At 73.3% G+C, this 54,647-nt stretch carries 55 protein-coding genes and 1 pseudogene (2 of these 56 running past the window's edge); 24 read left to right on the forward strand and 32 right to left on the reverse strand.

From position 1 onward, the window contains the following. Positions 1 to 772, reverse strand: the 5' portion of a protein-coding gene (locus ACH4C6_RS13700) for a Rossmann-like and DUF2520 domain-containing protein (RefSeq protein WP_398108777.1). 167 nt of this gene lie to the left of the window's left edge; 772 of the gene's 939 nt are visible here — the first part of the coding sequence; it begins with the start codon at positions 770 to 772; the stop codon falls past the left edge of the window. Positions 773 to 965: 193 nt separating this feature from the next. Here ACH4C6_RS13700 and ACH4C6_RS13705 point away from each other — a divergent pair, with 193 nt between their 5' ends. After that, positions 966 to 2,168 carry a threonine aldolase family protein gene (locus ACH4C6_RS13705; protein WP_398108778.1) on the forward strand — a complete coding sequence of 401 codons (1,203 nt, stop codon included), beginning with the start codon at positions 966 to 968 and terminating at the stop codon, positions 2,166 to 2,168. Positions 2,169 to 2,173: 5 nt separating this feature from the next. On the opposite strand, the gene ACH4C6_RS13710 is transcribed toward ACH4C6_RS13705, so the two are convergent. Next, positions 2,174 to 2,386, reverse strand: a complete 213-nt coding sequence (locus ACH4C6_RS13710; RefSeq protein ID WP_398108779.1) for a hypothetical protein — start codon at positions 2,384 to 2,386, stop codon at positions 2,174 to 2,176. 159 nt (positions 2,387 to 2,545) lie between these two features. Between ACH4C6_RS13710 and ACH4C6_RS13715 the strand changes: the two genes are divergently transcribed. Next, the gene (locus ACH4C6_RS13715) at positions 2,546 to 3,655 is read left to right on the forward strand and encodes a DUF5937 family protein (RefSeq protein ID WP_398108780.1); all 1,110 of its coding nucleotides are present in this window, start codon (positions 2,546 to 2,548) and stop codon (positions 3,653 to 3,655) included. A gap of 27 nt (positions 3,656 to 3,682) precedes the next feature. Here ACH4C6_RS13715 and ACH4C6_RS13720 read toward each other — a convergent pair whose 3' ends face one another. Continuing rightward, complete coding sequence (locus ACH4C6_RS13720; RefSeq protein ID WP_369198854.1) at positions 3,683 to 4,354, reverse strand: response regulator; 672 nt, start codon at positions 4,352 to 4,354, stop codon at positions 3,683 to 3,685. A gap of 117 nt (positions 4,355 to 4,471) precedes the next feature. Then, complete coding sequence (locus tag ACH4C6_RS13725) at positions 4,472 to 5,662, reverse strand: sensor histidine kinase (protein WP_398108781.1); 1,191 nt, start codon at positions 5,660 to 5,662, stop codon at positions 4,472 to 4,474. A 118-nt stretch (positions 5,663 to 5,780) separates the two neighbouring features. Between ACH4C6_RS13725 and ACH4C6_RS13730 the strand changes: the two genes are divergently transcribed. Next, positions 5,781 to 6,776, forward strand: a complete 996-nt coding sequence (locus ACH4C6_RS13730) for an SAM-dependent methyltransferase (protein WP_398108782.1) — start codon at positions 5,781 to 5,783, stop codon at positions 6,774 to 6,776. 34 nt (positions 6,777 to 6,810) lie between these two features. Here ACH4C6_RS13730 and ACH4C6_RS13735 read toward each other — a convergent pair whose 3' ends face one another. Next, entirely contained in the window at positions 6,811 to 7,962 is a 1,152-nt protein-coding gene (locus tag ACH4C6_RS13735) for an NADH-quinone oxidoreductase subunit D (RefSeq protein WP_398108783.1), read from the reverse strand. A 31-nt stretch (positions 7,963 to 7,993) separates the two neighbouring features. On the opposite strand from ACH4C6_RS13735, the gene ACH4C6_RS13740 reads away from it, so the two are divergent. Beyond that, complete coding sequence (locus ACH4C6_RS13740) at positions 7,994 to 8,626, forward strand: PH domain-containing protein (protein ID WP_398108784.1); 633 nt, start codon at positions 7,994 to 7,996, stop codon at positions 8,624 to 8,626. Between the two features lie 62 nt (positions 8,627 to 8,688). Beyond that, positions 8,689 to 10,014 carry a PH domain-containing protein gene (locus ACH4C6_RS13745; RefSeq protein ID WP_398109336.1) on the forward strand — a complete coding sequence of 442 codons (1,326 nt, stop codon included), beginning with the start codon at positions 8,689 to 8,691 and terminating at the stop codon, positions 10,012 to 10,014. A 118-nt stretch (positions 10,015 to 10,132) separates the two neighbouring features. Here ACH4C6_RS13745 and ACH4C6_RS13750 read toward each other — a convergent pair whose 3' ends face one another. Together ACH4C6_RS13750 and ACH4C6_RS13755 are read right to left on the reverse strand one after the other, a co-directional pair. Next, positions 10,133 to 11,356 (reverse strand): hypothetical protein, encoded by a 1,224-nt coding sequence (locus tag ACH4C6_RS13750; protein WP_398108785.1) that lies wholly within the window; start codon positions 11,354 to 11,356, stop codon positions 10,133 to 10,135. Between the two features lie 129 nt (positions 11,357 to 11,485). After that, on the reverse strand, positions 11,486 to 12,607 hold the full coding sequence (locus tag ACH4C6_RS13755) for an alpha/beta hydrolase (RefSeq protein WP_398108786.1): 1,122 nt from the start codon (positions 12,605 to 12,607) through the stop codon (positions 11,486 to 11,488). A 232-nt stretch (positions 12,608 to 12,839) separates the two neighbouring features. Between ACH4C6_RS13755 and ACH4C6_RS13760 the strand changes: the two genes are divergently transcribed. The 6 genes from ACH4C6_RS13760 to ACH4C6_RS13785 all read left to right on the forward strand — a co-directional run bounded on the left by ACH4C6_RS13760 (position 12,840) and on the right by ACH4C6_RS13785 (position 17,978). Then, positions 12,840 to 14,675, forward strand: coding sequence for a phosphatidylglycerol lysyltransferase domain-containing protein (locus tag ACH4C6_RS13760; RefSeq protein ID WP_398108787.1), 1,836 nt, complete (start codon positions 12,840 to 12,842; stop codon positions 14,673 to 14,675). A gap of 169 nt (positions 14,676 to 14,844) precedes the next feature. Beyond that, positions 14,845 to 15,726: a dihydropteroate synthase gene (folP, locus tag ACH4C6_RS13765; protein WP_398108788.1), complete on the forward strand. Its 882-nt coding sequence runs from the start codon at positions 14,845 to 14,847 to the stop codon at positions 15,724 to 15,726. After that, entirely contained in the window at positions 15,723 to 16,226 is a 504-nt protein-coding gene (locus ACH4C6_RS13770) for a nuclear transport factor 2 family protein (protein WP_398108789.1), read from the forward strand. The genes folP and ACH4C6_RS13770 overlap by 4 nt, the downstream gene beginning before the upstream one ends. A gap of 237 nt (positions 16,227 to 16,463) precedes the next feature. Beyond that, entirely contained in the window at positions 16,464 to 16,823 is a 360-nt protein-coding gene (gene folB / locus ACH4C6_RS13775; protein WP_398108790.1) for a dihydroneopterin aldolase, read from the forward strand. Then, a complete protein-coding gene (gene folK / locus ACH4C6_RS13780) occupies positions 16,820 to 17,431 on the forward strand; it encodes a 2-amino-4-hydroxy-6-hydroxymethyldihydropteridine diphosphokinase (RefSeq protein ID WP_398108791.1) in 612 nt (203 codons plus the stop codon). The genes folB and folK overlap by 4 nt, the downstream gene beginning before the upstream one ends. Positions 17,432 to 17,489: 58 nt before the next feature. Continuing rightward, the gene (locus ACH4C6_RS13785) at positions 17,490 to 17,978 is read left to right on the forward strand and encodes a DUF3180 domain-containing protein (RefSeq protein WP_398108792.1); all 489 of its coding nucleotides are present in this window, start codon (positions 17,490 to 17,492) and stop codon (positions 17,976 to 17,978) included. A 13-nt stretch (positions 17,979 to 17,991) separates the two neighbouring features. Here the strand turns inward: ACH4C6_RS13785 and ACH4C6_RS13790 are convergent, their stop codons facing one another. The 7 genes from ACH4C6_RS13790 to dacB all read right to left on the reverse strand — a co-directional run bounded on the left by ACH4C6_RS13790 (position 17,992) and on the right by dacB (position 26,647). Next, a complete protein-coding gene (locus ACH4C6_RS13790) occupies positions 17,992 to 18,849 on the reverse strand; it encodes a hypothetical protein (RefSeq protein WP_398108793.1) in 858 nt (285 codons plus the stop codon). Positions 18,850 to 19,049: 200 nt separating this feature from the next. Beyond that, positions 19,050 to 19,655: a GTP cyclohydrolase I FolE gene (folE, locus tag ACH4C6_RS13795; protein WP_383507666.1), complete on the reverse strand. Its 606-nt coding sequence runs from the start codon at positions 19,653 to 19,655 to the stop codon at positions 19,050 to 19,052. 108 nt (positions 19,656 to 19,763) lie between these two features. Next, positions 19,764 to 21,803 carry an ATP-dependent zinc metalloprotease FtsH gene (gene ftsH / locus ACH4C6_RS13800; RefSeq protein WP_398108794.1) on the reverse strand — a complete coding sequence of 680 codons (2,040 nt, stop codon included), beginning with the start codon at positions 21,801 to 21,803 and terminating at the stop codon, positions 19,764 to 19,766. 187 nt (positions 21,804 to 21,990) lie between these two features. Beyond that, a complete protein-coding gene (gene hpt / locus ACH4C6_RS13805; RefSeq protein ID WP_333932331.1) occupies positions 21,991 to 22,551 on the reverse strand; it encodes a hypoxanthine phosphoribosyltransferase in 561 nt (186 codons plus the stop codon). A 62-nt stretch (positions 22,552 to 22,613) separates the two neighbouring features. Further along, positions 22,614 to 23,651: a tRNA lysidine(34) synthetase TilS gene (gene tilS / locus ACH4C6_RS13810; protein WP_398108795.1), complete on the reverse strand. Its 1,038-nt coding sequence runs from the start codon at positions 23,649 to 23,651 to the stop codon at positions 22,614 to 22,616. Positions 23,652 to 23,847: 196 nt separating this feature from the next. Then, positions 23,848 to 24,972, reverse strand: a complete 1,125-nt coding sequence (locus tag ACH4C6_RS13815) for a zinc-dependent metalloprotease (RefSeq protein WP_398108796.1) — start codon at positions 24,970 to 24,972, stop codon at positions 23,848 to 23,850. A gap of 97 nt (positions 24,973 to 25,069) precedes the next feature. Further along, on the reverse strand, positions 25,070 to 26,647 hold the full coding sequence (dacB, locus tag ACH4C6_RS13820) for a D-alanyl-D-alanine carboxypeptidase/D-alanyl-D-alanine-endopeptidase (protein ID WP_398108797.1): 1,578 nt from the start codon (positions 26,645 to 26,647) through the stop codon (positions 25,070 to 25,072). Between the two features lie 79 nt (positions 26,648 to 26,726). On the opposite strand from dacB, the gene ACH4C6_RS13825 reads away from it, so the two are divergent. Both ACH4C6_RS13825 and ACH4C6_RS13830 read left to right on the forward strand, forming a co-directional pair. Then, positions 26,727 to 27,218 (forward strand): inorganic diphosphatase, encoded by a 492-nt coding sequence (locus ACH4C6_RS13825; protein ID WP_369198837.1) that lies wholly within the window; start codon positions 26,727 to 26,729, stop codon positions 27,216 to 27,218. A 117-nt stretch (positions 27,219 to 27,335) separates the two neighbouring features. Further along, a complete protein-coding gene (locus tag ACH4C6_RS13830; RefSeq protein ID WP_398109337.1) occupies positions 27,336 to 29,033 on the forward strand; it encodes a threonine/serine exporter ThrE family protein in 1,698 nt (565 codons plus the stop codon). Between the two features lie 60 nt (positions 29,034 to 29,093). Here the strand turns inward: ACH4C6_RS13830 and ACH4C6_RS13835 are convergent, their stop codons facing one another. Then, the gene (locus ACH4C6_RS13835) at positions 29,094 to 30,071 is read right to left on the reverse strand and encodes a VTT domain-containing protein (RefSeq protein ID WP_398108798.1); all 978 of its coding nucleotides are present in this window, start codon (positions 30,069 to 30,071) and stop codon (positions 29,094 to 29,096) included. Between the two features lie 134 nt (positions 30,072 to 30,205). Here ACH4C6_RS13835 and ACH4C6_RS13840 point away from each other — a divergent pair, with 134 nt between their 5' ends. Continuing rightward, entirely contained in the window at positions 30,206 to 30,571 is a 366-nt protein-coding gene (locus ACH4C6_RS13840; protein ID WP_376328045.1) for a YbjQ family protein, read from the forward strand. Positions 30,572 to 30,590: 19 nt separating this feature from the next. On the opposite strand, the gene ACH4C6_RS13845 is transcribed toward ACH4C6_RS13840, so the two are convergent. Next, positions 30,591 to 31,361, reverse strand: a complete 771-nt coding sequence (locus ACH4C6_RS13845; RefSeq protein ID WP_398108799.1) for a MerR family transcriptional regulator — start codon at positions 31,359 to 31,361, stop codon at positions 30,591 to 30,593. 102 nt (positions 31,362 to 31,463) lie between these two features. Between ACH4C6_RS13845 and ACH4C6_RS13850 the strand changes: the two genes are divergently transcribed. Together ACH4C6_RS13850 and ACH4C6_RS13855 are read left to right on the forward strand one after the other, a co-directional pair. Then, the gene (locus ACH4C6_RS13850; protein WP_398108800.1) at positions 31,464 to 32,750 is read left to right on the forward strand and encodes an ion channel protein; all 1,287 of its coding nucleotides are present in this window, start codon (positions 31,464 to 31,466) and stop codon (positions 32,748 to 32,750) included. A gap of 49 nt (positions 32,751 to 32,799) precedes the next feature. Continuing rightward, positions 32,800 to 34,206 carry a glutamate decarboxylase gene (locus ACH4C6_RS13855; RefSeq protein ID WP_398108801.1) on the forward strand — a complete coding sequence of 469 codons (1,407 nt, stop codon included), beginning with the start codon at positions 32,800 to 32,802 and terminating at the stop codon, positions 34,204 to 34,206. 34 nt (positions 34,207 to 34,240) lie between these two features. On the opposite strand, the gene ACH4C6_RS13860 is transcribed toward ACH4C6_RS13855, so the two are convergent. The 6 genes from ACH4C6_RS13860 to ACH4C6_RS13885 all read right to left on the reverse strand — a co-directional run bounded on the left by ACH4C6_RS13860 (position 34,241) and on the right by ACH4C6_RS13885 (position 39,709). After that, on the reverse strand, positions 34,241 to 35,002 hold the full coding sequence (locus tag ACH4C6_RS13860; protein WP_398108802.1) for an ABC transporter permease: 762 nt from the start codon (positions 35,000 to 35,002) through the stop codon (positions 34,241 to 34,243). Continuing rightward, complete coding sequence (locus ACH4C6_RS13865; RefSeq protein ID WP_398108803.1) at positions 34,999 to 35,949, reverse strand: ATP-binding cassette domain-containing protein; 951 nt, start codon at positions 35,947 to 35,949, stop codon at positions 34,999 to 35,001. The genes ACH4C6_RS13860 and ACH4C6_RS13865 overlap by 4 nt, the downstream gene beginning before the upstream one ends. A gap of 73 nt (positions 35,950 to 36,022) precedes the next feature. Then, positions 36,023 to 36,664, reverse strand: coding sequence for a PadR family transcriptional regulator (locus tag ACH4C6_RS13870; protein ID WP_369198437.1), 642 nt, complete (start codon positions 36,662 to 36,664; stop codon positions 36,023 to 36,025). 24 nt (positions 36,665 to 36,688) lie between these two features. Then, a complete protein-coding gene (locus ACH4C6_RS13875) occupies positions 36,689 to 37,237 on the reverse strand; it encodes a DinB family protein (protein WP_398108804.1) in 549 nt (182 codons plus the stop codon). A 113-nt stretch (positions 37,238 to 37,350) separates the two neighbouring features. Then, positions 37,351 to 38,814 (reverse strand): aldehyde dehydrogenase family protein, encoded by a 1,464-nt coding sequence (locus ACH4C6_RS13880; RefSeq protein WP_398108805.1) that lies wholly within the window; start codon positions 38,812 to 38,814, stop codon positions 37,351 to 37,353. 70 nt (positions 38,815 to 38,884) lie between these two features. After that, positions 38,885 to 39,709 (reverse strand): helix-turn-helix domain-containing protein, encoded by an 825-nt coding sequence (locus tag ACH4C6_RS13885; protein WP_398109338.1) that lies wholly within the window; start codon positions 39,707 to 39,709, stop codon positions 38,885 to 38,887. A 364-nt stretch (positions 39,710 to 40,073) separates the two neighbouring features. On the opposite strand from ACH4C6_RS13885, the gene ACH4C6_RS13890 reads away from it, so the two are divergent. Then, positions 40,074 to 40,568 (forward strand): ATP-binding protein, encoded by a 495-nt coding sequence (locus tag ACH4C6_RS13890; RefSeq protein WP_398108806.1) that lies wholly within the window; start codon positions 40,074 to 40,076, stop codon positions 40,566 to 40,568. A gap of 86 nt (positions 40,569 to 40,654) precedes the next feature. Here ACH4C6_RS13890 and ACH4C6_RS13895 read toward each other — a convergent pair whose 3' ends face one another. The 5 genes from ACH4C6_RS13895 to rpmG form a co-directional block, all read right to left on the reverse strand. Continuing rightward, positions 40,655 to 40,870, reverse strand: a complete 216-nt coding sequence (locus ACH4C6_RS13895) for a DUF397 domain-containing protein (protein ID WP_398109339.1) — start codon at positions 40,868 to 40,870, stop codon at positions 40,655 to 40,657. Positions 40,871 to 41,502: 632 nt separating this feature from the next. Continuing rightward, the gene (rpsR, locus tag ACH4C6_RS13900) at positions 41,503 to 41,736 is read right to left on the reverse strand and encodes a 30S ribosomal protein S18 (RefSeq protein WP_398108807.1); all 234 of its coding nucleotides are present in this window, start codon (positions 41,734 to 41,736) and stop codon (positions 41,503 to 41,505) included. Positions 41,737 to 41,742: 6 nt separating this feature from the next. Next, positions 41,743 to 42,930, reverse strand: a complete 1,188-nt coding sequence (locus tag ACH4C6_RS13905) for a CobW family GTP-binding protein (protein WP_398108808.1) — start codon at positions 42,928 to 42,930, stop codon at positions 41,743 to 41,745. 4 nt (positions 42,931 to 42,934) lie between these two features. Then, complete coding sequence (locus ACH4C6_RS13910) at positions 42,935 to 43,183, reverse strand: type B 50S ribosomal protein L31 (protein ID WP_398108809.1); 249 nt, start codon at positions 43,181 to 43,183, stop codon at positions 42,935 to 42,937. 2 nt (positions 43,184 to 43,185) lie between these two features. Continuing rightward, positions 43,186 to 43,350 (reverse strand): 50S ribosomal protein L33, encoded by a 165-nt coding sequence (rpmG, locus tag ACH4C6_RS13915; protein ID WP_333932256.1) that lies wholly within the window; start codon positions 43,348 to 43,350, stop codon positions 43,186 to 43,188. 64 nt (positions 43,351 to 43,414) lie between these two features. Between rpmG and rpmB the strand changes: the two genes are divergently transcribed. The 4 genes from rpmB to ACH4C6_RS13935 all read left to right on the forward strand — a co-directional run bounded on the left by rpmB (position 43,415) and on the right by ACH4C6_RS13935 (position 45,458). Then, positions 43,415 to 43,651, forward strand: a complete 237-nt coding sequence (rpmB, locus tag ACH4C6_RS13920; RefSeq protein ID WP_398108810.1) for a 50S ribosomal protein L28 — start codon at positions 43,415 to 43,417, stop codon at positions 43,649 to 43,651. Beyond that, on the forward strand, positions 43,651 to 43,956 hold the full coding sequence (gene rpsN, locus ACH4C6_RS13925; protein WP_398108811.1) for a 30S ribosomal protein S14: 306 nt from the start codon (positions 43,651 to 43,653) through the stop codon (positions 43,954 to 43,956). The genes rpmB and rpsN overlap by 1 nt, the downstream gene beginning before the upstream one ends. 130 nt (positions 43,957 to 44,086) lie before the next feature. Further along, positions 44,087 to 44,614, forward strand: coding sequence for a hypothetical protein (locus ACH4C6_RS13930; RefSeq protein ID WP_398108812.1), 528 nt, complete (start codon positions 44,087 to 44,089; stop codon positions 44,612 to 44,614). A 307-nt stretch (positions 44,615 to 44,921) separates the two neighbouring features. Continuing rightward, on the forward strand, positions 44,922 to 45,458 hold the full coding sequence (locus ACH4C6_RS13935; protein ID WP_398108813.1) for a DUF4232 domain-containing protein: 537 nt from the start codon (positions 44,922 to 44,924) through the stop codon (positions 45,456 to 45,458). A 109-nt stretch (positions 45,459 to 45,567) separates the two neighbouring features. Here the strand turns inward: ACH4C6_RS13935 and ACH4C6_RS13940 are convergent, their stop codons facing one another. After that, the gene (locus ACH4C6_RS13940) at positions 45,568 to 46,668 is read right to left on the reverse strand and encodes a DUF2786 domain-containing protein (protein WP_398108814.1); all 1,101 of its coding nucleotides are present in this window, start codon (positions 46,666 to 46,668) and stop codon (positions 45,568 to 45,570) included. A 74-nt stretch (positions 46,669 to 46,742) separates the two neighbouring features. Between ACH4C6_RS13940 and ACH4C6_RS13945 the strand changes: the two genes are divergently transcribed. Then, positions 46,743 to 47,483, forward strand: a complete 741-nt coding sequence (locus ACH4C6_RS13945; RefSeq protein WP_398108815.1) for a Clp protease N-terminal domain-containing protein — start codon at positions 46,743 to 46,745, stop codon at positions 47,481 to 47,483. A 52-nt stretch (positions 47,484 to 47,535) separates the two neighbouring features. Beyond that, positions 47,536 to 49,224, forward strand: coding sequence for a bifunctional 3'-5' exonuclease/DNA polymerase (locus ACH4C6_RS13950; protein WP_398108816.1), 1,689 nt, complete (start codon positions 47,536 to 47,538; stop codon positions 49,222 to 49,224). A gap of 121 nt (positions 49,225 to 49,345) precedes the next feature. Here ACH4C6_RS13950 and ACH4C6_RS13955 read toward each other — a convergent pair whose 3' ends face one another. From ACH4C6_RS13955 to ACH4C6_RS13970, 4 genes are all read right to left on the reverse strand, one after another. Beyond that, positions 49,346 to 51,586, reverse strand: coding sequence for a BTAD domain-containing putative transcriptional regulator (locus ACH4C6_RS13955; RefSeq protein ID WP_398108817.1), 2,241 nt, complete (start codon positions 51,584 to 51,586; stop codon positions 49,346 to 49,348). A gap of 575 nt (positions 51,587 to 52,161) precedes the next feature. Further along, a complete protein-coding gene (locus ACH4C6_RS13960; RefSeq protein ID WP_398109340.1) occupies positions 52,162 to 53,307 on the reverse strand; it encodes an RNA polymerase sigma factor in 1,146 nt (381 codons plus the stop codon). Positions 53,308 to 53,315: 8 nt separating this feature from the next. Further along, positions 53,316 to 53,723 (reverse strand): YciI family protein, encoded by a 408-nt coding sequence (locus tag ACH4C6_RS13965; RefSeq protein WP_398109341.1) that lies wholly within the window; start codon positions 53,721 to 53,723, stop codon positions 53,316 to 53,318. A 78-nt stretch (positions 53,724 to 53,801) separates the two neighbouring features. Beyond that, positions 53,802 to 54,191, reverse strand: coding sequence for a type I restriction enzyme endonuclease domain-containing protein (locus ACH4C6_RS13970; RefSeq protein WP_398108818.1), 390 nt, complete (start codon positions 54,189 to 54,191; stop codon positions 53,802 to 53,804). A gap of 228 nt (positions 54,192 to 54,419) precedes the next feature. On the opposite strand from ACH4C6_RS13970, the pseudogene ACH4C6_RS13975 reads away from it, so the two are divergent. Then, a pseudogene (locus ACH4C6_RS13975) lies at positions 54,420 to 54,647 on the forward strand (ATP-dependent DNA helicase); its annotated part runs 332 nt beyond the window's last position; the annotation flags it as partial.

The following is a 54,647-nucleotide window of genomic DNA, read 5'->3' on the forward strand; positions in this document are numbered from 1 at the left end:
GCAGCTCGGTGACGTGCGCGGCGACCGTGCCCGCGTCCCCGCGCGCGACGGGGCCGGTCAGGGCCGCGTCGCCGGAGCGCAGGGCGTTGTCCAGGGCCGCGCCGAGCAGCGGTCCGAGCATCCGGTCGGGGGCGGAGACCCCGGCGGTGCGCAGCAGCTCCATGGACTGGGCGACCAGGGTGACCAGGTGGTTGGCGCCCAGGGCGAGGGCCGCGTGGTAGAGCGGGCGGTTCTCCTCGGCGATCCACTCCGGCTCGCCGCCCATCTCGATGACCAGGGCCTCGGCGGCCAGGCGCAGCTCCTCGGGGGCGGTGACGCCGAAGGAGCAGCCGGCCAGGCGCTGGACGTCCACGGGCGTGCCGGTGAAGGTCATCGCGGGGTGCAGGGCGAGCGGCAGGGCACCGGCGCGCAGGGCCGGGTCGAGGACGCGCGCCCCGTACCGCCCGGAGGTGTGGACGAGCAGCTGGCCCGGCCGGACGGAGCCGGTGTCGGCGAGGCCGGAGACCAGGCCGGGCAGGGCGTCGTCGGGGACCGTCAGCAGCACGAGGTCGGAGCGCTCCAGGACCTCGGCGGGCGGCAGCACCGGCACGTCGGGCAGCAGCTCGGCGGCGCGGCGGCGGGAGCGCTCGGAGACCGCGGAGACGGCAACCGGCCGGTGCCCGGCGAGCTGGAGGGACGCCGCCAGAGCGGGTCCGACGCGCCCGGCGCCGATGACGCCGACGGTGAGCCGTGCGGGGCGGTCCTTGGGGTCTGGCTGTGGGGTTGTGTTCACTCGACGGCGGCCTTCCCGTTCCAGTCCGCTCCGGGTACCGGACGATTTCTCGTCATGTTAACGCTATCGGTCGGCGGGGTGTCCGGCCGTCCACAGGCTGTGCACACCGTCCGGGGCCCCGCCCCCGGACGCGGTGAACGGCTGCGGGAAACCCGGGTGCCCGGCCGCACGCGCGCGGGAGAGGATCCGGGGCATGACTGACACGGCGGAGCACGACGGACGGGCGGCGGACCGGGAGCGGGACGAGGACGCGCGGGGGCCGGGGCTGCGGGAGCGGCGGCTGGCCGCCCACCGCGGCGCACGGCGGGTGCTCGCCCGCTTCGGCTTCCATCGCACGCTCCGCGAGCGCCTGGCGCTGCTGGCGGACGCGGGGGACCTCCACGACCTGGACGAGCCGTCCGACGTCTACGGCGGCGGCGTCGTGGAGGCCCTGGAGCGGAAGGTCGCCGGACTGCTCGGCACGGAGGCCGCCGCGTTCTTCCCGACGGGCACGATGGCGCAGCAGGTGGCCCTGCGCTGCTGGGCGGGGCGCACCGGCGACCGGACGGTCGCCGTGCACGGGCTCAGCCACCCCGAGGTGCACGAGCGCAACGCGTTGCGCGAGGTCGGCGGGTTGCGCCCGGTGCGGGTGACGAGCGAGCCGCGGCTGCCGACCGCCGCCGAGGTGCGCGGCTTCGAGGAGCCCTTCGGCGCCCTGATGCTGGAACTGCCGCTGCGGGACGCCGGTTTCGTGCTGCCGTCCTGGGAGGAACTCACCGGGGTCGTCGAGGCCGCCCGGGAGCGGGACGCGGTGGTGCACTTCGACGGGGCCCGGCTGTGGGAGTCCACCGTGCACTTCGGCCGGCCCCTGGCGGAGATCGCGGGCCTGGCCGACAGCGTCTACGTGTCGTTCTACAAGTCGCTGGAGGCGTTCGGCGGCGCCGCCCTGGCCGGGCCGGAGCAGCTCGTGGACGAGGCCAAGGTGTGGCGGCACCGCTACGGCGGCCAGGTCTTCCAGCAGTTCCCGACCGTCCTGTCGGTGCTCGCCGGGCTGGAGCGCGAGCTGCCCCGGCTGCCGGAGTACGTCGCCCACGCGCGCGTGGTGGCCGCCGCCCTGCGGGAGGGCTTCGCCGCCGCCGGGCTGCCGTGGGCGCGGGTGCATCCGGAGGTGCCGCACACCCACGACTTCCAGGTGTGGCTGCCCTACGAGGCGGACGTCGCGGGCGAGGCGGCGGTGCGCACGGCCGAGGAGACGGGCGTGGAGCTGTTCGGCGCCGGCTGGACCCGCGGCGGCCCGGGGCTGTCGTACACCGAGGTGCACGTGCGGGCCGCCGGGCTGGAGTGGACCGGGCAGGACGTGCGGGCGGCGGTGGCCGCGTTCGCGGCGCGGCTGCCGGGGCGGCCGCAGCGCCGGTGAGCGGCTCAGGCGGGCCGGGCGGGGTGCCTGCGCCACCGGGCCAGGGCGTCCCGGAGGCGGTGGCGCACCGGGCGTCCGGCCAGGACCGCCCGGAACTGCCGTTCGTCGCGCCACTCCTTCACGACCTGCCAGTCGTGCGTGCCCGGTACGGGCGGGGCGGTGTCGCCCAGGGAGCGGGCGCGGTAGGTGTCGAGGAGGTACTGCTGCGTGATGCTCATGACGGATCGCCTCTGCGGGACGGGGTGATGGAGGTCCGAAGGCTCCGCGGCTGCCCCGGTGCCTCCACCGTGCGCCCGCGTCCGGGGCGCCGTCGCGTCGATTGACGGCGGCCGTCAATCGTCGGGAGCGTTGTCGGTGGCGGGGTGCACCATGAGGGCATGAGCGTGCACATCGACATCGCCGGGCTGCGGCCGGAGAGGGTCGCCGTCGTCCCCTCGCCCCTGGCCGAGCTGGGCATGGCGCTGCACGCGCTGTCCGAGCCCGCGCACCACCCGGGCCTCCAGGGCTGGGTGACGGGCGTGAGCGCGCGGCTCGATCCGCATCTGGCCGACCGGATGTGCGAGGCCGACTTCCTGTGGCGGTCGACGTTCTCGGACCTGTTCATGCCGTGGGCGGGTCTGCCGGAGAGCGGGACGCTGCCGGGCGGCACCCTCGCCGAGGAGCTGGACCAGCTCGACAAGCTGTCCGACGAGCAGTTCGTCGACGCGGCGCTGGAGTTCACCTGCGCCGTCGGCTACGGCACGTGCGGGCCCACCCCGCTGTCCGACCCGGGGGTGCGCCGCCGGGCGCTGGAGCTGGCCGCCGCCCGCGGGCCCCAGCAACTGCGCTTCACCGAGCGGCTGCTGGGCGACCCGCCCGCGATCCGGGCCTGGCTGCGGCAGTTCCTGCGGGACTGCGAGGAGGCGTTCTTCGCGGAGGCGTGGGGCCGGCTGCGCCACCAGCTGGCCGCCGACGCCCGGCACAAGACGGACCTGCTGCGGCACAAGGGCCTGCCCGGCATGCTGGCCGCGGTGTCCCGGGCGATCACGCTCGACGCGGCGGGCACCCGCCTCACCGTCGACAAGCTCGGCGGGGACGACGTCACGACCACCGGCGACGGCGGGCTGCTGCTCGTGCCGACCAGCCTGGGCTGGCCGCACCTGATGGTCCTGCACCGCCACGGCTGGCAGCCGGTGCTCCACTACCCGGTGGGCTCCCCCGAGCTCGCCGCCCCGCCCAGCCTCGAGCAGCTGGCGCTGCGCATGACCGCCCTGTCCCATCCCGTGCGCATGCGCATCTGCCGCTTCCTGGCCCGCAGCGCCTACACCACGGGCGAGCTGGCGCAGGTGCTGGGCATGACGGCCCCGGAGATATCCCGGCACCTGGCCCTGCTGAAGAAGGCCGGCCTGCTGACCACCCGCCGCCGCGGGCGCTACGTGCTGCACCAGCTGGACGTCACGGTGGTGGCCCGGCTCGGCAGCGAGTTCCTGGAGGGGATCCTCAGATAGCGGGCGCTCCGGCTGCCCGCTGCACGCTCAGCCGTGCCCGCCCGCCCGGACCAGTCCCGTCTCGTAGGCCAGCACGACGACCTGCACGCGGTCCCTGAGGCCCAGCTTGGTCAGGATGCGGCCGACGTGCGTCTTCACGGTCGCCTCGGAGAGCACCAGGCGGGCCGCGATCTCGCCGTTGGACAGGCCCTGCGCGACCAGCACCATGACCTCGCGCTCACGGTCGGTGAGCCGCTCCAGCTCCTTGTGCCGGGGCTGCTGCGCGGTGCTCGGCAGCATCGGCGCGAAGCGGTCCAGCAGCCGCCGGGTGGTGGAGGGGGCGACGACCGCGTCACCGCTGTGCACGGACCGGATCGCGGTGAGCAGTTCGCCCGGGGGCACGTCCTTGAGCATGAAGCCCGAGGCGCCCGCCTTCAGCCCGGAGAAGGCGTACTCGTCGAGGTCGAAGGTGGTCAGGATGAGGACCTTCGGCGGGTCGGTGTCCGCGCAGATGCGGCGCGTGGTCTCCACGCCGTCCAGCTTCGGCATGCGCACGTCCATCAGCACCACGTCGACCTGGGTGGCGCGCAGTGCCTGCAAGGCCTCGACGCCGTCGCCCGCCTCCGCGACGACCTCCATGTCCGGCTGGGCGGCGAGCACCATCCGGAATCCGGTGCGCAGCAGCACCTGGTCGTCGACGAGCATCACGCGGATCGTCATCGGGGCCTCTTCCATGTCGTCAGGGCAGTTCACTGGGGGTGCGATGGGGTGCGATGGGGGGCGTTCCGGGGCGTGTCCCCGGGCGTGACAGGTGTCAGCGAGGGGCGTGCGGCGGCGTCAGTGCGCGGCTTTGAGCGGGAGCAGGGCACTGATGCGGAATCCTCCGCCGGGGCGCGGGCCCGCGTCCAGGGTGCCGCCGACCATGCCGACCCGCTCGCGCATGCCGATCAGGCCGTGGCCCTGGCCGTCGAACCCGCCCTCCTCGTACAGCTCGTGCGGGGCGCCCTTGCCGTCGTCCTCGACGAGCAGGCCGAGGCCGTCGTCGAAGTACACCAGGCGCACGCTGGCGCCCGCGTTGGGGCCGCCGTGCTTGCGGGTGTTGGTGAGCGCCTCCTGCACGATGCGGTAGGCGGTGAGCTCGACGCCGCTGGGCAGCGGCCGGGGCGTGCCCTCGACCTTGAAGTCGACCGGCAGGCCCGACCCGCGGCACTGCTCGACGAGGTCCTCGATCTGCTGCACGTCCGGCTGCGGCACGTACTCGCCGGCCTCCTGGTGCTCCCCGGTGCGCAGCACGCCGAGCAGGCGGCGCATCTCGGCGAGGGCCTGGCGGCCGGTGGAGGAGATGGTCTCCAGGGCCTTCTTCGCCTGGTCGGGGGCGGCGTCGAGGACGTAGGCGGCGCCGTCGGCCTGGACCACCATCACCGAGACGTTGTGCGCGACGACGTCGTGCAACTCGCGGGCGATGCGGGCCCGTTCCGCGGCGACCGCGACCTTGGACTGCGCCTCGCGCTCCTTCTCCAGCCGGGCGGCCCGCTCCTCCAGCTGCGCGAAGTAGGCGCGGCGGGTGCGGATGGAGTCGCCGAGCACCCAGGCCAGCGCGAAGGGCACCGTCATGAAGACGGCCGCGGCGATGTTGGCCGCGACGCCGTTCTGCTCGTTCGGCCAGCGCAGGTGGGCCACCGGGGCGGCGCACAGTCCGGCGGCCAGCGCGAAGCGCGAGGCCCAGCGCGCGCCCTCCGCCGCCACCGTGTAGACGATCACCAGCATGGCGAAGTCGGCGGGGGTCATCTCCACGTCGGTGATCAGCTGCGCCACCCCGACCGCGGCCGCGAGCAGCAGCATCTTCTCCGGCATGCGGCGGCGCAGCGCGACCACCAGGCACAGCAGCACCGTGAGCGGGACGGCGGCGGCGGGGGGCCCGAAGACGCCCGTCGCCCCTCCGACCACGGAGATCCCGAGGAGGGCCACGGCCCAGAAGCCGTCGACCCACGTCGGGTGCCTGCGGAGGAAGTCATAGAGGCGCTGCACGTAACCCAGCGTAGGGAAGCGGAATAGGTGCAGGGGTCAACCGGAGGGCCGATCCGGACCGGGCGCGCGTACTCCGCAAGGTGGAGTTGCGTGCGTTGTGTGCGCATAGCCTGACCCGGTGACGACGGGAACCGGCAACGAGTGGCGCGGGTGGCGCGCGGCGGCGCACGAAGCCCTGTACGCGCCGGGGGGCTTCTACCGGCGGGCCGGTGCGGGCCCGGCCGGGCACTTCCGCACCTCGGTGCACGCCTCGGCGCTGTTCGCCGGGGCCGTGGCGCGGCTGCTGTGCCGCGTCGACGAGGCGCTGGGCCGGCCCCGGGTGCTGGACTTCGTCGACATGGCCGCCGGGCGGGGCGAACTGGCCGCCGGCGTCCGGGCCGCGCTGCCCGCCGAGGTGGCGGAGCGCACGCGCGCGTGCGCCGTCGAGGTCGCCGGGCGGCCCCCGGGGCTCGATCACCGGATCGAGTGGCGGGCCGAGCCGCCCGGGGAGGTCACCGGGCTGCTCTTCGCCAACGAATGGCTGGACAACGTCCCCGTCGAGGTTGCGGAGGTGGACGGCACGGGCACGGCCCGGCTGGTGCTGGTCCGGCGGGACGGCGTGGAGCGGCTCGGGGACCCGGTCGGCGGGGCCGAAGCCCGCTGGCTGGAGCGCTGGTGGCCGCTGCGCGCCGAGCCCGGGCTGCGCGCCGAGATCGGGCTGCCCCGGGACGAGGCGTGGGCCTCGGCGGCCGCGACGCTCCGGCGGGGGCTCGCCGTCGCCGTGGACTACGCGCACACCGCCGGCGCGCGGCCGCCCTACGGGACGCTGACCGGCTTCCGGGACGGACGCGAGACCACACCCGTCCCGGACGGCTCCTGCGACCTCACGGCGCACGTCGCCCTGGACGCCTGCGCGCTGCCCGGCGGACGGCTGCTCCCCCAGCGCGAGGCACTGCACGCCCTCGGCGTGAGCGGCGCACGCCCTCCGCTCACGCTCGCCTCGACCGACCCCACCGGATACGTGCGCGCCCTCGCGAGCGCCGGGGAGGCCGCCGAGCTGACGGCACCGGGCGGACTGGGCGACTTCGGCTGGCTGGTGCAGCCGGTGGGCATCGCGGACCCGCTGCCGCGCTGAGTGGGCATCGCGGACCCGCTGCCGCGCTGAGCCCCTACTTGTCGATGTCGCCGACGACGAAGAACATCGACCCCAGGATCGCCACCATGTCGGCCACGAGCGTCCCCGGCAGCAGTTCCGTCAGCGCCTGGATGTTGTTGTACGACGCCGAGCGCAGCTTCAGCCGGTACGGGGTCTTCTCGCCCTTGCTGACCAGGTAGTAGCCGTTGATGCCGAGGGGGTTCTCGGTCCAGGCGTAGGTGTGGCCCTCGGGTGCCTTGAGGACCTTCGGCAGCCGCTGGTTGACCGGCCCGGGCGGCAGCCCGGCGAGCCGGTCGAGGCAGGCGTCGGCGAGGTCCAGCGCGTTGTGCGTCTGCTCCAGCAGGCACTCGAAGCGGGCGAGGCAGTCGCCCTCCTGCCGGGTGACCACCTTCAGGGTGTCCTGGAGCTCGCCGTAGGCGAGGTACGGCTCGTCGCGGCGCAGGTCGAAGTCGACGCCCGAGGCGCGGCCGATCGGCCCGCTGACGCCGTAGGCGTGCACGGCCTGCGGGGACAGCACGCCGACGCCGCGGGTGCGGCCGCGGAAGATTTCGTTGCCCAGCACCAGGTCGTCGAAGCGGTCCATACGGGAGCGGACGTCGGCGACGGCGGTACGCGCGCGTGCGGTCCAGCCGGCCGGCAGGTCCTCCTTGAGGCCGCCGACGCGGTTGAACATGTAGTGCATGCGCCCGCCGGAGACCTCCTCCATCACGTGCTGGAGCTCCTCGCGCTCGCGGAACGCGTAGAAGATGGGGGTGATCCCGCCCAGTTCCAGGGGGTACGAGCCGAGGAACATCAGGTGGTTGAGCACCCGGTTCAGCTCCGCGAGCAGCGTGCGCAGCCACACGGCCCGCTCCGGGACCTCCATGCCGAGCATCCGCTCCACGGCGAGCACGACGCCCAGCTCGTTGGAGAACGCCGACAGCCAGTCGTGGCGGTTGGCGAGCATGATGATCTGACGGTAGTCACGCGCCTCGAACAGCTTCTCCGCGCCGCGGTGCATGTAGCCGATGACCGGCTCCGCGTGCATGATGCGCTCGCCGTCCAGGACGAGCTTCAGCCGCAGCACACCGTGCGTGGAGGGGTGCTGCGGCCCGATGTTGAGCACCATGTCGGTGCTCTCCGCGGCGCCGCCGATTCCGACCGTGGTCTCCGTCGTAGGAGTCATGGACACAGTCTCTCGTACGTACGCTGGCCTCATGGAGACGGGGAGTGCGCACGAGGCGGGCACGACGGGGGCGGAGGACTCCACCGGGGCGGCGGGGCCGGCGAGCCCGACCGCGACGGCGGGACCGGGCGGGACCGCGGGACCGGGCGGGACCGCGGGACCGGGCGGGACCGCGGGACCGGGCGGGACGGCGGCTCCCCTCGAGCCGGAGTGGATCGCCCTGCCGCCCGGACTGCTCAGGATGCGGCGGCTGCTGCTGGTCGTCTGGCTCGGGCTGGTCACGCTGGCCGCGGGGCTGGTGCCGGGGCTGCTGGCCGGGCCCGCCTGGGCCGCCTGCGCGCTGCCGCCGCTCGCGCTCGCCGTGTGGGGCTGGGTGATGCTGGAGCGCAACTGGCGCTCCTGGCGCTACGCCGAGCGCGCCGACGACCTGCTGATCAGCCGCGGTGTGCTGTGGCGCGAGGAGACGGTCGTGCCGTACGGGCGCATGCAACTGGTGGAGGTCACCTCCGGGCCCGTCGAGCGGCACTTCGGGCTGGCCAGCGTGCAGCTCCACACGGCCGCCGCGGCGACCGACGCGACCATCCCCGGCCTGGACCCGGCCGAGGCGGAACGCCTGCGCGACCGGCTCACCGAGCTGGGCGAGGCCCGATCGGCGGGCCTGTGACGCCGCCGGGGGCCGCCGGGACCGGCACGGACCCGCTCGACGGCGAGGCCCGGAGCGAAGACGTGGCCGACGGGGACGCCGCCGGCGGGGCCGTCGAGCGGCGGCTGCACCCCGTCACGCCTCTGCGCCGCGCCTGGGCGCCGGTCGCCGTGCTCGTCGGCTGGGCCGTCCACGATCCCGACGGCGCGCAGCGCAACCTGTCCCGGCTGACGACCACCACCCTGCTCATCGGTCTCGCCGTCCTCGTCCCGGCCGCCGCCCTCTACGGGTTCTGCTCCTGGTGGTTCACCCACTTCGCGGTGACCGAGACCGAACTGCGCATCCGCACCGGCCTCGTCTTCCGCCGCACCGCCCACATCCGGCTGGAGCGGATCCAGGCCGTCGACGTCACGCAGCCCCTGCTCGCCCGGGTCGCGGGCGTCGCCAAGCTGAAACTCGACGTCATAGGCACCGACAAGAAGGACGAACTGGCCTTCCTGGGCGATGACGAGGCACGCGCGCTGCGCGCCGAACTGCTCGCCCGGGCCGCCGGGTTCGCCCCCGAGACGGCCCACGAGGTGGGCGAGGCGCCGTCCCGGCGGCTGCTGCGGGTGCCGCCCGGCGTACTGGCCGTGTCCCTGCTGCTGACCGGCGCGACCTGGTGGACCCTGGTCGCCGCGCTCGTGGTCCCGTCGGTGCTGTGGCTGGTCACCCACAGCCTGTGGACGGTCCTCGCGGTCGCCCTGCCGCTGCTGGGGGCGGCCGGGGCGAGCAGCGTGGGGCGGTTCGTCACCGAGTACGACTGGACGGTGGGCGAGTCCCCGGACGGGCTGCGCATCGACCACGGCCTGCTGGACCGGGCCCACGAGACGGTGCCGCCGGGCCGCGTGCAGACCGTGCGGATCGTCGAACCGCTGCTGTGGCGGCGGCGCGCGTGGGTGCGCGTGGAACTGGACGTGGCGGGCTCCTCCAACTCCGTGCTGCTGCCGGTCGCCCCGCGCGAGATCGCCGAGGACGTCGTCACGCGCGTGCTGCCTGGTGTGACCGTGCCGCAGGCGCCGGCCCTGTCGCCCGCCCCGCGCCGCGCCCGCTGGTGTACGCCGGTGTGGTGGCGCGGCTACGGACTCGCCGTCACGGACGCGGTGTTCGCGGCCCGGTCCGGTCTGCTGAAGCGCAGCCTCGCGCTGGTCCCGCACGCGAAGGTGCAGAGCGTACGGCTGTCGCAGGGGCCGTGGGAGCGGGCCAGGGGCGTGGCGGACGTGCACGTGGACACGGGCGCCGGCAAGACGGTGACGGCCCGGCTGCGCGACGCTGCCGAGGCCCGCGCGCTGCTGGCCGCGCAGGCCGAGCGCTCGCGCACGGGACGCCGCGACGCCCGCCCGGACCGCTGGATGACCGACCCGGCCTGACCCCGCCGGGTAGGGCAAACGCGCGAAGGCGCGAAGGCCCGAAGGCCCGAAGGCCCGAACGCGCGAAGGCCCCCGGCCGCGGCCGGGGGCCTTCGCGCACATCGAGGGGCGCCAGGGTTCAGGAGACCGCGCTGCGCAGCCCCTTCAGGTCGATCTGCTCCGTCTCGTCGTGCGCCGTCAGGTCGATGACCTGGCCGATGCCGCGGGACTCCGCGTCGGCGGGCTTGAACCGGGCCTCGGTCTCCGCCTTGTGCAGGGCGAGCGCCTCCTGGCCGACGACGTCGGCCAGGTCCTCGTTCTGGACCGCCTCCAGGGCCGCCGGCGAGGTGCCCTGCTTCGTGCCGAAGAAGTCGAACCCGCCCTCGGCGACCGGGCGGCGCACCGGCTGCTGCGGCGCCACGGCCACGGCGGTCGGCACGGTGTAGTGCCCGGAGGGAGTCCGCCCGGCCCGCTCGGGCAGGTGCACGTCCTCGCCCCGCGCGGTGCCGGCGGCGGTCGCCTGCTGGTGTCCGTCGGCCGCCCCGGCCTTCTCCTGCGGCCCGTCCTGCGCGGCCGGCTGCTCCTGCTCCTGCTCCCGCTTCTGCGCCCCGTCCGGCTCACCGTCCGGCTCGCCGTCCTGCGCGTCCTGCACGTCCTCCGGCGCGGACTGCGCGTCGCGGCCCTTCGGCCCGCCGTCGCCGTCCCCGCCGCCGTCCGGGTCGGGGACCTTCTCGCCGTCGAACCGGGCGAGCGCGGCCGCCGCCCGCAGGAACAGCCGGGAACCCTCCGGCGAGAACGCCGCGGGGGGCGCGGCCTGCTCCTCGGCGGTGGGCGCGTCGTCCGGTGCCTCGTCCGCCGCGGCGGGGGCCCGCGTCGCGCCCGCGGGCAGCGCGGCCCGTACCGGCGCCGTCGCCTCGATCTCCAGTACCCGGCGCTCCTCCAGGACGCTCGCGCGCTCGCTCTCGGCGGTGGCGTACCGGCGCAGCAGGGCCGCGTGCTCGTTGCGCAGGCCGGCCAGTTCGCTGCGCTTGGCGCGCAGCCGCTGCTCCAGCTTGCCGCGCAGCTCGCGCGATTCCTCGAGATCGGCCTCCAGCTCGGCGACCCGCTCCTCGAAGCGCCATTCGTCGCTCGCACGCGCGCGTACGAGATCGGCGACGCGCCTGCCCGCCTGGGTGTCCCAGCGGCGCAGCACGACAGCGCCGACGACCGCCGTCACCGCGGCCGCGGCGGCCAGCGCGCGGAGCACCACCGGCTCCGTGAACACCCAGGGCCCCAGGGCGCAGACGAGGGAGACGCCTGCGATCGCCGACGGGGGCAACAGCCTGTGCAAGGGCGGGGAATGGCGATGACGTCCACGTGGCATGGCCAGAAACTTACCGCGCGTAGGCGAATCGTGGTGAGTCACCCCGCAAAAACAAAGCCATACCGAGAGACTCACGCGCCATCAGAACTCGGAAAGAAGCGGAATCGGCTGTTCACCCCTTTACGAAGATCATTTCCGGGTGTCGTCCAGGCGCTTCCCCAACCACTCCAGCGTCGCGGGGATCTCACGCCGCCAGGTGTTGAAGTTGTGGCCGCCGCTTTCCAGGACGATCGAGGAGATCCGGGTCCGTCCGGTGCCCTTCACGCGCTCGATGAACCGCAGGGTGTCCCGGTAGTTGGATTCGCCCTTCCTGCTGGTGGTGACCAGCAGAGAGGTGTCGGGAGCGGGCGCGTGGGCGAGGTACCACCACAGATCGGCGCGACGGCGCAGCGCCTCGTCGCCCCGGAAGAGATCGCCCGTCGTGGCGTCCAGCGGCGCCTCGTAGTACGCCGAGAGACCGGCCCCCGCGCCGTACACGCCGGGATGGTGCAGGGCGATCTTCAAGGCGCAGTATCCGCCGGTGGAGTTGCCGACGATGCCCAGTCCGCCGGGCTTCCCGGCGACCCGGTAGTGGCCGCGCAGCGCGCCGGGCAGATCGACGGCGAAGAACGACTCCGCCCGCGGCCCGCCGGGGACGTCCACGCACTCGGTGTCGCGGGGCGGCGCCACCGTCGGCCGCAGCATCACCAGGATCATCGGCGGCATCCGGCCCGCCCGGGCCAATTCCCGTGCCGTGCGCGGATAGTGGAGCTTGTCCACCAGCGCCGACGCCGTGCCCGGATAGCCGGTGAGCACCACGGCGGCGGGGAACACCCGGGTGCGGTGGCGCGGCTGGAAGTACTCCGGCGGCAGATAGACGTACGCGGGCGAGGCGATGCGGCTCGTCCGGCCCGCGATCTCCACCCGCTGGATCCGGCCCGCGGCGGCCGGACCCCCCGCCGCACCCGGGACGCGCTGCGAGCCCACCACCCGCAACGGGTCCCGCCCCGGCGTGTGGTCGACGACCACGCCCTGCTCCTTCTCCTGCCCGAACAGGTCCGCCCAGCTCGCGTAGAAGCCGAACGCCCGGTTGGCGGCCAGCCCCACCGCCGTGAACAGCACCAGCTGCGTGGCCAGCAGCAGTCCGGCCCGCCCGGTCACCGCGCCCCAGCCGCGCCGGGCCAGCCGCGGCCACAGCACGAGCGTCCCGGCGAACAGCAGCACCGCCGCCAGCACCGCCGCCGCCAGCACCGCGTCACTCGTCAGACCCATGAGTCGGTCACCTGCTCGCACTCTCCGCCCGGCACCGCCCGCGAACAGACCTTCGCAAGAGGTTGTCCCGGGCTTTCCTCGGCCTTGGGAACGGCTTTGACGTGGGGAGTGAACCTCTCCCTCCGAGACACCGTCCTAGAGGGCGCAATGTCGCCGGATGCCCGAATCGGGCCCGGATCCAAGGTCTCTCGCAGAACTACGGGATGCGATGTCTGTCAGGACAGATGACGAAATGTCGGGTGGGGTTCCGGGTGGTCGGGCCGCCCCCGCACGCACCGGCCGGATCGGCCGGGCGCTGCGCGGCCCACGCCCCGAGGCCGTCCCCGTCCTCGTCGGCAGAGCCTGCGCCCTCGTGGGCCTGCTGGACATCGCCGCGGGCGTCTTCCCCCGCTTCCGGCACAGCCGGATGCACGCCCTCGCCGAGGTCCTGCCCGGCGCGCTCGGCCCGTTCGCGGCCGCCCTGTCCCTCAGCACCGGCGTCCTGCTGCTCCTGCTCGCCCACGGGCTCAAGCGCGGCAAGCGCCGGGCCTGGCGAGCGGCCGTGGTGCTCCTCCCGGCCGGCGCGGTCGCCCAGTTCGCCTACCGGCACTCCGTCCTCGGCGTCCTCCTCTCCCTCGCCCTGCTGGCGCCGCTGCTGCGCCACCGCGACCAGTTCGACGCCCTGCCCGACCCCCGCAGCCGCTGGCGCGCCCTGGCCAACTTCGTCCTGATGGGCGCCGGTTCGCTGCTGCTGGGCCTGCTCGTCGTCAGCGTCCACCCCGGGCGCATGCTCGGCGACCCGAGCCTGGCCGACCGCATCACCCACGTCATCTACGGCCTCTTCGGCTTCGAAGGACCCGTCGACTACCGGGGCGACACCTCCTGGACCGTCGCCTTCTCCCTCGGCGCGCTCGGCCTGATCACCGCCGTCACCACCATCTACCTGGCCTTCCGCCCCGAGCACCCGGCCGCGCAGCTCACCGAGCAGGACGAGGCACGCCTGCGCGTCCTGCTGGAACGCCACGGCCGCCGCGACTCCCTCGGCCACTTCGCGCTCCGCCGCGACAAGGCCGTGGTGTTCTCCCCCAGCGGCAAGGCGGCCGTCACCTACCGCGTGGTCTCCGGCGTGATGCTCGCCAGCGGCGACCCCATCGGGGACGTCGAGGCCTGGCCGGGCGCCATCGAACGCTTCATGGACGAGGCCAGGGCCCACTCCTGGACACCGGCCGTCATGGGCTGTTCCGAGACGGGCGGTGAGGTGTGGACCCGCGAGACCGGGCTCGACGCCCTCGAACTCGGCGACGAGGCGGTGGTGGACGTCATGGATTTCTCCCTGGCCGGCCGCGCGATGCGCAACGTGCGGCAGATGGTCAAACGCATCGAGCGCGCCGGTTACGAAACCCGGGTACGACGTGTCCGTGACCTCGGCGAGGCCGAGCTGGACCGCATCCGCCGCGCCGCCGACGACTGGCGCGGCACCGACACCGAGCGGGGCTTCTCCATGGCCCTCGGCCGCGTCGGCGACCCCGCCGACGGCGACTGCCTGATCGCCACCGCCCACAAGGCCGACGACCGGCCCGGCCCCCACGGCGACCTGAAGGCGGTCCTGCACTTCGTGCCCTGGGGCGCCGACGGCGCCTCCCTGGACCTCATGCGCCGCGACCGCTCGGCCGACCCCGGCATGAACGAACTGCTCATCGTGGCCGCCCTCCAGGCCGCGCCCCGCCTGGGCATCGCGCGGGTCTCCCTCAACTTCGCCATGTTCCGCTCCGCGCTCGCCCGCGGCGAGAAGATCGGCGCCGGGCCGGTCCTGCGCGCCTGGCGCGGCCTGCTCGTCTTCCTCTCCCGCTGGTTCCAGATCGAGTCCCTGTACAAGTTCAACGCCAAGTTCCAGCCGCGCTGGGAACCCCGCTTCGTCGTCTACCGGGCCTCCGCCGACCTGCCCCGCATCGGCCTCGCCGCCCTGCAGGCCGAGGGCTTCGTCAGCCTCGCCCTGCCCCTGCCGCGCTTCCTGCGCCGCCGGCGCCCGGTCGTCCGCCGCCCCTGCGCCCACGGCACGAGGACGGACCACCACGTCCGGGCGGCCTGACACCGCGACCCGCCCCCGGCGCACCGCGACCCGCCCCCGGCACACCCCGGCCGGCCCGGTCCCGGCACACCCCGGCGTGCTCCCGGCACACCGTGACCCGGCCGGCGCCCGCCCCGCCCCGCGCGGGCCTCGGCACCGGGCCGCCCCCGCCTGGGCCTACGCTGAACATATGAGCAACCAGAGCGGACGCGGGCGCGTGGCGGGCCTACCGGATCGGGACCGCTGCGCGGTCATGGGAGTCGTGAACGTCACGCCCGACTCCTTCTCCGACGGCGGCCGCTTCTTCGACACCACGGCCGCCGTCAAACACGGCCTGGAACTGGTCGCCGAGGGCGCCGACCTGGTCGACGTCGGCGGCGAGTCCACCCGCCCCGGCGCGACCCGCGTGGACGAGGACGAGGAACTGCGCCGGGTGGTCCCCGTGGTCCGCGGACTGGCCTCCGAAGGCGTCACCGTCTCCGTCGACACCATGCGCGCCTCCGTCGCCGCCCGCGCCCTCGCCGCCGGCGCCGCCCTCGTCAACGACGTCAGCGGCGGCCTGGCCGACCCGCGGATGATCCCGGCCGTCGCCGACGCCGGCGCCCCCTTCGTCGTCATGCACTGGCGCGGCTTCCTGGAGGGCGGCAACGTCCGCGGCGCCTACGCCGACGTCGTCACCGAGGTCGTCGACGAGCTGCACGCGCGCGTGGAGGCCGTCCTGGCCGGCGGCATCGGAGCCGACCGCGTCATCGTCGACCCGGGCCTCGGCTTCTCCAAGGACGCCGAGCACGACCTCGCCCTCCTCGCCCGCCTCGACCGGGTCCTCGGCCTCGGCCACCCCGTCCTCGTCGCCGCCAGCCGCAAACGCTTCCTCGGCCGCGTCCTGGCCGGGCCCGACGCGGCGCCCCCGCCCGCCCGCGAACGCGACGCCGCCACCGCCGCCGTCTCCGCCCTCGCCGCGCAGGCCGGCGCCTGGGCCGTCCGCGTGCACGAGGTGCGCGCCACCGCGGACGCCGTACGGGTCGCCCGCGCCATCGAGGGAGCCCGCACCGGCGCGGCAGGCGACCGGTGAGCGCCCCGCACACCGATGTCGAGCAGGTCGAGGCCGCCAACACGGCCTTCTACGAGGCACTGGAGCGCGGCGACTTCGAGGAGCTCGCCTCGCTCTGGCTCACCCCTGCCGACCTGGGCGTCGACGAGACCTACCACGACCCCGCCGACGCCGGCGTGGTCTCCTGCGTGCACCCCGGCTGGCCCGTGCTCACCGGCCGCGGCGAGGTCCTGCGCTCCTACGCCCTGATCATGGCGAACACCGACTACATCCAGTTCTTCCTCACCGACGTGCACGTCTCGGTCACCGGCGACACCGCCCTGGTCACCTGCACCGAGAACATCCTCAGCGGCGGCCCCGCCCCCGAGGGCGACGAGGAGCTGGGCCCGCTCGTCGGACAGCTCGTGGTCGCCACCAACGTGTACCGGCGCACGCCCCAGGGGTGGAAGCTCTGGGCGCACCACGCTTCCCCCGTCCTCGCCGAGAACGACGACGAGGAAGAGGACGACACCCCCGCCTGAGCGGGTACCTGCCCGGACGTGGTGGGAATCACCGCCCGGCGGACGCGGACCCCCGGCGGCCCGCGAGCCACCGGGCTGCCCAGGCAGGACACCGGGTGGCTCCCACCGGGACGCGCCCCGGCCCGCGCCCCCGCGGCCCGGGCCCGCCCGGGCGCGCAGGTAGATTCGACCGAGGCCGGTGTGCCGCCCGCACACGGCACCGACCGGCCGGCACCGACGACTGCAGGAGTGATTCGCGTGGATCGTGTCGCGCTGCGCGGCCTGAGGGCCCGCGGGCACCACGGTGTGTTCCCCGAGGAACGCAGGGAGGGCCAGACCTTCGTCGTGGACCTCGTCCTCGGCCTGGACACCCGGCCGGCCGCGGCCGACGACGACCTGACCAAGACCGTGCACTACGGCATCGTGGCCGAGGAGGTCGTGGCCGTCGTCCAGGGCGAGCCCGTCGACCTCGTCGAGACGCTCGCCGAGCGCATCGCCCAGGTCTGCCTGCGGCACGAGGCGGTCCAGCAGGTCGAGGTCTGCGTCCACAAGCCGGACGCCCCGATCACGGTCCCCTTCGACGACGTGACCGTCACCATCACCCGGAGCCGAGCATGACCGCGCCCTTCATCAAGGGTCCCAGCGACCCGACCGTCCAGCCGGTACCCGCCTCCGTCGTCGACCGGGTCGACGCCGCCGACACGACCCTGTCCAACCCCAAACGGGCCGTGGTCGCCCTCGGCTCCAACCTCGGCAACCGCCTGGAGACCCTCCAGGGGGCCGTCGACGCCCTGGAGGACACCCCCGGCGTCCGCGTCAAGGGCGTCTCCCCCGTCTACGAGACCGAGCCCTGGGGCGTGGACCCGGGCAGCCAGCCCGCGTACTTCAACGCCGTCGTGGTCCTCAAGACGACCCTGCCGCCCTCCTCCTTGCTGGAGCGCGCGCAGGCCGTCGAGGAGGCCTTCCACCGCGTCCGCGACGAGCGCTGGGGCCCGCGCACCCTCGACGTCGACATCGTCTCCTACGCCGATGTCGTCTCCGACGACCCGCGGCTCACCCTCCCCCACCCCCGGGCCCACGAACGCGCCTTCGTGCTGGCCCCCTGGCACGACCTCGACCCCGACGCACAGCTCCCCGGCCACGGGCCCGTCGCCGGACTGCTGGACGCCGTCACCCGGGAGGGCGTGACACCGCGCGAGGACCTGGAACTCCGGCTGCCCGAGTAGCCGTTAAGGTCAAGACGGCCGGGAACCGGGCCGAACCGGGGGAATGCGAAGGGACACCGTGAAAGAGCTGCGCATCAGGTTGCTGGCCGGCGTGTTCGTCGTGGCCGGAGTCCTGTCCTGGGCGGGCGCCCGCCTGTGGAACTCGATCGGCACGCTCCCCAGCGTCCCCCTGGCCGCCCCCATCGTCCTGGCCCTGATCGCCGTGGTCCTGCTGGCCACGGCGCTCTCGCTGCGCGCCCGGCTGAAGGCCCAGCGCGAGCGGCGGCCCGACGCCAAGGGCGTCGACCCCATGATGGCCGCCCGCGCGGTCGTCTTCGGTCACGCCAGCGCCCTGGTCGCCGCCCTGGTCGCCGGCATGTACGGCGGCACGGGCGTCTTCCTCCTGGAGTCCCTGGACATCCCGGCCCGCCGCGACCAGGCCATCTACGCCGGCCTCTCGGTCCTCGCAGGCATCGGCGTCATAGCGGCCGCGATCTTCCTGGAGCGCGTCTGCAAACTCCCGGACGACGAGGACACCGAGAACACGGGACCGGCCCCGACGATCTGACGCGGCCCGAGGCTCACCACGCCTGACGGACGAGATGCCCGTTGACCAGGAACCCCGGGTACGGATGCAGGCGGTAGTCGTAGAGGGTGTACGGCTTGTTCGTCGTCACCCTCCGCCGTACCTCGTGCACCTGGGTCCATGTGGTCTCGCGGAGTTGCAGCGGGTGGTGCTCGGGCTTGAACGTTCCCCGGGAGGCCCAGCTGTCGGCCACGACCAGCTGTGCGGCGGGCCTGCCGGGGCGGGGCATGAACCTCGCACCGACCACCTGGGCCAGCTCGGTGAGGAACGGCACGTTCGCGCTGACCAGCAGGCGCCCGGACCAGGACGCCGACCGGTAGCCGTCGCCGTCGGCGTAGCCGTCGAGGAAGCCTTCGAAGGTCTCCATGTCCCGGAGCACGACCCGAGGGAAGCTCTGGCGCAGGTGATGGGCGTCCCCGCCGACGTACTGCCGGAGCAGGTCCGCCAGATACGAGGAGACGACCCGCACCCGGAACCCCGGAACGTCCCTCCGGAGGTAGCCGGAGGGACGTGTCACGGCTTCGAGTCGCGCCGGCAAACCGGTGGCCGCCCTCAGAGAGGCCGCGTACCGCGCGGCGAAGTCCTCGTCGTTCACGACCAGGGACACATAGTTGCGGCCGACCGTCCCGTCGGAGCACGTGGCCCCCACGAAGTAGCCGAGATCCCGCCCCGGCTCGATGGCAAGCCGCACCCTGCACAGCTTTCGCGCAGGCGTCCAGGCCAGAACCGTTCCCCCGGCGTCCCGGGCGTGGACCCACCCGTCCGGCGTGCCCAGCAACTGATCCGGAGCCACCGTGAACGTCAGGTGATCGGTCACCACCTCCACGACCTCGCGGGTGCGGACGCTCGTCACCTGCCGGACTGTCGTCGGGACGGTGCGGTCCCCGTCCAGAGACCACAGCCGACCACCCGCTCGGACGCTCCTCGCCTGCACCCGACCGCCGACAGCGTTCACCACCTGCTTGCTCGGCAGTCCGTACGGCACCGCGATCCCCCCTGGTCAGCGACCCACCACACTGACCAGGACCGTATCGGGACCCTCTGACAAGCGGGTCAGCGCGCCAGTATCAGGCTCATCGCCTCGGCGCGGGTGGTGGAGTCCCGCAGCTGCCCGCGGACCGCCGACGTCGTGGTCTTGGCGCCCGGCTTGCGGATACCGCGCACGGACATGCACATGTGCTCGGCCTCGATCACGACGATGGCGCCCCGTGCCTCGAGGATCTTCATCAGTGAGTCGGCGATCTGCGTGGTGAGTCGTTCCTGCACCTGCGGGCGCCGGGCGAACACCTCGACCAGACGCGCCAGCTTCGACAGACCGGTGATCTTGCCGGTCTCCGCCGGAATGTACCCGACGTGGGCCACTCCGTGGAACGGCAGCAAATGGTGCTCACAGAGGCTGACGATCTCGATGTCCTTGACCAGCACCATCTCGTCGTGGCCCAGGTCGAACGTCGTCGTCAGCACATCCTCGGGCTCCTGCCGAAGCCCGGCCAGCAGCTCACGGTACGCCCGCGCCACCCGCGCCGGTGTCTCCCTCAGGCCCTCGCGGTCCGGGTCCTCGCCGACCGCGATCAGCAGTTCCCGTACGGCGTTCTCGGCGCGCTTCTCGTCGAACTCGCCGATCCGGCCGTCGCCGTCCAGCGTCACGGGGTCGGTCATCTGGTGCCTCGTTCCTGTGTCCCAATGGCGGAAAGCCGCGCCCCCCAGGCTAAAACCTGGGGGGCGCGGCTTTCATTCCGGGGCCGGTGGGCGCCGGGAGGGCTGCGGTCAGCTCTCGGGGCGGTCCTCCGGGGTCCGCTCGGGCGCCGGGGCGGGCTCCGCCGTGGTGCTCTTGGCGGTGCTGATCGCCGGCGTCGCGCCGTTCGCGCCGTTCGTCAGGGCCAGCTCCTTGGGGGAGAGGACCGGCGGACGGGTCGACGGCGTGCGGCGGGAGGAGCCGGTCCAGGCGGGCCGGGGCGGGCGCTTGACGATGGGGGCGAAGATCTCGGCGATCTCCTCCTTGCCCAGCGTCTCCTTCTCCAGCAGCTGCAGGACGAGGTTGTCGAGGACGTCGCGGTTCTCGACCAGGATCTCCCAGGCCTCGTTGTGCGCCGTCTCGATGAGCTTCTTGACCTCTTCGTCCACGAGCGCGGCGACCTCTTCCGAGTAGTCGCGCTGGTGGGACATCTCACGGCCGAGGAACGGCTCGGTGTTGTCACCGCCGAACTTGATCGCACCGAGGCGCTCGGTCATGCCGTACTGCGTGACCATCGCGCGGGCCAGACCGGTGGCCTTCTCGATGTCGTTGGCGGCACCCGTGGTCGGGTCGTGGAAGACGAGCTCCTCGGCCGCGCGGCCGCCCAGCATGTAGGCGAGCTGGTCGAGCATCTCGTTGCGCGTGGTCGAGTACTTGTCCTCGTCCGGCAGCACCATCGTGTAGCCGAGGGCCCGGCCGCGGGACAGGATCGTGATCTTGTGGACCGGGTCGGAGTTCGGGGAGGCCGCCGCGACCAGGGCGTGTCCGCCCTCGTGGTACGCGGTGATCTTCTTCTCCTTGTCCGACATGATCCGGGTCCGCTTCTGCGGGCCCGCGACCACGCGGTCGATCGCCTCGTCGAGCATGTGGTTGTCGATCAGCTTCTGGTCGCTGCGGGCCGTCAGCAGGGCGGCCTCGTTCAGCACGTTGGCCAGATCGGCACCGGTCATGCCGGGCGTGCGGCGGGCGACGGCCGACAGGTCGACGTCCGGCGCGACCGGCTTGCCCTTCTGGTGGACCTTGAGGATCTCCAGACGGCCCTGCATGTCCGGGCGGTCGACGGCGATCTGCCGGTCGAAGCGGCCGGGGCGCAGCAGCGCCGGGTCGAGGATGTCGGGCCGGTTCGTCGCGGCGATGAGGATCACGCCGCCCTTGACGTCGAAGCCGTCCATCTCGACGAGGAGCTGGTTCAGGGTCTGCTCGCGCTCGTCGTGACCGCCGCCGAGGCCGGCGCCGCGGTGGCGGCCGACCGCGTCGATCTCGTCGACGAAGACGATCGCCGGGGCGTTCGCCTTGGCCTGCTCGAACAGGTCGCGCACCCGGGAGGCACCGACACCGACGAACATCTCGACGAAGTCGGAACCGGAGATCGAGTAGAACGGGACGCCGGCCTCGCCCGCGACGGCACGCGCGAGCAGGGTCTTGCCGGTGCCGGGAGGCCCGTAGAGCAGGACGCCCTTGGGGATCTTGGCGCCGACGGCCTGGAACTTGGCCGGCTCCTGGAGGAACTCCTTGATCTCGTGGAGCTCCTCGACGGCCTCGTCGGACCCGGCGACGTCGGAGAAGGTCGTCTTCGGCGTGTCCTTGGTGATGAGCTTCGCCTTGGACTTCCCGAAGTTCATGACCCGGGAGCCGCCGCCCTGCATCTGGTTCATCAGGAACAGGAAGACGACGACGATGAGGACGAAGGGCAGGAGCGAGAGCAGGATCCCGACGATCGGGTTCTGCTTGGACGGCGAGACCGTGTAGCCGTCGGGGATCTGCTTGTCCTGGTACTTGTTCTGCAGCGTGTTGGCGATGCCCACGCCCTGGTCGCCGATGTAGCTCGCCTGGATCTTCGAGCTGCCGTCGACCTTCACGCCGTCCTTGAGCGAGACCTTGATGATCTGCTCGTCACCGGTGGTCAGCTTGGCCGACTCCACCTTGTTCTGGTTGATCGCCTGGACGACCTCGCCGGTGTCCACCGTCTTGTAGCCGCCGGACGAGCCGACGACCTGCATCAACACGACCACGGCGAGGACGGCCAGCACGATCCACATGACCGGCCCACGGAAGTATCGCTTCACGTCCATCCATACGGAGCGGTGCCGCCCCGTCCCTCCTGCCATAGTGAGTTTGATAAAAGACTGTTCTTCGGACGGTACCCCAGCATTGTCACCTGAAGCTGCGCGGTGCGGCTGGCGATCCGTCCACGCCTGCTCCAACGGCGGGCAGCCCGCCGGGGTTCCCGATCACCGTCACGGCACCCCGGCCGGGTGTTCAGCCGCCGTACACGTGGGGCGCGAGCGTACCGACGAACGGGAGGTTGCGGTACTTCTCGGCGTAGTCGAGGCCGTAGCCCACGACGAACTCGTTGGGGATGTCGAAGCCGACCCATTCCACGTCGATGGCCACCTTCGCCGCCTCGGGCTTGCGCAGCAGCGTGCACACCTTGAGGGAGGCGGGCTCGCGCGAGCCGAGGTTGGAGAGCAGCCACGACAGGGTCAGGCCGGAGTCGATGATGTCCTCGACGATCAGGACGTGCTTGCCCTTGATGTCGGTGTCGAGGTCCTTGAGGATCCGCACCACACCGGAGGACTGGGTGCCCGCCCCGTACGAGGATACGGCCATCCAGTCCATGGTGACGGGGGTGGACAGCGCCCGCGCGAGGTCGGCCATGACCATCACCGCGCCCTTGAGGACGCCGACGATCAGCAGGTCCTTGCCCGCGTACTCCGCGTCGATCTTCTCGGCCAGCTCGGCCAGCTTGGCGTCGATCTGTTCCTTGGTGATGAGCACCTTCTCGAGGTCGGCACCCATGTCTTTCGCGTCCACCCGCATCACTTTCGGTCGTCCCACCGGCTGAGCGGTCCTCTCCTCCGCGGGTGCGGAGGGGCGGTGCTTCAGCCTTGCCGAATCACCAGTCTGCCACCCTGCCGCCGGGCCACGACCTTGCCGGGGAGGTTGATGGCTCCCTGACCCCGCCAGCCGGTGATCAGCCGGTCGACTTCCTCGATGTGGCGGGCGAACAGCGATCCGGCCGGTGCCCCGGCCGCGACGGCGGCCCGACGCAGGACGCGGCGGCGCACGGCGGGCGGCAGGGCGTAGAGCTTGGCGCACTCCAGCTGCCCCGTGGCGTCGCGCACGGTGGACTCGACCTGGGAGGCCCAGGAGTCCAGGGCGTCGGCGTCGTCACGGGAGAGCTGGGCCGTCCGGGCGAGTGCCTCGACGACGCCCTTGCCGAGGGCCTTCTCCAGGGCGGGCAGGCCTTCGTGGCGCAGCCGGGAGCGGGTGTAGGCCGGGTCGGCGTTGTGGGGGTCGTCCCAGACGGGCAGGGACTGGACCATGCACGCCTTGCGGGCGGTCTGCCGGTCGAGCTCCAGGAAGGGGCGCCGGTAACGGCCGCCGGCCCCCGAGACCGCGGCCATTCCGGACAGGGAGCGGGTGCCGGAGCCGCGGGCGAGGCCGAGCAGGACGGTCTCGGCCTGGTCGTCGCGGGTGTGCCCGAGCAGGACGGCGGCGGCGCCGTGGCGTTCGGCGGCGGTGTCGAGGGCGGCGTAGCGGGCGTCGCGGGCGGCGGCCTCGGGCCCGCCGGCGCGGCCGACGCTGACGGCGACGGAGTCGACGGGGTCGAGGCCGAGTTCGCGCAGGCGCTGGACGACCTCCGCGGCGCGCACGTCGGAGCCGGTCTGGAGGCCGTGGTCGACGGTGATGCCGCCGGCCCTGATGCCGAGCTTGGGGGACTCGAAGGCGAGGGCGGAGGCGAGGGCCATGGAGTCGGCGCCGCCGGAGCACGCCACGAGCACGAGCGGCCGGGGCGGCCGGTCGTGCGGGGAGGCGTGCGGGACCGCGGCAGGGGCGCGGTGCACTTCGGTGAGGAGGTCGTGGAGGACGCGGCGGACCGCCAGGCGTATCGCCGCGACCGCAGGATGGGGACCCATGTCCGGTTCCCTTCATGAAGTTTTCGGGGGGTGAGCCCGCGTGTCGGTCACGCAGAGTGTGTAGATGGTGACAGAAGCGGGCCGTTCCCCGAGCATTGCACGCCTACCCCTGGCTCACGGTCCCTCGGACGGGTGATTGGTGGGGCGTTCGCCTGCCGTCGGCGGGCTCTCCTTCACGACCTGGACGTCCCGTTCACTACTCGGCCTTGCGGTGCACCCGCGTGACCCAGTCCGCCGGTTTGGCGATCTCCGCCTTGGTGGGGAGGGTGTTGGGCGAGGTCCACACGCGGTTGAAGCCGTCCATGCCGACCTCGTCGACGACGGCCCGCACGAACCGCTCGCCGTCGCGGTACTGGCGGAGCTTGGCGTCCAGGCCGAGCAGCTTGCGCAGGGCGAGGTCGAGGCGGGAGGCGCCCTTGGCGCGGCGCTGCTGGAACTTCTCCCTGATCTCGCCGACGGAGGGGACCACGGACGGGCCGACGCCGTCCATCACGAAGTCCGCGTGCCCCTCCAGCAGGGACATCACGGCCGTGAGGCGGCCGAGGATCTCGCGCTGGGCGGGGGTCTGCACGATCTCCACGAGGGAGCGGCCGCCGTCGTCCTCCTCGGCCTCGGGGCGGCCCCCGGCGAGGCTCTGCGCGGCCTCGCGGACCCGTTCCAGAACGGTCATGGGGTCGACGTCGGTCTCCGCGAGGAACGCCTGGACCTCGCCCTCGAGGTGGTCGCGCAGCCAGGGCACGGCGGTGAACTGCGTGCGGTGGGTCTCCTCGTGCAGGCACACCCAGAGCCGGAAGTCGTGCGGGTCGACGTCGAGTTCGCGCTCGACGTGGACGATGTTCGGGGCGACGAGCAGGAGCCGGCCGCCGCCGCTGCCGCCGGGGAGTTCGCGGGACGCGGGGGCGAAGGTCTCGTACTGGCCGAGGACACGGGAGGCCAGGAAGGACAGCAGCATGCCGAGTTCGACGCCGGTGACCTTGCCGCCGACGGCGCCCATGACCGCGCTGCCCGTGCTGCTGCCGCGCCGCTCCTGCATCTTGTCCAGCAGGGGCCTGAGGATCTCCCGGAAGCCGGCGACGTTCGCGCGCACCCAGCCCGGCCGGTCGACGACGAGGACGGGGGTGTCGTGCCCCTCCTCGGTGCCGAGCCGGGTGAAGCCGCGGACGTGTTCCTCCGAGGCCTTGGCGTGCCGGCGCAGCTCCGCGACGACGGCCCTCGCCTCGTCGCGGCTCACCTCGGGGCCCGGCCGTACGAGCCGGGTCGCGGTCGCCACCGCGAGATTCCAGTCGACCATGCCGGTTGAAGCACCACCGATGCTCGTCATGCGTCAACCGTACGTGAGCGCCGCCCGGTGGGGCAGGGCGGCGAGGGGCGGCCGCTCCCGGGAGGCGGCGTCACGCGCCCGCCCGGGGCCCGTCCCGTCACCCGCAGCCGCAGTCCGCGAGGGCGCTGGCCACCCGGTCGAGGGCCTTCTGGGTCACCGCCGGCTCGATGCCCTCCGTGCCCGTGGTCATGAAGGCGAAGGCCAGCAGGCGGCCCTCCTCGTCGACCAGGGTGCCCGCGAGGGCGTTGACGCCGCTCAGGGTGCCCGTCTTGGCGCGGACCACGCCGGACGCCCCGTCCCTGTAGCGGGAGGTCAGGGTGCCGGTGAAGCCGGCGACGGGCAGGCCGGTGAGGGCGGGGCGGAGTTCGGGGTGGGACGGGTCGGCCGCCTTGGCGAGCAGCGCGGTGAGCAGGCCGGGCGTGAGGCGGTCGGCGCGGTCGAGGCCGCTGCCGTCCTTGAAGGCCGCGCCCTTCACGGGCAGGCCGAGTGCGCGCAGCCGGGCGCTGATCGCCTTGTCGGCGCCGGCGAAGTCGGCCGGGTGGCCGGTGGCGATCGCGGTCTGGCGGGCCAGGGCCTCGGCGAGGTCGTTGTCGCTGTGGGTGAGCATGCGCTCGACGAGGGCCGACAGCGGCGGTGAGGAGACCTTGGCGAGGGGCTCGGCGCGGGTGGTGGCCTTGGAGGGGCCGGGGGCGGTGGTCTTGACGCCGTAGGACTTCAGGAGGTCGCCGAAGGTGCGGGCCGCGTCGGCGGCCGGGTCCGGCACCCGCTCGATCGGGCCGCTCGTCGAGTCGTCGGGGCGGCCCTCGTCGGCCATCAGCGGGGTGACCCGGGCGAGGTTGTCGTTCTTGCCGATCGGGTGCCGGTCGGTGCCGGTGTAGAGGGTGGTGTCGTAGGAGAGGGTGACCTCGCGGATGCCGCGGTCGGCGAGGGCCGCGGCGGTGTTCTGGGCGAGGTCGCGCAGGCTGGCCTGGCCGTGGGCCTTCTCGCGGGCCGTGAGGGTGGGGTCGCCGCCGCCGACGAGGACTACTTCTTTCGTGTCGGGTTCCAGCGCGGCCCGGGTGGTGAGCCGGTGGTCGGGGCCCATGGCGGACAGCGCGGCGACGGCCGTGGCGATCTTCGTCGTGGAGGCGGGGGTGGACGCGGCGTCGGGGTTCTTGCCGAACAGGCGCCTGCCGGTGGTGACGTCGACGACGGCCGCGGCGGGCCGGGGGCCGAGCGCCGGGTCCGCGAGGAGGGGTGTGAGGGCGTCGGCGAGGGCCTTGCCGTCCGGGCCGGACCGTACGGTGCTCACGCCGCCGAGACCGGTCAGCACCGGACCGGCGCTGGGCGCGGGGCGGGGGCGGCCGGGCGCGCCGGCGGCGCTGCCGTGATCTGCGCCACCCGGGCGGTGCAGGGCCACGGCCCGGTGCCGCTCCGCCGTACGCTGACCCGAGGAGTCCCAGGGACCTGCGGCGGTCACCACACCGGCTGCCAGGGCGAGCCCGGCGGTCGCGGCCCCCGCGGTGTAGCCCCAGGTCTTCGGCCGCACGACCTGCGGTTCCCCGGCTCCACGGAGCCGGGCGAGCCGGGGTCGCACGGTCGCAGCGGCCCGGGCCAGGCGTGGTCGTACGGCGGCCGCGATCCGCACGACGTGCGGTCCCGCGGCCCGCCAAGGCCTCAGCTCTGGCACGACCACCAGCCCCTTTCGCGATCACACACCTGCGTGAGGGACACTTAATCACCAGAACTATGTGTTGATCATGGAGGAGCCACCGGTGGAGTTCGACGTCACGATCGAGATTCCGAAGGGTTCGCGGAACAAGTACGAGGTGGACCACGAGACCGGTCGTATCCGCCTGGACCGCCGCCTCTTCACCTCGACCAGCTACCCGGCCGACTACGGCTTCGTCGAGAACACGCTCGGCGAGGACGGCGACCCGCTGGACGCGCTGGTCATCCTGGACGAGCCGACGTTCCCCGGCTGCCTCATCCAGTGCCGCGCGATCGGCATGTTCCGCATGACCGACGAGGCCGGCGGCGACGACAAGCTGCTGTGCGTCCCGGCGCACGACCCGCGTGTGGAGCACCTGCGGGACATCCACCACGTGTCGGAGTTCGACCGCCTGGAGATCCAGCACTTCTTCGAGGTCTACAAGGACCTGGAGCCGGGCAAGTCGGTCGAGGGCGCCAACTGGGTGGGCCGTACGGACGCCGAGGCGGAGATCGAGCGGTCCTACAAGCGCTTCAAGGAGTCGGGCGGTCACTGAACTTCCCGCTGATGCCCACGGGCCGCACGCCTGCGCGTGCGGCCCGTCGGCCTGTATGTGCGCATACTGAGGCCAGGGGGTACTGAGGCTGACGTGTCGTACGAGGAGCGCCAGGCAGTGACGGACGCGGAGGACCGCAAGCCGACGTCGGACGAGGCGAGGAGTGCCTTCCAGCCTCCTGCCCAGACGGTCGTCGACGGGGACATGTCGACGACGTCGGAGTTCGCGATCCCCGACGGGCTGGCCGTTCCCAGAGCGACGGTCTCGGAGTCCGAGACCACCTCCGAGTTCTCCGTGCCGGACGGGCTGGACGTGCAGCCGGCGCACCCCGCGGAGCACGAGGGCTCGGCGTTCACCCCGCCGAGCACCTACAGCAGCAAGCACGCGCCCACGGCCTTCACCCCGCCCAACGGCATCCCCCAGGTCAGCCTGACCAAGGACGTGCCGTGGCAGGACCGGATGCGCACGATGCTGCGCATGCCGGTGGCGGAGCGGCCCGCGCCGGAGACCGCGCACCGCGGCGGCGACGAGAGCGGGCCGGCGGTGCCGCGCGTGCTCGACCTGACGCTGCGTATCGGCGAGTTGCTGCTGGCGGGCGGTGAGGGCGCCGAGGACGTGGAGGCGGCGATGTTCGCCGTCTGCCGGTCCTACGGGCTGGACCGCTGCGAGCCCAACGTGACGTTCACGCTGCTGGCGATCTCCTACCAGCCGTCCCTGGTCGACGACCCGGTCACGGCGTCGCGGACCGTGCGCCGCCGGGGCACCGACTACACCCGGCTGGCGGCCGTGTACCAGTTGGTGGACGACCTCAGCGACGACGAGACGGCGGTCTCGCTGGAGGAGGCCTACCGGCGGCTCGCGGAGATCCGCCGCAACCGGCACCCGTATCCCGGCTGGGCCCTGACGGGGGCGAGCGGTCTGCTGGCGGGCGCGGCCTCCGTCCTGGTGGGCGGTGACGTGATCGTGTTCGTCGCGGCGGCGCTGGGCGCCATGCTGGGCGACCGGCTGGCGTGGCTGTGCGCGGGGCGCGGGCTGCCGGAGTTCTACCAGTTCACGGTCGCGGCGATGCCGCCGGCCGCGATCGGGGTCGCGCTGACGCTCGGTCATGTCGACGTGAAGGCCTCGGCGGTGATCACCGGTGGGCTGTTCGCGCTGCTGCCCGGGCGGGCCCTGGTGGCGGGTGTGCAGGACGGCCTGACCGGTTTCTACATCACGGCCTCCGCCCGTCTGCTGGAGGTCCTGTACTTCTTCGTGGGCATCGTCGCCGGGGTGCTGCTGGTGCTGTACTTCGGCGTGCAGCTCGGGGCGCGGCTCAACCCGGACCAGGCGCTCGGCGCCTCCGACGACCCGGTCATGATGATCGCCGCGTCGATGCTGCTGTCGCTGGCGTTCGCGGTGCTGCTCCAGCAGGAACGCTCCACCGTGGTCTGGGTGACGCTGAACGGGGGTGTCGCCTGGGTCGTGTACGGCGCGATGCACTACGTCGGGGACATCTCACCGGTGGCGTCCACGGCCGCGGCCGCGGGGCTGGTGGGGCTGTTCGGGCAGTTGCTGTCCCGCTACCGGTTCGCGTCGGCCCTGCCGTACACGACCGCCGCGATCGGGCCGCTGCTGCCCGGTTCCGCCACGTACTTCGGGCTGCTGGCGATCGCGCAGAGCGAGGTGGACGCGGGGCTGGTGTCGCTGTCGAAGGCGGTGGCCCTGGCCATGGCCATCGCCATCGGCGTCAATCTGGGGTCCGAGATCTCGCGGATGTTCCTGCGGATCGGGTCGGCGGAGAAGCGGCGCGCGGCGAAGCGCACCAGGGGGTTCTAGGGCCGGGCGCCCACCGGCTCCCGGCCGGGGCTCCGGCGGCCGCCGGAGCCCCGCGGCCGCTCAGTAGCCGTTGCCGTACGGGTCCTGCTGCCCGCCGCCCTGCCGGCTGCCGTAGGGCTGCTGCGTGCCGTACGGCTGCTGGGTCCCGTAGGGCTGCTGGGTGCCGTAGGGCTGCTGCGTGCCGTAGGGCTGCTGGGTCCCGTACGGCTGCTGGGCGCCGTAGCCCGGGTTCGGGGCCTGCGGGTACTGGCTCTGGTACTGCTGGTCCTGATGGCCGTTCCGGTCGCCGTGGGGGGGCTGCTGCTGCGGGTGGCGGTGGGGCGGCCGGTCGTCGGGCGTGATGCGGCGCAGCTGGGTCGTCGCGTCGTCCATGGCCGGGGGCTGCTGGTGCCGCTCCTGGGGGGCCGGCGCCGCGGCGCGCTTCTTCTTCGAGCGCTCGCGCAGGTACTCGATGATGATCGGGACGAGGGAGAGCAGGACGATCAGGACGAGGATCGCCTCGACGTTCTTCTTGATGAAGCCGATCTGGCCCAGCCAGAAGCCCGCGAGGGTGACGCCGGTGCCCCAGGCGATGCCGCCGACGACGTTGTACGTCAGGAACGTGCGGTACTTCATGCGGCCGGCGCCGGCGACGATGGGCGCGAACGTGCGCACGATGGGCACGAAGCGGGCCAGGACGATCGCCTTGGGCCCGAACTTCTCCATGAACTCGTGGGCCTTGTCCAGGTTCTCCTGCTTGAAGAGCTTGGAGTTGGGCCGGCTGAACAGCTTCGGCCCGAGGAACTTGCCGATCATGTAGCCCACTTGGTCGCCGAGGACGGCGGCGAGCACGATCAGGGTGCAGACCAGCCACAGCGGCTGGCTGATGTACGTGCCCTCGGCGACGAAGAGACCCGCCGTGAACAGCAGGGAGTCGCCCGGCAGGAACGCGAAGAGGCCGGACTCCGCGAAGACGATGAGCAGGATGCCGGGCAGGCTGAACGTGGAGATCAGGTGCTCCGGGCTGAGCCACTCGGGGCCGAGCGCAAGCGTGGTCACGGGGATGTGGCTCCTGCTGCTGTGGGGTACGGGCTGGGGCTGACTGCCTCAACGTATCAACGCAGCCGTCACGACCCAGGTTCCATGGGGGTTATCAGGATGCACTGTGGCCCGTCCCGGGCAAAGCTGTGGACATGGGCATCGACGAATACGGCGGTGGACAGGGCCCCCAGCCCGACGTCCTCGTCGTCACCACGAACGACGTACCCGGCTACCGCGTGCAGGAGGTGCTCGGGGAGGTCTTCGGCCTCACCGTGCGCTCCCGGCACATCGGCAGCCAGATCGGCGCCGGGCTGAAGTCGATGGTCGGCGGCGAGCTGCGCGGCCTGACCAAGACGCTCGTGCAGACCCGCAACCAGGCCATGGAACGGCTCGTGGAGCAGGCACGCGCGCGTGGGGCCAACGGCGTGCTCGCGTTCCGCTTCGACGTGACCGAGGCGGCGGACGTCGGCACGGAGGTGTGCGCCTACGGCACGGCGGTGGTCCTGACCCGGGAGTGAGCCACCCCCGGGCCGGGGATCAGCCGGTGTGCCGGTCCGCGTTCGCGGCGATGGCCTCCTTGAGGTGTGCGGCGAGGCCGGGGCGGATCGCGTCGTAGAACGCGGTGAAGCGCTCGTCGGCGACGTACATCTCGCCCAGGCAGCGGTGCAGCTCGTGGGAGCACGCGTAGAACCACGTGCAGATGTGCTGCCGGTGCTCCTCGGCGAGGTCCATGGCCGCCTCACCGGTGGGGGCCCCGCCGGCCGCGACCAGGGCGGCGTAGCGTTCTCCCCAGTCGGCGGCGTCGGCCTGGATGCGCGTCCAGTCGTCCTTGGTGTAGCGGGCGACGCGGCGCTGCGACTCGGCGTACTCCGTCGTGCCGCCCCAGCGCCGGCGCACCTCCTCGTCGTACTGCTCGGGGTCGTGGTCCCCGAAGACCTCGAACTTCTCCTCGGGCGTGAGGTCGATTCCCATCGTGCGTGCCTCCATGGCGTGCTCCACGGCCGCCGCCATCTTGCGCAGCTTCTCGATCCGGGCGGTCAGCAGGTCGTGCTGCCGGCGCAGGTGTGCGCGCGGGTCTGCTTTTCCGGTGGCCTGATCGTCGAGCAGGGCGGCGACCTCGTCGAGCGGGAAGCCGAGCTCCCGGTAGAACAGGATCTGCTGCAGCCGGTCGAGGTCGGCGTCGGCGTAGCGCCGGTGACCCGCGTGGCTGCGTTCGCTCGGGACGAGCAGGCCGATGTCGTCGTAGTGGTGCAGCGTGCGCACCGTGACGCCGGCGAAGCCCGCGACCTGTCCCACGGAGTAGCTCACTTCCGCTCCCTTCTTCTTCCGTGCTCCACGGTCGGGCCTCACGCGACGTGAGGTGCAAGCGTGTTTCCTGTTTGTCCGGGTTGATCCGTTTATCGTGTGCCCGTGGTCCAGGACACCGAGCCGCAGGCGCCCTCCGTCACCCCGGCGACCCCCGCTCGCGCCCTGCTGCCGTCGATCGTGCCCGCCGTGGCCGTCGGTGTCCTGTCCAGCCTGGTGCTGGTGGGCGTGGAGGTCGCCGCCGAGCAGCTGGAGCACGTGCTCTGGGGGCCCCTGCCGGACGCACTGGGCATCGGCCGGTACTCGGTGGCCTGGATGTTCGTGATGCTCGTCGCCACCGGGATCGCCGTCGGGCTCGTGGTGTGGCGGATGCCCGGGCACGCCGGCCCCGACCCGGCCACCGTGGGGCTGGACGCCCCGGTCCTGCCGCCCGTGGTGCTGCCGGGACTGGTGCTGGCGACCGCGCTGATGCTGGCCGGCGGGCCGAGCCTCGGCCCGGAGAACCCGATCATCGCCGTCAACGTCGGCCTGGCGGTGTGGCTGGGCGGCCGGGCCGTGCCGCGGGCGCCGGGCCGGATCTGGCCGGCGCTGGCCGAGGCGGCGACCATCGGCGCGCTGTTCGGCACCCCCGTGGCCGCCGCCCTGGTGATCTCCGAGGTGCTGGCCGGGCAGAAGACGCGCGGCCTGCTCTGGGACAACCTGTTCGCGCCGCTGACCGCCGCCGCGGCCGGCTCCCTGACCGTCTCCCTCATCGACCGCCCGAGCTTCGACCTCGGCCTGCCGCCCCTCGGGCGCCCCGGCTGGGCCGATCTGGCGGCGGCCGTCGTGGTCGCCTCGGCCGGCGCGCTGCTCACCCTCTGCGCCGTCTACGCGTTCCCCCACGTCCACGCGGCCTTCCGCCGGCTGCGGCACCCGATGCTCATGCTCCCGGCGGGCGGGGCGGTGCTCGGCGCCCTGGCGGCGCTCGGCGGCCATCTGACGCTGTTCAAGGGGCTGGACGAGATCGCCGTGCTGGCGCGGGACCCCGGGGCCCGCGGTGCCGGGGAGTACGCCGTCCTGACGGTCGTGAAGCTGGCCGCGCTGCTCGTCGCCGCCTCCTGCGGCTTCCGCGGCGGGCGCATCTTCCCGGCCGTGTTCGTCGGCACCGCCCTCGGCCTGGGCGCCCACGCCCTCGTCGACGGGGTGCACCCCTCGGTCGGGGTGTCCGCCGCGGTGCTCGGCGTACTGCTGGCGATCACCCGGCAGGGCTGGGTCAGCCTCTTCGTCGCCGCGGTGCTGGTCGCCTCCCCGTCGATCCTCCCCCTGCTGTGCATCGCCTCCCTGCCGGCCTGGCTGCTGCTCACGGGCCGGCCGCAGATGCAGCTGCGCGAGGACGGCTCCCCGGTCCGCTGAAGCCCCCTACACACCCACCCCCGTCGCCACCCAGCCCTTGGAGGCACCCGTGCCGCTCCACGAAGGTCCCCGCCGCTCCGGCGAGCACCGCATGTCCGTGAACCCGTTCTACGGCCCCGCCAACCCGGTCGGCGACATGGCCGAGGCCCCGCCCACCCACCGGCTCCCGGACCAGCCGATGGCCCCGGCGACCGCCCACCAGCTGGTGCGCGACGAGCTGATGCTCGACGGCAACGCGCGGCTGAACCTCGCCACCTTCGTCACCACCTGGATGGAGCCGGAGGCGGGGCTGCTGATGGCGGAGTGCCGGGACAAGAACATGATCGACAAGGACGAGTACCCGCGCACGGCCGAGCTGGAGCGGCGCTGCGTGGCGATGCTCGCCGACCTGTGGAACGCGCCCGACCCGGCCGCCGCGGTGGGCTGCTCCACGACCGGGTCGAGCGAGGCCTGCATGCTCGCCGGCATGGCCCTGAAGCGGCGCTGGGCGAAGCGCAACGCCGACCGCTACCCGGGGGCCCGGCCCAATCTGGTGATGGGCGTGAACGTGCAGGTCTGCTGGGAGAAGTTCTGCAACTTCTGGGAGGTGGAGGCGCGGCTGGTCCCCATGGAGGGCGAGCGCTACCACCTGGACCCGCAGGCGGCGGCCGAGCTGTGCGACGAGAACACCATCGGGGTCGTGGGCATCCTCGGCTCCACCTTCGACGGGTCCTACGAGCCGGTCGCCGACCTGTGCGCCGCGCTGGACGCGCTGCAGGAGCGCACCGGGCTCGACGTCCCCGTGCACGTCGACGGGGCGTCCGGCGCGATGGTCGCGCCCTTCCTCGACGAGGACCTGGTGTGGGACTTCCGGCTGCCGCGGGTGGCGTCGATCAACACCTCGGGACACAAGTACGGCCTGGTCTACCCGGGCGTCGGCTGGGCGCTGTGGCGGGACGCCGAGGCGCTGCCGGAGGAGCTGGTGTTCCGGGTGAACTACCTGGGCGGTGACATGCCGACGTTCGCGCTGAACTTCTCGCGGCCCGGCGCCCAGGTCGTGGCGCAGTACTACACGTTCCTGCGGCTGGGCCGGGACGGCTACCGGGCCGTGCAGCAGGCCGCGCGGGACGTGGCCACCGCGCTGGCCGCCCGGATCGAGGCACTCGGCGACTTCCGGCTGCTGACCCGGGGCGACCAGTTGCCCGTGTTCGCCTTCACGACCGCGCCGGACGTGACGGCGTACGACGTGTTCGACGTGTCGCGGCGGTTGCGCGAGCACGGCTGGCTGGTGCCCGCCTACACCTTCCCGGAGAATCGTCAGGACCTGTCCGTGCTGCGGGTGGTGTGCCGCAACGGGTTCTCCGCCGACCTCGCCGACCTGCTCGCGCAGGACCTGGAGCGGCTGCTGCCCGACCTGCGCCGGCAGCCGCACCCCCTGACGCGGGACAGGGGCGCGGCGACCAGCTTCCACCACTAGGGCCCGGCGTCCGGAGCATCCCGGACGCCGGCGCTCACCGGCTCAGCCGTGCGAACCTGCGCACCGCCAGCGGGAAGAACACCGCCAGCAGGGCCAGGGGCCAGGCGACCGCCGCCCAGACGTGCCCGGACTCCGTGCCGGGGACGCCGAAGAGGTCCCGTACGGCCGTGGCCGTGTGGGACATCGGGTTCCACTCGACGACCGTGCCCAGCCAGCCGGGCATGGAGCCGGGCGCGGCCAGGGCGTTGGACAGGAAGCCGACCGGCCAGACCAGGATCTGCACGGCCTGCACCATCTCCGGCCGGCCGGCCACCAGGGCCAGGTGGATGCCGATCCACAGCATGGCGAAGCGGAACAGCAGCAGCAGGCCCAGGGCGGCGAGGAGGGCCGTCGGGCCGCCGCCGGGCCGCCAGCCGAGGGCCACGCCCACACCGATCAGCACCAGCAGGGCCAGCGCCGACTGGAGCATGTCGGCGGCCGACCGGCCCACCAGCACCGCGCCGTCGGCCATCGGCATCGACCGGAACCGGTCGATCACGCCCTTGTTCAGGTCCTGCGTGACGGCGAGCATCGTGCCCTCCAGGCCGAAGGCCATGGTGAGCGCGAGCATGCCGGGGATCAGGTAGTCGCGGTACTCGCCGCTCACGCCCCGCCCGCCACCGACCAGGTAGCCGAACATGAGCAGGAGCATCACCGGGAAGACCAGGTTGACGGCCAGCTGGACGGGCTGCCGCTGCCAGCGGGCGAGCTCCCGGCGGGTCATGGTCCAGGAGTCGGTCAGGGCGTGCGCGGTCACGCGGCCTCCTTCACTCGGTGGTCGTCCCCGGTCAGGTGCAGGAACACCTCGTCCAGCGTCGGGCGGCGCAGGGCGACGTCCTCCGCCTCGATCCCGGCCTCCCGCAGGGCCCGGACGACGCCGGCCAGGGCCTCCATGCGGTCGGCGACCGGGGCGCTCAGCAGACGGCGGTCGGGGTCGACGGACACGTCGGCGAGGGGCAGCAGGGCGACGGCGGCGCCCAGTTGGCCCGCGTCCCGGAGCACCACGTCGATGCGGTCGCCGCCGGTCTCGGCCTTCAGCTCGTCGGCCGTCCCCTCGGCGATGACCCGCCCGCCGGCGACCACGCTGATCCGGTCGGCGAGCTGATCGGCCTCCTCCAGGTACTGGGTGGTGAGCAGCACCGTCGTCCCGCCGCCTACCAGGGCGCGGACGGACTCCCAGACCTCGGCCCGCCCGCGCGGGTCGAGCCCGGTGGTCGGCTCGTCCAGGAACAGCACCTCCGGTTCGGTGATCAGGGACGCGGCCAGGTCGAGCCGGCGCCGCATGCCCCCGCTGTACTGGCGCACCGGCTTGCGGCCGGTGCCGGCCAGGCCGAAGCGCTCCAGCAGTTCGCCGGCCCGCGCGCGGGCCCCCCGGGCGCCCAGGTGGTGCAGCCGGCCGAACAGCTCCAGGTTCTGCCGGCCGCCGAGCTCCTCGTCGAGCGCGGCGTTCTGCCCGAGCAGGCCGATGCGCAGCCGGACGGCGTACGCCTCGCGGACCGCGTCGTGGCCGGCCACCACGACCCGGCCCGCGTCCGGCCGCAGCAGCGTGGACAGGACCCGGACCAGGGTGGTCTTGCCCGCGCCGTTCGGCCCGAGCACCCCGTGCACCGTGCCGCGCGCGACCGTGAGGCCGAGCCCGTCCAGCGCCTTCTTGTCGCCGTACCTCTTGTGCACGCCTTCCACGGTGATCGCCGCGTCGGCCACTGAGCCTCCCTCGCTAGTCAAACTTGACTACGTGCTCGAAGGTATCCCCGCGCCCGCCATTCGTCAAACTTGATTAGTGGGAATCCCCGGGATGGCGCTCCCCCGTCGCGTACGGGTTCTCCTCGTCTTCGGCCAGCACGCCCACGAACGGGTCGCCCTCGTCGGCGAAGGTGTAGGCGCCGCTCTCGATGCGCTCGATCAGCCCGCGGGTCCACTCGGCCTCGGAGTCGGCCGTGTGGACCCACATGTTCATGATCTCCCCGATGTGGCCGAGCTGCTGGGGCCCCTCCTCGGGCGCGTAGTGCTCCAGGACGGCGGCCCGCCACTGCTCGATGCGCAGCGTCCGCTCCTTCAGCAGGGCCACCGCCTCGGCCCGGGGCAGGTCCACCACGAAGCCGACGGCCGCCGTCTTCACGTCCCCGCGCTGGTCGTAGGTGACCAGCGACTCGCGCAGCAGCCGGAAGTACTCCTCGGTGCCCTGCCCGGTGAGCTCGTACTCCGTGCGCGGCGGGCCGCCGGCCGTGGACGGGGCGACCTCGTGCGCGTGCAGCAGGCCCTGCTTGGCCATCTGCTTCAGCGCGTGGTAGATCGAGCCGGGCTTGGCGCTGGACCACTCGTGGGCGCCCCAGTACTCCAGGTCGTTGCGCACCTGGTAGCCGTGGGCCCGCCCGTGCATGCGGACCGCGCCGAGCACGAGGAGACGGATCGCTGACATGGGGCCAGCGTAGGACGGGCGTGGTCAGCCCCGGGCGCTGCCCTGCTCCCTCGCCACCAGCTCGAAGGCCGTCGCGCCGTCCAGCGACTCCCGGACGATGTCCGCGTGACCGGCGTGCCGGGCCGTCTCGCGGATCAGGTGCAGGCAGAGCCAGCGCATGGAGAGCCGTTCGTCCTTGGGGTTCCAGGACGTCGCCGGCAGCAGGAACGTGTCGTCGAGGGAGGGCACCTCGCGGATGAACGCCTCGGTGTCGGCGGCCACCTTCTCGTAGTACGCGAGCTGCTGCTCCACGGTCTCGTCGCCGACCAGCCGGAAGCACTCGTCCCAGTTCGACTCGTCCCGGTGGACGGCGGGCGGCTCCCCCTTGGCCCGGGCGATCCAGCCCTGCTCGACCTCCGCCACGTGCTTCAGCAGTCCGGCCAGGGACAGCTCGCTCGCACTGGGGCGGGACGCCGCCTGCTCCGGCGTCAGGCCCAGCAGCGCCCGGCGGATGCCGCCGCGCTGCTCGGCGATGAACGACAGCAGCGCTCCGCGCTCGTCGCCGGGTGCCTCCGCGGGAACGTGAGTGACCATGACCGCCGCCTTCCGTCGTGACCGGGGGCCTCTCCCCCTCACACCGACGACGCTACGCACCCTTGCGGTCAGGTGCTGTCCGCAACCGCAACGGCCGTGGGGCCGCTGACGGATCAGAACGGGAAGCCGCTGCGCCCGTGCTGCACCGAGATCCACTTGGTGGTCGTGAAGGCGTCCAGCATCGTCTCGCCGTTGAGGCGGCCGACGCCCGAGGCCTTCTCGCCGCCGAAGGGGACGATCGGCTCGTCGTGCACCGTGCCGTCGTTCACGTGGAACATGCCGGTGTCGATCCGCTGGGCGAACCGCACGCCGCGCTCGACGTTCCCGGTGTGCACGGCGCCGCTCAGGCCGTACGGGCTGTCGTTGACCAGGCGCACGGCCTCCTCCTCGCCGTCGAACGGCACCAGGAAGACGACCGGCCCGAAGACCTCCTGCCGCAGCAGGGCGGAGCCTGCGGGCACGTCGGTCAGCACGGACGGCTCGACGAGGTTGTTCGTCCGCCCGCCGCGGACCAGGGCGGTGGCGCCCTCGGCCAGCGCCTGCTCGACCACGCCCGCGAGCGCCTCGGCCTGCGAGGAGTTGATGACCGGGCCGATGACGGTCTCCGGGTCGCGCGGGTCCCCCGTCTTGAGGCCCTTCACCTTGGCGACGAACTTCTCGGTGAACTCCTCGGCCACCGAGCGGTCGACCAGGACGCGGTTGGCGGCCATGCAGACCTGGCCCTGGTGGACGTACCGGCTGAAGACCGCGGCGTCGACGGCGTAGTCCAGGTCGGCGTCCTCCAGGACCACCAGCGCGCTGTTGCCGCCCAGTTCGAGCACGGACCGCTTGAACTGCCGGGCGCACACGGTGGCGACGTGCCGGCCGACCTGGTCGGAGCCGGTGAAGGAGATGACCTTCGGGACCGGGTGCTCGATGAAGGCGTCCCCGATCTCGGCGATGTCGGTGATGACGACGTTGAGCAGGCCGCCGGGCAGTCCCGCGTCCTCGAAGAGCTTCGCGACCAGAGAGCCGCCGACGATCGGCGTGTTCTGGTGCGGCTTGAGGACCACGGCGTTGCCGAGGGCCAGGGCCGGGGCGACGGACTTGATCGACAGCAGGAAGGGGAAGTTGAACGGGCTGATCACGCCCACCACGCCGACCGGCACCCGGTAGACGCGGTTCTCCTTGCCGTCCACGGGGGAAGGGACGATGCGCCCCGCGGGGGCGAGCGCCAGGTGGACCGCCTCGCGCAGGAACTCCTTGGCCAGGTGCAGCTCGAAGGCGGCCTTCAGACGCGTGCCGCCGAGCTCGGCGACGATGGCATCGGATATCTCGGCCTCGCGCTCCTCGACGAGCCGCAGGGCCTTCTCGAAGACCGCGCGGCGGGCGTAGGGGTTGGTCGCCGCCCACTGCCGCTGGGCGCGGGCGGCGGCCCGGTACGCCTCGTCGACCTCGTCGACCGTGGCGATGGTGATCGACGCCAGCTTCTCGTCGTCGTAGGGATTGAAGTCGATGATGTCCCAGGAGCCGCTGCCCGGGCGCCACTCACCGTCGATGTACTGCTGTGCGAGCTCGGTGAAGCAGGACGACGACATGTGATCCCTCGATCCCTGAGACCTTCGATCGCTTCGCCGCGATCTGATCACGCGTCATCGTACTGATGTTTCAGGAGAGTTGGAGGAGACCCCGCAGAAGGTCCCGGCTCTCGGCGGGGCCGGGGCTGTCGCGCTGGAGCTCCTTGAGCGCCCGCTCGTACTGGGCGACGTCCTCGGCCTTGTCCAGGTACAGCGCGCTGGTGAGCTGCTCCAGGTACACCACGTCCGACAGGTCCGACTCGGGGAAGCTGAGGATCGTGAACGCGCCGCTCTCCCCGGAGTGCCCGCCGAGGCTGAACGGCACCACCTGGAGGCGCACGTTGGGCCGCTCCGAGATGTCGATGAGGTGCTGGAGCTGGCCGCGCATCACCTCGCGGTCGCCGTAGGGGCGGCGCAGCGCGGCCTCGTCCAGGATGATGTGGAAGTCGGGGGCCGACTCGGCGACGAGATGCTTCTGCCGTTCCAGGCGCAGCGCCACGCGCCGCTCGACGTCGGCCGCGCTCGCGCCCTGCATGCCCCGGCGGACCACCGCGTGCGCGTACGCCTCCGTCTGCAGCAGGCCGTGCACGAACTGCACCTCGTACGCCCGGATCAGCGAGGCGGCGCCCTCCAGGCCGACGTAGGTCGGGAACCAGCTCGGCAGCACGTCGGAGTAACTGTGCCACCAGCCCGCGACGTTGGCCTCCTTGGCGAGCGACAGCAGCGAGGAGCGCTCCTGCTCGTCGGTGATGCCGTACAGCGTCAGCAGGTCCTCGACGTCCCTGGTCTTGAAGCTCACCCGGCCCAGCTCCATCCGGCTGATCTTCGACTCGGAGGCGCGGATCGAGTAGCCCGCCGCCTCGCGCGTGATGCCCCGCGCCTCACGCAGTCGCCTGAGTTGTGATCCGAGCAGCATGCGCCGCACCACCGATCCCGGCTCTCCCGCGCTCACGTTCGCCAGCCTCCCCAACGGTTTCAGGGGCCGAAGTCTGCCACTAAAACACTTCGAGCAGTACTCGTCCGGTTACGGAAACGGAATCGAGACAGTCGGCGCACGCGCGCGGCCGGAAGAAAGAGGCATGTGAACGGCCGAAGTGCGACGTCAAGATGACGGAAAAATTGACCAACAAGCGGTACGGGACAACGCATTCCGGTCACCTGCACGTGCATCTGCCCTTGCATCTGCTGTACGCATCCGAAACCATGGTCCCGCACCACCGCTGCATCGCACCGACCGCGAACACCCGGGAGTGCCTCGCATGGGGACGAATGGATCGACCATGCTCGAGCCGTTACGGCAGGGCCTTCCGCCGCTGGACCCCGCGGCCGTGTCCCACGCCGCCTCCTGCGCACTGCCTGCCCGCTTCGAAGCGGTGGGCGAGGCACGCCGGTTCACCCGCAGAACCCTCGACCAGTGGGACCTCGGCGACCGCTTCGACGACGTCTGCCTGGTGGTCTCGGAACTCGTCACCAACGCCCTGCGGCATGGGCTGCCGGCGAGCACCCTGTGCGCCACCCGCCGCGAACCCCCGGTGCGGCTGCACCTGATGCGGTGGACCGAGCGGCTGGTGTGCGCGGTGCGCGACCCCAGCCACGACAGCCCCGTCGCCCGGGAGACCGACGACTTCTCGGCCGAGTCGGGGCGCGGACTGTTCCTCGTCGACTCCTTCAGCGACAGCTGGGGCTGGCACCCGCTCGCGGGCGCCCTCGACGGCAAGGTGGTGTGGGCGCTGTTCCGCCTCCCGCACACCGGATCCGGTCCGGCCTGCGGATGAGGAACGGCGGCGCCTTCTCGCGTCGCGGCTCTACGCGCGTCACAGCCGTCGGGGCGCCGAGCGGCCCGCAGGGGCCGACATCGCTGTCATCCGACCAGATGGTCGAACTCCCCGTCCTTCACGCCGAGCAGCATCGCCTCGATCTCCGCTCGGGTGTAGACCAGCGCGGGACCGTCGGGGAAGCGGGAGTTGCGCACCGCCACGTCACCGCCCGGCAGCCGGGCGAACTCCACACAGGACCCTTGCGAGTTGCTGTGCCTGCTCTTCTGCCAGGCCACACCGCTCAGCCTGGTGGCCGCCATCCCGTTGTACGCGTCGTGGTCCACAGGTCGCTCCCCGGTGGTGCACTGGCTGGTGTGGCCATTGATGCAGCGGTCAACTGACCCGGATCATAGCTCTGTTCATGTGCAGATGCAGAGGCAGATGCACGTGCACGCGGGGTGGTCCGGCGGTTACAGCTTTGGCGACCGCTTTACCGAAAGCTCTTGCTTGTCTGACGCCGCTGACGCGTGCCGCGTTCCCCCGGCCCGGGGCGAAAACCGGCGGGCCGGGCGGCGTCGAGGGATGCGGAGCATCCGCTCGACGTGCCGACGAGCGGCTGTGCGGCGGCCGAACAGAGCGCCGAGGCCGTATCCGGAAGCGCCGGGCACCCGCTTGACCAGGCACGAATGCGCCGTACGGACGATCCGGCCGTCATCCGCCCGTGCCCGGCCCGGCTCGCACCGGCGTCCGCTTCCCACCGGGCGCACGGTACCGGGCCGGCCGCTCGAAGCGCTTTCCCCGCCGTCCGCCGGACGGCCCGCCCAGGCCGGGCGACCAGCCGCCCGGCCCTTCCCGGCGGCACCGCCGGGCAGGCCGCCGCACCCGCCCCGGAACGGACAAGAGGTCCCCCACGCGTCAAGCGTGGGGAACCTCACCCCGATCCGGGACGTGCTCAGCGAGCGGCGTAGGGCAGCAGCGCCATCTCCCGCGCGTTCTTGACCGCCGCGGCGATCTGCCGCTGCTGCTGCGCCGAGACGCGGGTGACCCGGCGGCTGCGGATCTTGCCGCGGTCGGAGAGGAACTTCCGCAGCAGATCGGTGTCCTTGTAGTCGACGTACGTGACGCCTGCCTGGTCCAGGGGGTTGGGCCGATTCCGGGCGGGCGTGCGTTCGGGCTTGCGGGGCATGTCGGTTCAGACCTCCAGGAGGGTGTCGAAGGAGTGCGGCAGGCGCTGCCAGGCCTCGCGTCCGGCCGCGTACTCGGCGTCGGTGAGCAGGCAGGACCGGAGCAGGCGCGTCAGACCGTCCCGGTCGAGGCCGGGCGAGGTGAAGGCCAGGCGCTGGCAGCGGTCGCCGTGCTCGGGGTGCCAGTCCAGCGCGGCGGCGGCCCGGCGTACCGGCGGCACCAGCTCCCAGGCCGCGTCCGGCAGCGCGGCCAGCCACGGCCCGGCGCTCTCCACGCACAGGGCCCCGCCCGCGGCGTCCCAGTGGAACAGGGTGTCGGGCTTGTCGGCGAGCCAGAACCGTCCCCGGCTGCGGGCGGCCGCGCAGGTCAGGTCCTCCAGCGCGGCGTAGAGCCGCTCCGGGTGGAAGGGGCGGCGGCTGCTCCACACCAGGGTCGAGACGCCGTGCGCGTCGGCTTCGGCGGGCAGCAGCGCGCTGGCGGGGTGCTGGGCGGCGGCGGCCGCCTCGATGTCGAAACCGGCCAGGGCGGCCCGGGCCAGCGGTGACAGCGGGTGCGGGTCCGGTCCCGGGTCCGGGTCCGGGTCCTGCGGCGCGAGGGGCACCTGCCGGGCGGTGGGGTGCAGTTGGCCGAGCAGTGCGCGGTCCTCGTCGTCGGCCTCCGGGGAGTCGGCGACCGCGAGGACGGGGGCGTACTCCAGCTGACGCGCGAACGTGTCGGCGACCGTGCGCTGATCGGTGGCGGCCGCGGCCAGGCCCCCTTCGGCCAGGTCGTCGCCATTGCCCAGGTACGGCAGGACCAGGGCCGGGTCGACGGCGGTGATCACACCGGTGACGGTCAGCCCGCCGGCCGCGACGACCTCGGCCATGGCCTTGGGCTCGACGGAGTCCCACAACTCGACGACGGCCAGCCGGGTGCCGCCGGCGTCCCGGAGCCGCTCGAGTTCGGGGACCAGGTCCTCGCGCAGGGCACAGCAGGCGCAGTCGTTCACGAGCGGGGTCTCGCCCGTGTCGAGGAGCCCGGCGGCGTCCCGGACGGTCCGTACGACCCTGCCCGCGGCGGCCGCCGACAGGTCGTGGTGGAGGACGACGCTGCCGGGCACGTCGGCGAGCAGCCGTGCGACGGCCGCCCTGCGGGCGTCGGCGTGCAGCCCGCCGACGATCACGACGGCAAGCTCGGGCTCGGAGAACTCGGACACGGCGTCAGCCCTTCTTCCCGTACCGGCGCTCGAAGCGCTCGACGCGGCCCGCCGTGTCCAGGACGCGGGCGGTGCCCGTGTAGAAGGGGTGGCTGACGTCGGAGATCTCGACGTCGACGACGGGATAGGTGTTGCCGTCCTCCCACTCGATCGTCTTCCCGCTGGTCATGGTGGAGCGGGTGAGGAAGGCGTAGTCCGCGGCGCGGTCGCGGAAGACGACCGGGCCGTACTCCGGGTGGATGCCCTCGCGCATGGTCAGCGCTCCTCTCGGAAGTCGACGTGGCGGCCGGCGACCGGGTCGAACTTGCGCAGGGTCAGTCGGTCCGGATCGTTGCGGCGGTTCTTGCGGGTCACGTAGGTGTAGCCGGTCCCGGCGGTGGACCGGAGCTTGATGACCGGCCGGAGTTCGTTGCGAGCCATGCCGCTATGCTACTGAAAATGAATTCCATTTACATCGCCTGAGACGAGAGGTACGTCACCCACCATGTCCGCGCACTGCATGCTGACCGGGGCCCGCCCCGGGTTCGGCAACCGCATCTCGCACTCCCACCGGCGCACGTCCCGCCGGTTCGACCCGAACATCCAGTCCAAGCGCTACTGGCTGCCGAGCGAGGGCCGCCACGTGCGGCTCCGGCTGAGCGCCAGGGGGATCAGGACCGTCGACGCGATCGGCGTCGAGGCGGCCGTCGCCCGGATCCGGGCCCGGGGAGTGAGGGTCTGATGGCGAAGAAGAGCAAGATCGCGAAGAACGAGCGGCGCAAGGAGACCGTCGCGCGGTACGCCGCCCGGCGCGCCGAGCTGACGGAGATCGTCCGCCGGCCGTCGTCCACGGCGACCGAACGGGCCGCGGCGCAGGCGGAGTTGCGCAGGCAGCCGCGGGACGCGAGCGCCACGCGCGTGCGCAACCGGGACCAGGTGGACGGGCGGCCGCGCGGCTACTTCCGGGCGTTCGGGCTGTCCCGGGTCGGACTGCGGGAGCAGGCGCACGCGGGGTACCTGCCCGGTGTGCGCAAGTCGTCCTGGTGACGGGCGTTCCGCGGACCCCTTGACGGGCCCTGGTAGCTTGCTGCGATCGTTCCGGCCACGGGGCCGGCCGACCGGTCCTCCCGGACCGGCCCGCCGACCGGCTACAGCTTGGGGGCTTGCAGTGACTTCGGTGATCTTCTCGCGTCGCTCCGGCGCCGTGCGCGTCGCGGCGGCCGCCGCGGGGCTGATGGGGGCGCTCGCGCTGACCGCGTGCAGCGGCGACGGCGACTCGGGGGACGACCCGGCGTCGAGCCCGGCCGCGTCCGCCTCGGCGTCGGCGGGCACGGGCGGCGACTCCGGGTCGTCCGGGTCGGACTCCGGCTCGGGCGACGAGGCCGGCGGCGAACTGGCCGGCAGCTGGCTCGCGACGACCGACGGCAAGGCCGTGGCCCTGGTGATCACCGGCAAGCAGGCCGCGCTGTTCGCCACCGGCGGCGGCGTGTGCAGCGGCACCGCGGGCGAGGAGTCCGGGACGAGGACGATCCGCCTGAAGTGCGCGGACGGTTCCAAGGGCCGGGCCAGCGGCACGGTCGACTCGGTCACCGGGACCAGCATGAAGGTCACCTGGGAGAACGGCGTGGGCACCGAGACCTACACCAAGGCCGAGGGCGGCAAGCTGCCCACGGGTCTCCCGACGGCGAGCCTCGACGCGCAGTAGCGATCCGGCAGCGCGACGACGGGCCGCGGTACGCCTCAGGGCGCCGCGGCCCGTCCGGCGTTCGGGCGATTCGGCGGGGGCGCGTACCCGTGCGGCAGCCCGGTGCGTGATGATCCAGGGAGCCGAAGCCCTTCCTGATCCGGGGAGCCGACGCCCCTCCCGATCCGGGGAGCCCAAGCCCTTCCTGATCCGGAGAGCCGACGCCCTTCCTGATCCGGGGAGCCGAAGCCTCCGATCCGGGGGAGCCCACGCTCCTCCCGATCGGGGGAACCGAAGCCCCTCCTGCTCATCACGCCCAGAGGACCTCATGCGCACCTTGCCCGTCACCCTGGCCGCCGCCCTCTCCGCGACCCTCCTGCTGACCGCCTGCGGCGGCGGCGACGGCGCCGACGACACGAAGAACACGGACCCGTCGAACGGCCCGGCGGCCTGCGCGCTGGGCGCCATGGACGTCGAGGTCGGGGCCGGCGCCGCCCCGGCGGCCGGTGACACCGGCAACGTCACGGTCACCCTCACCAACCGGGACGCCCCGTGCACCCTGAAGGGCTTCCCCGCCGTGGACCTGCTGGCCGAGAGCAGCACGACGAACGTGCTCCCCGAGGAGGGCGCCCAGGCCCGGCCGCTCACGCTCGGCAAGGGCGCCACGACGTCCTTCACGATCACCTACGTCCGGGGCGAGGCCGACCCGGCGAAGAGCCTCATCGTGCACGCGGCGTCCTTCACGCTGCCCGGCGCGCCGAAGGACGCGCACGAACTGAAGTGGTCCTACGGCCCGGTGGCCCACGCGGAGGACGGCGGCCTCGCGGACGCCACGGTGAGCGGGTTCGAGACCTCCGGGGACTGAGGGCGGTCGCACCGAGCGGACGGCGGGACCGCCCGGTGGCCGAGGCGGGCAGGGGCCGCAGGAGGTGGCGGACGTCGACGCCCCGGCCGCCGCGGACGCCGTCCGCGTGTCAGTCCAGTCGTGGCCGGTGGCGGACCTGGGCCCGGTCCGCCGCCCGGGCGCCCTCCGTCCAGCCCGCCGCGTCGCGTACCGAGCGCAGCCGGGTCGTGGTCGTCTCCGGGAACATCCGGTCCAGCCGCCCGGTGACGGCGACCTCGCGGGAGGCCAGGACCGGCAGCAGGTCGTCGGTCACCTGCGTCCGGGCCGCCGCGGCCAGGCGGACGCCGACGCGGTGGGCGTAGGCCGCGAGGAAGGACTGGCGGAAGGTATTGGTGCGCTTGCGGCCACCCGCCCTCTGGGCCGCCTCCGCCGTGGTCATCGCGGTCGTGGCCTGCACCAGCAGGGAGGTGTACAGGAGCTCGACCACCTCCAGGTCGGTCTCGAACCCGACGACCGTCGAGAAGGCCAGCGCCTCGTTCCACACCGCCCGGCAGTGATTGGCCGTGGCGACGGCGTCCAGCAGCACCGCCTTGGCCTCCTCGTAGGGCGGCTCCACCCCGATTCGGCACGCCCCGGGCGTCTCGGGTGACGGTGCCCGCGCGGCGAGCAGCGCCTCGTCGACGCTGTACCGGGCCGTCAGCTCCTGCGCCTTGGCGCTGAGCGCCTCCGCCTCCTCGGGGAAGCCGGTGGCCTCCGCCTTGGCGAGCAGGGCGCGGATGCGGGTGAGCATCCGGGACTCGGTGCGCGCGCCCCCGGGCTGCTCGTCCAGCACCTCCAGCGGGGGCAGGCGCAGCAGCAGCCGGTACAGCTCCAGGACGGCCGTGGCGTGGGAGAAGCGGTCCGTCCGGGGCGGCGGGTCGGCCGGCAGTGCGGCGAGCTGGGCGCTCCAGCGCCGCCCGCGCGGCCGGTCCGCACCCCGCTGGGCCCGGATCAGCTCCGCCGCGAGGCGTACGTGCACCTCGTCCAGCTCGCGTCGGACGACGCGCACGACGTCGGCGGGCTGCCAGCCCCGGCGCCATGCGGCCGCCACGAACTCCTGTCCTCGCCGGGCGAGTTCGGGGTCGGCCGCGCTGTCGGCGGCCAGCAGGGACGCGCCGGTGTCGAGGGCCGTCTCGCCGGTCTCGTACAGGGCGGCGGCGAAGGCGCGGTCGACGGTGCTGGGCGTGCTCACCCGGCCGATGGTGCCACGCGACCTGCTGTCAACCTTAGGTTGACACCCGCGGGGGCGCAACCTACGGTTGACACATGACGAACCCCGATCCCACGTCGTCCGTCCGTCTCGACGACCTCATCGCCGCCATCAAGAAGGTCCACCACGAGCCGCTGGACCAGTTGCAGGACGCCGTCATCGCCGCGGACCACCTGGGCGACGTGGCCGACCACCTGATCGGTCACTTCGTCGACCAGGCCCGGCGCTCCGGTGCCTCCTGGACCGACATCGGCAAGAGCATGGGCGTCACCCGGCAGGCCGCGCAGAAGCGCTTCGTGCCCAAGGAGTCGGCCGACCTCGACCCCGGCCAGGGCTTCAACCGCTACACGCCCCGCGCCCGCAGCGCGGTGATGGCGGCGCACCACGCGTCCAAGGCCGCCCGCAACACCGAGGGCCTGCCGGAGCACCTCGTCCTCGGCCTGCTGGCCGAGCCCGAGGCCCTCGCCGCGAAGGCGATCGTCGAACAGGGCGTCTCCCTCGACGAGGTCCGCGCGGCGGCCACGGCGGCGCTCCCGCCGGCCGCCGACGACGTCCCTGAGCTCGTGCCGTACGGCCCGGCCGCCAAGAAGGTCCTGGAACTCACCTTCCGTGAGGCCCTGCGCCTCGGCCACAACTACATCGGCACCGAGCACATCCTGCTCGCCCTCCTAGAGCACGAGAACGGCCAGGGCGTCCTCAGCGGCCTGGGCATCGGCAAGGAGCGGACGGAGCAGTACGTCGCCAGGGTGCTGGAGAAGATCGCGCGGGCGCAGGAGAACGTGCTGGACGAGTCCTGACCTGCCGGGCGGTGGCGGGGGGATTGTCAGACCCCCCTGGCAGACTCGCCGCATGACCGACCGGTGGGCGCTCGCCCCGGCCGAGGACGGCGGCGTCGAGGTCGCCCCCCTCGGTCCGGACGGGCTGCCCGCCGGGCCGGTGCTGCGGGAGGCGGATCCCGCCGCGGCCGTGCGGAGCCGTCCCGGCGTCACGCGGTGGGTGTGGCGGTCCACCGCCGAGGTCTACCCGCGCCTGCTCACCGCGGGGGTGCGGGTCGAGCGGTGCTACGACCTCGAGGCCGCCGAGACCCTCCTCCTCGGCCACGAGGGGCGGTACGGGGAGCCCCGTTCGGCCGCGGCCGCCCTGGCCCGGCTGCGCGGCCTGCCCGTGCCGCCCGATCCGCCGCAGCGGTCCGCCGCCCCTGGCGCCCAGTCCTCCCTGTTCGAACCCCAGGGCGTGCCCCTCCCCCTGGCGGACCTCCTCGCCGTCTACGCCGAGCAGCAGCGCCGGCACGGACGCGCCGAGCACCCGGACCGGATGCGGCTGCTGACGGCCGCCGAGTCGGCGGGCATGCTGGTGGCCGCCGAGATGAACCGGGCAGGGCTGCCCTGGAGCGCCGAGGTGCACCGGGCCGTGCTGCACGACCTGCTCGGCGAGCGGTACGCGGGCGGCGGCGAGCCGCGCCGCCTGGCCGAACTGGCCGACGAGGTGTCCACGGCGTTCGGCCGCCGCGTCCGCCCCGACCTGCCGGCCGACGTGGTCAAGGCCTTCGCGCAGGCCGGCATCAAGGTCGGCTCGACCCGCCGCTGGGAGCTCCAGTCGGTCGACCACCCGGCCGTGAAGCCCCTCATCGAGTACAAGAAGCTGTACCGCATCTGGGTCGCCCACGGCTGGTCCTGGCTCCAGGACTGGGTGCGCGACGGCCGGTTCCGGCCCGAGTTCCTCGCGGGCGGCACGGTGACCGGGCGCTGGGTCACCAACGGCGGGGGCGGCCTGCAGATCCCCAAGGTCATCCGGCGGGCCGTGGTCGCCGACCCCGGCTGGCGGCTCGTCGTCGCCGACGCCGACCAGATGGAACCGCGCGTCCTCGCCGCCATCTCCCGCGACTCCGGCCTGATGGAGGTGGCCGGGCGGGAGAGCGACCTGTACCAGTCCGTCTCCGACCGGGCCTTCTCCGGCGACCGCGACCAGGCCAAGATCGCCGTGCTCGGCGCGGTGTACGGGCAGACCTCCGGGGACGGCCTGAAGAACCTCGCGGCCCTGCGCCGCCGCTTCCCCCGCGCCGTGGCCTACGTCGACGAGGCCGCCCGGGCCGGGGAGGAGGGCCGCCTCGTGCGGACCTGGCTCGGCCGGACCTGCCCGCCCGCGGCCCGGGGCACGGAGGACGGCACCGAGGAGGCGGGCATCCCGGCGGCCGGCGAGGAACAGCCCGGGTCCACGCAGTGGCTGCCCGGGTACGCCTCCACCGACGCCCGCGCCCGCGGCCGCTTCGCCCGGAACTTCGTCGTCCAGGGCAGCGCGGCCGACTGGGCGCTGCTGCTGCTCGCCGCGCTGCGCAGGACGTGCGCGGGCCTGGCCGCCGAGCTGGTCTTCTTCCAGCACGACGAGGTGATCGTGCACTGCCCCGAGGAGGAGACCGGCGCGGTCGTCGAGGCGATCCGCGAGGCGTCGGCCCTCGCCGGACGGCTGACCTTCGGCGAGACCCCGGTGCGGTTCCCGTTCACGACGGCCGTGGTCCAGTGCTACGCGGACGCCAAGTGAGGGGCGGGCGTCGCGCCGCGGCGACGGCGGGACGCCGGAGCGGGAGTCGCGCAGCGGCGACGGCGGGACGCCGGGGCGGGCGAGACCGTCGACTCGTCGCGGTGTCCCGCTCCGTCCCGCCTCACCCGCCGGGCTCCCGGGCGAAGTCCCGCACCAGGTCGTGCGGCGTGTAGCGGCCGTACGCCGTCTCCTCCAGGAGCGCCACGTCGCACAGGCGGTCCAGCGCGGCCTCGGTGCGACGCGCGTCGAGACCGGTGAGAGGGGCGAGCTGCCCGGCGCTGCAGGCGGGCAGGCCGAGCGCGCCGATGCGGCGCAGGACGAGGGCCGCGTCCCGGTCGGCCGTGCGCTCGGAGGCGGTGAGCGCGTCGTACGTCACCGCCAGGGAGCGCCGGACGCTCAGATCGTCGTACTCCAGGTGCCGCAGACGCTCCCTCCCGTCAGCGAGTTGGCCGGCCAGGCGCTCCGGCGTGAGGGCCGGGCGTGCGGCGAGCCGGGCGGCGACGATGCGCAGGGCCAGGGGGAGGCGGCCGGTGCGTGCGACGAGGAGCCGGGCCGCTCGCGACGTGCCCAGATCCTCGCGCCCCGAGGCGACGCGCAGCAGTTCGGCGCTCTCCTCCTCCGACAGGGGCGCCAGCGGGAAACGGGCCGCTCCGTCGAGGGCGGTCAGCGGCGACCGGCTCGTGACGAGCACGGCGCATCCGGCACCGCCCGGCAGCAGGGGCCGTACCTGCGCGGCACTCGTGGCGCCGTCCAGCACCAGGAGCGTGCGGGTGGGGGCGAGCAGGGAGCGCAGCAGGGCGGACGCGGCATCGGGGCACGCGGGGACGCGGCAGGGCTCGACGCCGAGGTCACGCAGCAGCACGGTGAGGGCCTGGCCGGTGCTGAGCGGCGTTCTGCCCGGGGTGGCGCCGTGCAGGTCGAGATGGAGCTGCCCGTCGGGGAAACGTTTCGCCAGAGCATGCGCCACCACCAGCGCGAGTGCGCTCTTGCCGACCCCGGCCATCCCGCTGACCACCACGGTGGGGCAGGGCCCGGCGTCGGCGAGAGTGCGGCGGAGGGCGTCGCGCACGGAGAGGCGGCCGGTGAAGTGGAGTGGTGCGGGGGGAAGTTGCGCGGGCCGGGGTGAGGGGCGGGGCGGGACGGCAGCGGGTGGTGCGGGCGCGGCGGGGCGGTCGCCGGGGCCGGGGCTGGTGCCGAGGCCGGTGGACGGCGGTGGCGAGGGCCTGTCGGCCGCCGGGTCCGGGAGGGGGGCGGATGGGGAGGGGGATGGGGAGGGGGGCGCGGCAGGGCGGCCGCCGGGGCCGGTGGACGCGGACGGCGGGGTGGCAGCACGACCGGTGACGGGGGCGGGCGAGTGGGGCGGCAGGGCAGCACGACCGGTGACGGGGGCGGGCGGGTCCGACGGCACGGGGGCACGGCCGGTGACTTGGGCGGGCGAGTGGGGCGGCAGGACAGCATCGCCGGCGACAGGGGCGGGCGGGTCCGACGGCAGGGCAGCACCGCCGGTGACAGAGGCGGGCGGGTGCGACGGCAGAGCAGCACCGCCGGTGACGGGGGCGGGCCCGTGCGGCGGCAGGGGATCATGGCCGGGGGCGGGCACGTGCGACGGCAGGGCAGCACCGCCGGTGACAGAGGCGGGCGGGTGCGACGGCAGGGCAGCACCGCCGGTGACGGGAGCGGGCGGGTGTGACGGCACGGGGGCATGGCCGCTCGGGTCGGCGGCGCCCCGCAGCACCTCCACGTGCGCCGCCCGCACCCCCGGCCCGGGCTCGATGCCGAGCCGGTCGACCAGGCGGGTGCGCAGCTCGGTGTGGACGGCCAGGGCCTCGGCGCGGCGGCCGGTGCGGTGCAGGGCGAGCATCAACTGCCGGTGGTACGCCTCGCGCAGCGGATACTCGTCCGTCAGCACCGCGAGTTCCGGGACCAGTTCGTCGAGGCGCGGACCGCCCAGCGCCAGTTCGGCGTCGTAGCGCCACTCCAGGAGCAGCAGCCGGGCCTCACGCAGCCGGTGCGTCAGGGCGTATCCGCCGACCTCGGGCGGCAGCCCGGCGAGCGGCGCGCCACGCCACAGGGCGAGCGCGGCCTCGACCTCCCGCACCACGCGCACCCGCTCGTGGCACAGGTGCGCGGCCCTGGCGGCCGCCACATGGGTGTCGAACACGTCGACGTCCAGCTCGCCCTCGCCGACCCGCAGGACGTAACCGGACGGCACGGTCCGCAGCCGCGCGGGATCGTCGAGCAGCCGCCGCAGCCGGGCCACGTGGTTGTGCAGCGAGGCGTGGGCGGAGACGGGCGGGGCGCCGCCCCAGAGCGCGTCCTTGAGCGCGTCGACGGAGACGACTCGTCCGGCGTCCAGGAGCAACGCGGCCAGCAGGGCACGCGACTTGGGGCTCCGGACGACCCGAGCCTCTCCCGGGCTGCCTTCCCGGGCACTCCCCGGCACACCACCACGGGCACCACCCGGCGCACCGCCACGGGCACCACGTGCACCCCCCGGCGCACCGCCACGGGCCGCTCCCGGCTCACCGCCACGCATGCCGTCGAACAGCGCCGGTGGCCCGAGCAGCCCGAACCGCATCACCGCTTTGCCTCCCCCGTGCCCGTACCCCTGACGCGATCCTGTTCCCGGACAGCGGCTTTCCGCCACGTCTGTCGGTGCGGTCACCCCGGCACGGCCCCTTGTCCGGGCCTTTCTCGATCTTGGTTCGGCGACTTCCGGCCAATCGACGAACGACGCAACGGCGAACCGTTGGCCACATGTTAGCGATCGGTTGGCAAGGTTTGATGTGATCACCTCATCGGATCCGGCCCGGGGGCGCGCGCGTATGGACGCGCAACTCGGGGGAGTGCCGCCGCCGCGGCCGGATCCGGGCCCTGGCCGGCGGAGGTGATCGGCCGGGGCCCACTCTCTTTCCGGCGCGGGATCGCCGGGGGCTGTCACGGGCTCCGGTCGGTGTTGAGCCGGGCCGCCCGGCGGGTGAGGTGGTCCCGCTCGGCGAGGTTCGGAGCCTTCCGCGCCGCCTCCACGTACAGCCGGGCCGCCGTCGCCCGGTCGCCGTCCCGTTCGTGCAGGTAGGCGGCCACCGCGCTGTACCGGGGCAGCCCGCTGTCGAGGCCGTCGAGCGCCGCCAGACCGGCCCGCGGCCCGTCGGCCTCCCCCACGGCGACCGCCCGGTTGAGCCGGACGACCGGGTTGTCGTTCAGTCGTACGAGCTCGTCGTACCACTCGACGATCTGTACCCAGTCGGTCTCCTCGGCCGTCCGCGCGTCCGCGTGGAGGGCGGCGATCGCGGCCTGCGCCTGGTACTCCCCCAGCCGGTCGCGGGCGAGTGCCGCCTGGAGGATCCCGACGCCCTCGGCGATGAGCCGGGTGTCCCAGCGTCCGCGGTCCTGCTCGGCGAGCGGCACGAGGCCGCCGTCGGGCGCGGTCCGGGCGGCGCGCCGGGCGTGGTGCAGCAGCATGAGGGCGAGCAGCCCCCGCACCTCCGGGTGGTCGGACCGGGCCGAGAGCTGCCGGGTGAGCCGGATGGCCTCGGCCGCGAGGTCGACGTCCCCGGAGTAGCCCTCGTTGAAGACCAGGTACAGCACGCGCAGCACGGTGGCGACGTCACCGGGCCGGTCGAACCGCACCCCCGCGACCGTGCGCTTGGCCCGGCTGATGCGCTGCGCCATGGTGGCCTCGGGGACGAGGTAGGCGCGGGCGATCTGGCGGGTGGTCAGACCCCCGACGGCGCGCAGCGTGAGGGCGACCGCGGACGAAGGGGTCAGCGACGGGTGGGCGCACAGGAAGTACAGCTGGAGCGTGTCGTCCACCGCGGGCGCGGGCCCGGCCGGCGGTTCGTCGTCGACGAGGTCCTCCCGCCGGCGCCGGGCGGCGTCCGCCCGGGTCGCGTCGAGGAACTTGCGCCAGGCCACCGTGACCAGCCAGCCCTTCGCGTCCCGCGGAGGGTCGTCCGGCCAGACGCGGACCGCCTCGATCAGCGCTTCCTGGACGGCGTCCTCGGCCGCCGCGAAGTCGGCTCCGCGGCGGACGAGGACGGCGAGCACGCCCGGTGTGAGGCTGCGCAGCAGGACCTCGTCCATCGGTGCGGTCACTCCGTGATGGTGGGCTGGACACCGTAGAACGGACGCACCTCCAGCCACTCGTGGATCGGCTTCCCGTCCTTGCCGGGGGCGGCCGACAGTTCTCCGGCCAGTTCGACGGCCCGCTCGTAGGTGTCGACGTCGATCACCATCCAGCCCGCGATGAGGTCCTTGGTCTCCGCGAACGGGCCGTCGGTGACCGGCGGACGCCCCTCCCCGTCGTAGCGGACCCACGCCCCCTCGGGGGCGAGCGCCTGACCGTCGACGAACTCCCCGGTCTTCTCCAGCCGGTCCGCGAAGTCCTGCATGTACTGCATGTGCGCGGAGATCTCCTCCGGCGTCCACTGGTCCATCGGCACGTCGTTCACCGCCGCCGGGGCGCCGCGGTAGTGCTTCAGCAGCAGGTACTTGGCCATGGTGCTCTCCTCGATGCGGATGCGACCCATTGTGGTCGCGCTCACCCCGGGGACGGAGCCGCCGCTGGGTTCTCGACATCACCCGCGGAACTTTTGTGATGCGATCACGAGATCACCATGAGTTCCTGAGCAGTGTCGTGCTCGGGCACGGCGTCGTAGAAGGCGAGCTCGCGCCAGTTCAGCGGTGGATCGAACTTTTTCGCCGCGCCGGCCGTCTTCGACCACCTCGTTGGCTATCTCGACCAGCTTGGCGATGAGTCCGGCACTCGTGTACTGCTGCCGTGTGTTCCGGATCATCAGGTCCTGCAGACGGTCGGAGAAGGCCGTGCGGCGGACGATGTCGTCACGCGTGACCTCGCGCATCTTCCGCTCGATGAGCCGGCGCAGCGCCTCCGCCGCGAGGTGAGGGGTGTCGCTGCCCTGGAGCTTGGCGACGAGCGCTTCGTTGAGATGCGTCAGGTCGGCCATCCCCAGCCGGCCTCGGCGAACAGGTCCGATATCCCGCCAGTCTCGGTCACGGACGAGGTCAGCTGGGCGAGGTACAGCTCGGCATCGCGAGCTACGGAAGGTCACGCGCCTCGCGGTCCGCCGCGTCGAGCTTGGCCATGTAGGCGCGGCCCTCGACGGAGAACCGGACATCTCGACGCCAGGTCGGTTGGTCCGGAAAGCGCTCGCCGGTGTTCGTAGCGCTGGCGGAGGGCAGCCACGGCAGACGCCGACCCTCTGGACCCTCGACGACCGCGTCTGCCTGGAAGAGCTGCGCTACCTCATCACCGGAGAGACTCCGCAACGTCACGGGCACATCGTCGTCGCCGAGGCCCAGGACCTGACCCCCATGCAGGCGCGCTCACTGCGCCGACGCATCGCTGTCAACAGCTGCACGACCGTACTCGGCGATTTCACCCGGGCCACGGGTCCGCATGC

The sequence above is a fragment of the Streptomyces sp. NPDC017943 genome (assembly GCF_044328425.1).
In the GTDB taxonomy this organism is placed as follows: Bacteria; Actinomycetota; Actinomycetes; order Streptomycetales; family Streptomycetaceae; genus Streptomyces; species Streptomyces djakartensis_A.

Coding starts and splice junctions, on each gene's coding strand:
- ACH4C6_RS13970 (WP_398108818.1), bottom strand. CDS start 54,191: ATGGCCGACCTGACGCATCTCAACGAAGCGCTCGTCGCCAAGCTCCAG.
- ACH4C6_RS13945 (WP_398108815.1), top strand. CDS start 46,743: ATGACGAACCCCGATCCCACGTCGTCCGTCCGTCTCGACGACCTCATC.
- ACH4C6_RS13760 (WP_398108787.1), top strand. CDS start 12,840: ATGTCGGGTGGGGTTCCGGGTGGTCGGGCCGCCCCCGCACGCACCGGC.
- ACH4C6_RS13890 (WP_398108806.1), top strand. CDS start 40,074: ATGCTCGAGCCGTTACGGCAGGGCCTTCCGCCGCTGGACCCCGCGGCC.
- ACH4C6_RS13815 (WP_398108796.1), bottom strand. CDS start 24,972: ATGACGAGCATCGGTGGTGCTTCAACCGGCATGGTCGACTGGAATCTC.
- folP (WP_398108788.1), top strand. CDS start 14,845: ATGAGCAACCAGAGCGGACGCGGGCGCGTGGCGGGCCTACCGGATCGG.
- tilS (WP_398108795.1), bottom strand. CDS start 23,651: ATGGGTCCCCATCCTGCGGTCGCGGCGATACGCCTGGCGGTCCGCCGC.
- ACH4C6_RS13705 (WP_398108778.1), top strand. CDS start 966: ATGACTGACACGGCGGAGCACGACGGACGGGCGGCGGACCGGGAGCGG.
- ACH4C6_RS13965 (WP_398109341.1), bottom strand. CDS start 53,723: ATGGCCAAGTACCTGCTGCTGAAGCACTACCGCGGCGCCCCGGCGGCG.
- ACH4C6_RS13755 (WP_398108786.1), bottom strand. CDS start 12,607: ATGGGTCTGACGAGTGACGCGGTGCTGGCGGCGGCGGTGCTGGCGGCG.
- rpsR (WP_398108807.1), bottom strand. CDS start 41,736: ATGCCCCGCAAGCCCGAACGCACGCCCGCCCGGAATCGGCCCAACCCC.
- rpmG (WP_333932256.1), bottom strand. CDS start 43,350: ATGGCTCGCAACGAACTCCGGCCGGTCATCAAGCTCCGGTCCACCGCC.
- ACH4C6_RS13880 (WP_398108805.1), bottom strand. CDS start 38,814: ATGTCGTCGTCCTGCTTCACCGAGCTCGCACAGCAGTACATCGACGGT.
- ACH4C6_RS13840 (WP_376328045.1), top strand. CDS start 30,206: ATGGGCATCGACGAATACGGCGGTGGACAGGGCCCCCAGCCCGACGTC.
- ACH4C6_RS13750 (WP_398108785.1), bottom strand. CDS start 11,356: ATGCCACGTGGACGTCATCGCCATTCCCCGCCCTTGCACAGGCTGTTG.
- ACH4C6_RS13950 (WP_398108816.1), top strand. CDS start 47,536: ATGACCGACCGGTGGGCGCTCGCCCCGGCCGAGGACGGCGGCGTCGAG.
- ACH4C6_RS13910 (WP_398108809.1), bottom strand. CDS start 43,183: ATGCGCGAGGGCATCCACCCGGAGTACGGCCCGGTCGTCTTCCGCGAC.
- ACH4C6_RS13740 (WP_398108784.1), top strand. CDS start 7,994: ATGGAGACGGGGAGTGCGCACGAGGCGGGCACGACGGGGGCGGAGGAC.
- rpmB (WP_398108810.1), top strand. CDS start 43,415: ATGTCCGCGCACTGCATGCTGACCGGGGCCCGCCCCGGGTTCGGCAAC.
- ACH4C6_RS13885 (WP_398109338.1), bottom strand. CDS start 39,709: ATGCTGCTCGGATCACAACTCAGGCGACTGCGTGAGGCGCGGGGCATC.
- hpt (WP_333932331.1), bottom strand. CDS start 22,551: ATGCGGGTGGACGCGAAAGACATGGGTGCCGACCTCGAGAAGGTGCTC.
- folK (WP_398108791.1), top strand. CDS start 16,820: ATGACCGCGCCCTTCATCAAGGGTCCCAGCGACCCGACCGTCCAGCCG.
- ACH4C6_RS13895 (WP_398109339.1), bottom strand. CDS start 40,870: ATGGCGGCCACCAGGCTGAGCGGTGTGGCCTGGCAGAAGAGCAGGCAC.
- ACH4C6_RS13715 (WP_398108780.1), top strand. CDS start 2,546: ATGAGCGTGCACATCGACATCGCCGGGCTGCGGCCGGAGAGGGTCGCC.
- folE (WP_383507666.1), bottom strand. CDS start 19,655: ATGACCGACCCCGTGACGCTGGACGGCGACGGCCGGATCGGCGAGTTC.
- ACH4C6_RS13935 (WP_398108813.1), top strand. CDS start 44,922: ATGCGCACCTTGCCCGTCACCCTGGCCGCCGCCCTCTCCGCGACCCTC.
- ftsH (WP_398108794.1), bottom strand. CDS start 21,803: ATGGACGTGAAGCGATACTTCCGTGGGCCGGTCATGTGGATCGTGCTG.
- ACH4C6_RS13875 (WP_398108804.1), bottom strand. CDS start 37,237: ATGGTCACTCACGTTCCCGCGGAGGCACCCGGCGACGAGCGCGGAGCG.
- ACH4C6_RS13720 (WP_369198854.1), bottom strand. CDS start 4,354: ATGACGATCCGCGTGATGCTCGTCGACGACCAGGTGCTGCTGCGCACC.
- ACH4C6_RS13735 (WP_398108783.1), bottom strand. CDS start 7,962: ATGACTCCTACGACGGAGACCACGGTCGGAATCGGCGGCGCCGCGGAG.
- ACH4C6_RS13960 (WP_398109340.1), bottom strand. CDS start 53,307: ATGGACGAGGTCCTGCTGCGCAGCCTCACACCGGGCGTGCTCGCCGTC.
- ACH4C6_RS13710 (WP_398108779.1), bottom strand. CDS start 2,386: ATGAGCATCACGCAGCAGTACCTCCTCGACACCTACCGCGCCCGCTCC.
- rpsN (WP_398108811.1), top strand. CDS start 43,651: ATGGCGAAGAAGAGCAAGATCGCGAAGAACGAGCGGCGCAAGGAGACC.
- ACH4C6_RS13870 (WP_369198437.1), bottom strand. CDS start 36,664: ATGTCAGCGATCCGTCTCCTCGTGCTCGGCGCGGTCCGCATGCACGGG.